The 57671-nt window shown below is 35.7% G+C and carries 57 protein-coding genes and 1 tRNA gene (1 of these 58 running past the window's edge); 44 read left to right on the top strand and 14 right to left on the bottom strand.

The window, feature by feature from the left end:
- From IAE51_RS05645 to glmM, 6 genes are all read left to right on the top strand, one after another.
- Positions 1–5, top strand: partial view of a diacylglycerol kinase family lipid kinase gene (locus tag IAE51_RS05645; protein WP_080735938.1) — the end only. The gene continues 1024 nt to the left of window position 1, outside the view; only the last 5 of its 1029 coding nucleotides appear in the window; the start codon falls outside the window, past its left edge; its stop codon occupies positions 3–5.
- 216 nt (positions 6–221) lie between these two features.
- Entirely contained in the window at positions 222–1358 is a 1137-nt protein-coding gene (locus tag IAE51_RS05640; protein WP_003131545.1) for an ABC transporter ATP-binding protein, read from the top strand.
- A 307-nt stretch (positions 1359–1665) separates the two neighbouring features.
- Positions 1666–5337, top strand: a complete 3672-nt coding sequence (gene nifJ / locus IAE51_RS05635; RefSeq protein ID WP_195228971.1) for a pyruvate:ferredoxin (flavodoxin) oxidoreductase — start codon at positions 1666–1668, stop codon at positions 5335–5337.
- 207 nt (positions 5338–5544) lie between these two features.
- The gene (gene cdaA, locus IAE51_RS05630) at positions 5545–6423 is read left to right on the top strand and encodes a diadenylate cyclase CdaA (protein ID WP_003131542.1); all 879 of its coding nucleotides are present in this window, start codon (positions 5545–5547) and stop codon (positions 6421–6423) included.
- Entirely contained in the window at positions 6413–7372 is a 960-nt protein-coding gene (locus IAE51_RS05625) for a YbbR-like domain-containing protein (RefSeq protein ID WP_200094962.1), read from the top strand. The genes cdaA and IAE51_RS05625 overlap by 11 nt, the downstream gene beginning before the upstream one ends.
- A 45-nt stretch (positions 7373–7417) precedes the next feature.
- Positions 7418–8776: a phosphoglucosamine mutase gene (glmM, locus tag IAE51_RS05620; RefSeq protein ID WP_003131539.1), complete on the top strand. Its 1359-nt coding sequence runs from the start codon at positions 7418–7420 to the stop codon at positions 8774–8776.
- Positions 8777–8851: 75 nt separating this feature from the next.
- Here glmM and treR read toward each other — a convergent pair whose 3' ends face one another.
- Positions 8852–9568 (bottom strand): trehalose operon repressor, encoded by a 717-nt coding sequence (treR, locus tag IAE51_RS05615; protein WP_021466934.1) that lies wholly within the window; start codon positions 9566–9568, stop codon positions 8852–8854.
- Between the two features lie 110 nt (positions 9569–9678).
- Between treR and IAE51_RS05610 the strand changes: the two genes are divergently transcribed.
- The 4 genes from IAE51_RS05610 to pgmB all read left to right on the top strand — a co-directional run bounded on the left by IAE51_RS05610 (position 9679) and on the right by pgmB (position 15054).
- Positions 9679–10164: a glucose PTS transporter subunit IIA gene (locus tag IAE51_RS05610; RefSeq protein WP_012897247.1), complete on the top strand. Its 486-nt coding sequence runs from the start codon at positions 9679–9681 to the stop codon at positions 10162–10164.
- A 136-nt stretch (positions 10165–10300) separates the two neighbouring features.
- Complete coding sequence (locus IAE51_RS05605) at positions 10301–11866, top strand: PTS transporter subunit EIIC (RefSeq protein WP_025016545.1); 1566 nt, start codon at positions 10301–10303, stop codon at positions 11864–11866.
- A 67-nt stretch (positions 11867–11933) separates the two neighbouring features.
- A complete protein-coding gene (locus tag IAE51_RS05600) occupies positions 11934–14243 on the top strand; it encodes a glycoside hydrolase family 65 protein (protein WP_200094960.1) in 2310 nt (769 codons plus the stop codon).
- A gap of 145 nt (positions 14244–14388) precedes the next feature.
- A complete protein-coding gene (pgmB, locus tag IAE51_RS05595) occupies positions 14389–15054 on the top strand; it encodes a beta-phosphoglucomutase (protein ID WP_098396112.1) in 666 nt (221 codons plus the stop codon).
- Between the two features lie 58 nt (positions 15055–15112).
- On the opposite strand, the gene IAE51_RS05590 is transcribed toward pgmB, so the two are convergent.
- Positions 15113–15880 carry an alpha/beta hydrolase gene (locus tag IAE51_RS05590; protein WP_003131528.1) on the bottom strand — a complete coding sequence of 256 codons (768 nt, stop codon included), beginning with the start codon at positions 15878–15880 and terminating at the stop codon, positions 15113–15115.
- A 111-nt stretch (positions 15881–15991) separates the two neighbouring features.
- Here IAE51_RS05590 and IAE51_RS05585 point away from each other — a divergent pair, with 111 nt between their 5' ends.
- The 12 genes from IAE51_RS05585 (at position 15992) to IAE51_RS05530 (ending at position 26326) form a co-directional block, all read left to right on the top strand.
- Positions 15992–16687 (top strand): ATPase, encoded by a 696-nt coding sequence (locus IAE51_RS05585; RefSeq protein ID WP_081213386.1) that lies wholly within the window; start codon positions 15992–15994, stop codon positions 16685–16687.
- Positions 16688–16894: 207 nt separating this feature from the next.
- Positions 16895–17341, top strand: coding sequence for a tRNA (adenosine(37)-N6)-threonylcarbamoyltransferase complex ATPase subunit type 1 TsaE (gene tsaE / locus IAE51_RS05580; RefSeq protein ID WP_017864146.1), 447 nt, complete (start codon positions 16895–16897; stop codon positions 17339–17341).
- On the top strand, positions 17338–17856 hold the full coding sequence (locus IAE51_RS05575; protein WP_003131525.1) for a GNAT family N-acetyltransferase: 519 nt from the start codon (positions 17338–17340) through the stop codon (positions 17854–17856). Before tsaE ends, IAE51_RS05575 begins: the two co-directional genes overlap by 4 nt.
- Positions 17857–17960: 104 nt before the next feature.
- Positions 17961–19346, top strand: coding sequence for an LCP family protein (locus IAE51_RS05570; RefSeq protein WP_029344869.1), 1386 nt, complete (start codon positions 17961–17963; stop codon positions 19344–19346).
- Positions 19347–19424: 78 nt separating this feature from the next.
- Positions 19425–19498: transfer RNA gene (locus tag IAE51_RS05565), tRNA-Arg, on the top strand.
- A 148-nt stretch (positions 19499–19646) separates the two neighbouring features.
- Positions 19647–20408, top strand: coding sequence for a tRNA pseudouridine(38-40) synthase TruA (gene truA / locus IAE51_RS05560; RefSeq protein WP_003131523.1), 762 nt, complete (start codon positions 19647–19649; stop codon positions 20406–20408).
- A gap of 32 nt (positions 20409–20440) precedes the next feature.
- The gene (locus IAE51_RS05555) at positions 20441–21229 is read left to right on the top strand and encodes a bifunctional hydroxymethylpyrimidine kinase/phosphomethylpyrimidine kinase (RefSeq protein ID WP_015425873.1); all 789 of its coding nucleotides are present in this window, start codon (positions 20441–20443) and stop codon (positions 21227–21229) included.
- 39 nt (positions 21230–21268) lie between these two features.
- Positions 21269–21769: an ECF transporter S component gene (locus IAE51_RS05550; RefSeq protein ID WP_003131521.1), complete on the top strand. Its 501-nt coding sequence runs from the start codon at positions 21269–21271 to the stop codon at positions 21767–21769.
- Positions 21750–22292, top strand: a complete 543-nt coding sequence (locus tag IAE51_RS05545; RefSeq protein WP_200094958.1) for a TIGR01440 family protein — start codon at positions 21750–21752, stop codon at positions 22290–22292. The genes IAE51_RS05550 and IAE51_RS05545 overlap by 20 nt, the downstream gene beginning before the upstream one ends.
- The gene (locus tag IAE51_RS05540) at positions 22293–23429 is read left to right on the top strand and encodes an alanine--glyoxylate aminotransferase family protein (protein WP_012897258.1); all 1137 of its coding nucleotides are present in this window, start codon (positions 22293–22295) and stop codon (positions 23427–23429) included.
- A 235-nt stretch (positions 23430–23664) separates the two neighbouring features.
- On the top strand, positions 23665–25272 hold the full coding sequence (locus IAE51_RS05535; protein ID WP_003131516.1) for a CTP synthase: 1608 nt from the start codon (positions 23665–23667) through the stop codon (positions 25270–25272).
- A 139-nt stretch (positions 25273–25411) separates the two neighbouring features.
- Complete coding sequence (locus tag IAE51_RS05530; RefSeq protein WP_085624313.1) at positions 25412–26326, top strand: L-lactate dehydrogenase; 915 nt, start codon at positions 25412–25414, stop codon at positions 26324–26326.
- 31 nt (positions 26327–26357) lie between these two features.
- On the opposite strand, the gene IAE51_RS05525 is transcribed toward IAE51_RS05530, so the two are convergent.
- The 5 genes from IAE51_RS05525 to IAE51_RS05505 form a co-directional block, all read right to left on the bottom strand.
- Entirely contained in the window at positions 26358–27230 is an 873-nt protein-coding gene (locus IAE51_RS05525; protein WP_012897260.1) for a DUF1003 domain-containing protein, read from the bottom strand.
- 347 nt (positions 27231–27577) lie between these two features.
- Positions 27578–27778 (bottom strand): YjzD family protein, encoded by a 201-nt coding sequence (locus IAE51_RS05520; protein WP_012897261.1) that lies wholly within the window; start codon positions 27776–27778, stop codon positions 27578–27580.
- Positions 27779–27875: 97 nt separating this feature from the next.
- Positions 27876–28355 (bottom strand): nucleoside 2-deoxyribosyltransferase, encoded by a 480-nt coding sequence (locus IAE51_RS05515; RefSeq protein ID WP_200094956.1) that lies wholly within the window; start codon positions 28353–28355, stop codon positions 27876–27878.
- Positions 28339–28893, bottom strand: coding sequence for a TIGR00730 family Rossman fold protein (locus IAE51_RS05510; RefSeq protein WP_058206258.1), 555 nt, complete (start codon positions 28891–28893; stop codon positions 28339–28341). Before IAE51_RS05510 ends, IAE51_RS05515 begins: the two co-directional genes overlap by 17 nt.
- Positions 28893–29546: a deoxynucleoside kinase gene (locus IAE51_RS05505; RefSeq protein WP_029344874.1), complete on the bottom strand. Its 654-nt coding sequence runs from the start codon at positions 29544–29546 to the stop codon at positions 28893–28895. Before IAE51_RS05505 ends, IAE51_RS05510 begins: the two co-directional genes overlap by 1 nt.
- A gap of 479 nt (positions 29547–30025) precedes the next feature.
- Here IAE51_RS05505 and IAE51_RS05500 point away from each other — a divergent pair, with 479 nt between their 5' ends.
- Positions 30026–33208: a DNA polymerase III subunit alpha gene (locus IAE51_RS05500; protein WP_200094954.1), complete on the top strand. Its 3183-nt coding sequence runs from the start codon at positions 30026–30028 to the stop codon at positions 33206–33208.
- A 29-nt stretch (positions 33209–33237) separates the two neighbouring features.
- On the opposite strand, the gene IAE51_RS05495 is transcribed toward IAE51_RS05500, so the two are convergent.
- Entirely contained in the window at positions 33238–33891 is a 654-nt protein-coding gene (locus tag IAE51_RS05495) for a hemolysin III family protein (protein ID WP_021464201.1), read from the bottom strand.
- Positions 33892–34092: 201 nt separating this feature from the next.
- Here IAE51_RS05495 and IAE51_RS05490 point away from each other — a divergent pair, with 201 nt between their 5' ends.
- The 5 genes from IAE51_RS05490 (at position 34093) to IAE51_RS05470 (ending at position 38036) form a co-directional block, all read left to right on the top strand.
- The gene (locus IAE51_RS05490) at positions 34093–34929 is read left to right on the top strand and encodes a DegV family protein (protein WP_014570388.1); all 837 of its coding nucleotides are present in this window, start codon (positions 34093–34095) and stop codon (positions 34927–34929) included.
- The gene (locus IAE51_RS05485; protein ID WP_003131499.1) at positions 34922–35782 is read left to right on the top strand and encodes an SGNH/GDSL hydrolase family protein; all 861 of its coding nucleotides are present in this window, start codon (positions 34922–34924) and stop codon (positions 35780–35782) included. Before IAE51_RS05490 ends, IAE51_RS05485 begins: the two co-directional genes overlap by 8 nt.
- Positions 35779–36990, top strand: a complete 1212-nt coding sequence (locus IAE51_RS05480; protein ID WP_200094952.1) for a glycoside hydrolase family 3 N-terminal domain-containing protein — start codon at positions 35779–35781, stop codon at positions 36988–36990. The genes IAE51_RS05485 and IAE51_RS05480 overlap by 4 nt, the downstream gene beginning before the upstream one ends.
- A gap of 9 nt (positions 36991–36999) precedes the next feature.
- Positions 37000–37656: a YpmS family protein gene (locus IAE51_RS05475; RefSeq protein WP_010905401.1), complete on the top strand. Its 657-nt coding sequence runs from the start codon at positions 37000–37002 to the stop codon at positions 37654–37656.
- A gap of 104 nt (positions 37657–37760) precedes the next feature.
- Complete coding sequence (locus IAE51_RS05470) at positions 37761–38036, top strand: HU family DNA-binding protein (RefSeq protein WP_010905402.1); 276 nt, start codon at positions 37761–37763, stop codon at positions 38034–38036.
- A gap of 91 nt (positions 38037–38127) precedes the next feature.
- On the opposite strand, the gene IAE51_RS05465 is transcribed toward IAE51_RS05470, so the two are convergent.
- Complete coding sequence (locus IAE51_RS05465) at positions 38128–38625, bottom strand: GNAT family N-acetyltransferase (RefSeq protein ID WP_003131761.1); 498 nt, start codon at positions 38623–38625, stop codon at positions 38128–38130.
- A 146-nt stretch (positions 38626–38771) separates the two neighbouring features.
- Here IAE51_RS05465 and IAE51_RS05460 point away from each other — a divergent pair, with 146 nt between their 5' ends.
- The 8 genes from IAE51_RS05460 (at position 38772) to IAE51_RS05425 (ending at position 44620) form a co-directional block, all read left to right on the top strand.
- Positions 38772–39281: a methylated-DNA--[protein]-cysteine S-methyltransferase gene (locus tag IAE51_RS05460; RefSeq protein ID WP_058206262.1), complete on the top strand. Its 510-nt coding sequence runs from the start codon at positions 38772–38774 to the stop codon at positions 39279–39281.
- Positions 39282–39294: 13 nt separating this feature from the next.
- Positions 39295–39855, top strand: coding sequence for a bifunctional transcriptional activator/DNA repair enzyme AdaA (locus IAE51_RS05455; RefSeq protein ID WP_023188939.1), 561 nt, complete (start codon positions 39295–39297; stop codon positions 39853–39855).
- A gap of 94 nt (positions 39856–39949) precedes the next feature.
- Positions 39950–40759: an ABC transporter ATP-binding protein gene (locus IAE51_RS05450; RefSeq protein ID WP_200094950.1), complete on the top strand. Its 810-nt coding sequence runs from the start codon at positions 39950–39952 to the stop codon at positions 40757–40759.
- The gene (locus tag IAE51_RS05445; protein ID WP_021723464.1) at positions 40756–41481 is read left to right on the top strand and encodes an ABC transporter permease; all 726 of its coding nucleotides are present in this window, start codon (positions 40756–40758) and stop codon (positions 41479–41481) included. The genes IAE51_RS05450 and IAE51_RS05445 overlap by 4 nt, the downstream gene beginning before the upstream one ends.
- 62 nt (positions 41482–41543) lie before the next feature.
- Complete coding sequence (locus IAE51_RS05440; protein ID WP_029344892.1) at positions 41544–42002, top strand: LytTR family DNA-binding domain-containing protein; 459 nt, start codon at positions 41544–41546, stop codon at positions 42000–42002.
- Entirely contained in the window at positions 41999–42376 is a 378-nt protein-coding gene (locus tag IAE51_RS05435) for a hypothetical protein (protein WP_012897270.1), read from the top strand. Before IAE51_RS05440 ends, IAE51_RS05435 begins: the two co-directional genes overlap by 4 nt.
- A 113-nt stretch (positions 42377–42489) precedes the next feature.
- Positions 42490–43635, top strand: a complete 1146-nt coding sequence (locus tag IAE51_RS05430; protein ID WP_058212034.1) for a cysteine desulfurase family protein — start codon at positions 42490–42492, stop codon at positions 43633–43635.
- Positions 43636–43741: 106 nt separating this feature from the next.
- A complete protein-coding gene (locus IAE51_RS05425) occupies positions 43742–44620 on the top strand; it encodes a C40 family peptidase (protein WP_012897271.1) in 879 nt (292 codons plus the stop codon).
- A 56-nt stretch (positions 44621–44676) separates the two neighbouring features.
- Here IAE51_RS05425 and IAE51_RS05420 read toward each other — a convergent pair whose 3' ends face one another.
- Positions 44677–46326: a peptide ABC transporter substrate-binding protein gene (locus IAE51_RS05420; RefSeq protein WP_017864162.1), complete on the bottom strand. Its 1650-nt coding sequence runs from the start codon at positions 46324–46326 to the stop codon at positions 44677–44679.
- A gap of 210 nt (positions 46327–46536) precedes the next feature.
- The gene (gene cysK, locus IAE51_RS05415) at positions 46537–47469 is read right to left on the bottom strand and encodes a cysteine synthase A (protein WP_003131750.1); all 933 of its coding nucleotides are present in this window, start codon (positions 47467–47469) and stop codon (positions 46537–46539) included.
- Positions 47470–47686: 217 nt separating this feature from the next.
- Here cysK and IAE51_RS05410 point away from each other — a divergent pair, with 217 nt between their 5' ends.
- Positions 47687–48772 carry a LysM peptidoglycan-binding domain-containing protein gene (locus IAE51_RS05410; RefSeq protein WP_058206268.1) on the top strand — a complete coding sequence of 362 codons (1086 nt, stop codon included), beginning with the start codon at positions 47687–47689 and terminating at the stop codon, positions 48770–48772.
- Between the two features lie 38 nt (positions 48773–48810).
- Here the strand turns inward: IAE51_RS05410 and IAE51_RS05405 are convergent, their stop codons facing one another.
- From IAE51_RS05405 to recU, 3 genes are all read right to left on the bottom strand, one after another.
- The gene (locus IAE51_RS05405) at positions 48811–49443 is read right to left on the bottom strand and encodes an MBL fold metallo-hydrolase (protein WP_033900522.1); all 633 of its coding nucleotides are present in this window, start codon (positions 49441–49443) and stop codon (positions 48811–48813) included.
- Positions 49444–51438, bottom strand: coding sequence for a transglycosylase domain-containing protein (locus IAE51_RS05400; protein ID WP_033900537.1), 1995 nt, complete (start codon positions 51436–51438; stop codon positions 49444–49446).
- A gap of 67 nt (positions 51439–51505) precedes the next feature.
- On the bottom strand, positions 51506–52147 hold the full coding sequence (gene recU / locus IAE51_RS05395; protein ID WP_003131746.1) for a Holliday junction resolvase RecU: 642 nt from the start codon (positions 52145–52147) through the stop codon (positions 51506–51508).
- A gap of 80 nt (positions 52148–52227) precedes the next feature.
- Between recU and IAE51_RS05390 the strand changes: the two genes are divergently transcribed.
- The 7 genes from IAE51_RS05390 (at position 52228) to tig (ending at position 57433) form a co-directional block, all read left to right on the top strand.
- Positions 52228–52752 (top strand): DUF1273 domain-containing protein, encoded by a 525-nt coding sequence (locus IAE51_RS05390; RefSeq protein ID WP_010905434.1) that lies wholly within the window; start codon positions 52228–52230, stop codon positions 52750–52752.
- 159 nt (positions 52753–52911) lie between these two features.
- On the top strand, positions 52912–53298 hold the full coding sequence (spx, locus tag IAE51_RS05385) for a transcriptional regulator Spx (protein WP_010905435.1): 387 nt from the start codon (positions 52912–52914) through the stop codon (positions 53296–53298).
- 91 nt (positions 53299–53389) lie between these two features.
- Positions 53390–53671 (top strand): UPF0223 family protein, encoded by a 282-nt coding sequence (locus IAE51_RS05380; protein WP_003131743.1) that lies wholly within the window; start codon positions 53390–53392, stop codon positions 53669–53671.
- Positions 53637–54416 carry an inositol monophosphatase family protein gene (locus IAE51_RS05375; protein ID WP_017864167.1) on the top strand — a complete coding sequence of 260 codons (780 nt, stop codon included), beginning with the start codon at positions 53637–53639 and terminating at the stop codon, positions 54414–54416. The genes IAE51_RS05380 and IAE51_RS05375 overlap by 35 nt, the downstream gene beginning before the upstream one ends.
- Positions 54417–54509: 93 nt before the next feature.
- Positions 54510–55802 carry a UDP-N-acetylglucosamine 1-carboxyvinyltransferase gene (murA, locus tag IAE51_RS05370; RefSeq protein ID WP_200095034.1) on the top strand — a complete coding sequence of 431 codons (1293 nt, stop codon included), beginning with the start codon at positions 54510–54512 and terminating at the stop codon, positions 55800–55802.
- Complete coding sequence (locus IAE51_RS05365; protein WP_003131739.1) at positions 55802–55993, top strand: DNA-directed RNA polymerase subunit beta; 192 nt, start codon at positions 55802–55804, stop codon at positions 55991–55993. Before murA ends, IAE51_RS05365 begins: the two co-directional genes overlap by 1 nt.
- 156 nt (positions 55994–56149) lie before the next feature.
- On the top strand, positions 56150–57433 hold the full coding sequence (tig, locus tag IAE51_RS05360; protein ID WP_033900528.1) for a trigger factor: 1284 nt from the start codon (positions 56150–56152) through the stop codon (positions 57431–57433).
- The last annotated feature ends 238 nt before the right edge of the window (positions 57434–57671 follow it).

The following is a 57671-nucleotide window of genomic DNA, read 5'->3' as shown; positions in this document are numbered from 1 at the left end:
GTTAAAAAGTTACTGACAGATCTGTCAGTAACTTTTTCTGTCAGTAAAATACGACGGCTCGGAGCATTTTAGTTGAGGCTAAGAGAATTGTCAACTACATTAATAATTCTGTCAGTAAAATGTGCAACTTGTACAATTAATTTAGGCAAATCACTGATTGAAAACAGAAAACGTTTACAGTAGAATAATATTAAAGAACAAATGTTATTAGAGGAGAAAAAATGACAACACTCAGTTTAGACAAAATCTACAAAAAATATCCCAATGCGACGCAATACGCTGTTGAAGATTTCAACATTGATATCAAAGATAAAGAATTCATTGTATTCGTTGGTCCTTCAGGTTGTGGTAAATCAACAACATTGCGAATGGTCGCTGGTCTTGAAGATATTACCGAAGGCGAATTTAAAATTGACGGTAAAATCATGAATGATGTCGCACCAAAAGATCGTGATATTGCCATGGTTTTCCAAAACTATGCGCTTTATCCACATATGACCGTTTTTGATAACATGGCCTTTGGTTTGAAACTTCGTAAGTTCAAAAAAGATGAAATTAAACGTCGTGTTGAAGAAGCTGGAACAATTCTTGGTCTTTCTGATTTACTTGACCGTAAACCTGCTGACTTATCAGGTGGGCAACGTCAACGGGTAGCAATGGGACGTGCGATTGTTCGTGACGCCAAGGTTTTCCTCATGGATGAACCTTTGTCAAACTTGGATGCTAAACTTCGTGTTTCAATGCGTACAGAAATTGCAAAAATTCACCGTCGAATTGGAGCGACAACAATCTATGTAACCCATGACCAAACTGAAGCGATGACTCTTGCTGACCGTATTGTTATTATGTCATCATCACCAAACTCTGATAAAACAGGGACAGTTGGTCGTGTTGAACAAATCGGAACACCACAAGAGCTTTATAATGAACCTGCTAATAAATTTGTTGCCGGTTTTATCGGTAGTCCTGCGATGAACTTCTTTAATGTCAAAGTTGCTTCTGGAAAATTAACAAATAATGAAGGTTTGAATATGGACCTTCCAGAAGGAAAAGCAAAATTGCTTAAAGAACAAGGGTATGAAGGAAAAGAAGTGATTCTTGGAATTCGTCCAGAAGACATTCAAGCAAGCAATTTGGCACAACAAGCCTATCCAAATCAAACAATTGAAGCTGAAGTTGTCGTTTCTGAACTTCTTGGAGCAGAAACTATGCTTTATCTTAGAGCTGGTTCAACTGAGTTTGTTTCTCGTGTTGAAGCGCGTGATTTCCGCAATCCAGGAGAAAAAATTACAGTGGCTTTGAACCTAAACAAATCACATTTCTTTGATGCTCAAACTGAACATCGCATCATTGATTAAAATTTACGCCCTCTTATCTCTAAAGATTCTGTCATTAATTGATAGAATCTTTTTTAGTTTGTAAGTGAAAAAATTACTGATAGGTCTTGTAAATAAAGGCTTTTCAACGATAATGTCAAAGATAATTGACACTAAGCAGCTTCAACTTTTCAGGCTTAAAATGCTAAAATTAACTTAGTCAAAATAATATTATTAGGAAAGCTCTCGTCTTTTTCGATTTAGTACTAAATCACATAAAGAACACCGACACCGCTCTTTATGCCGTAAAAATGTCGAATAAATGCTCTCCTGAGAAGGTTTGAAAAAAATGAAAAAAACAATGGACGGAAACATGGCGGCAGCACATATTGCTTACGCCTTTTCAGAAATTGCCGTAATTTATCCAATTACCCCAAGTTCACCAATGGCAGATTATACTGATGCGTGGTCAGTTGCTGGTCGTAAAAATATCTGGGGCTCAACAGTAAAAATTACAGAACTACAATCAGAAGCCGGTGCAGCAGGTGCCATGCACGGTGTTCTTAAAGCAGGAGGGCTTGCGACAACTTATACCGCTTCGCAAGGGCTCCTTTTAATGCTTCCAAATATGTATAAAATGGCTGGTGAACTTTTGCCAGCAGTTATTCATGTCGCAGCTCGTGCCGTAGCGGCTGGGGCGCTTAATATTTTTGGAGACCAGTCTGATGTGATGTCAGCCAGAACAACTGGGTTTGCCATGTTAGCAGAGTCATCTGTTCAAGAAGTGATGGACTTGTCAGCAGTTGCCCACTTAGCAACACTTGAAGGTTCAGTTCCTTTCTTGAATTTCTTTGACGGTTTTAGAACTTCTCATGAAATTCAAAAAATTGATGTTATTGATTATCAAGATTTATTACCAATGGTTAATCAAGAAAAATTAGCTGATTTTCGTGACCGTGCAATGAACCCTGATCATCCTACAGTTTCAGGGACAAATCAAAATGCAGATATCTATTTCCAACAAAGGGAAACGGTCAATTCTTACTATGAAGCTCTTCCTGAAATCGTTCAAAAGTACATGGGAAAAATCAATAAACTTCGTGGGACAGATTATGATTTAGTCAATTATTATGGCGCACCTGATGCGACAGAAGTCATTGTTTCTATGGGTTCTGTTGCTGGGACAATTGAGCAAACAGTTGATTATTTAAATGGACAAGGCCGAAAAGTTGGTTTTATCAATGTTCACTTGTATCGTCCATTTCCATTGGAAAACTTTCTTGAAAAATTACCAAAGACAGTCAAATCAGTAGCAGTCTTAGACCGTACAAAAGAATCGGGTTCAAATGGAGAACCTCTTTTCCTTGACGTTCAATCAGCGCTTTTCAATTCTAATGTTAAACAAGTGATTGGTGGCCGCTATGGAATTGGTGGAAAAGATACTCGTCCAGAACACATCGTCAGTGTTTTTGATGAATTAGTCAAAGCACAACCAAAACGTATGTTTACAATCGGAATTAATGATGATGTTACAAACTTGTCTCTGACAAATTCAAGAGTCCTTGATTTAACACCAGCAGATACATTTCAAGCAAAATTCTGGGGCTTTGGTTCAGATGGAACAGTTGGCGCCAATAAAGCAGCAATCAAAATTATTGGTGACCATACTGATAAATATGTTCAAGCCGCTTTTGAATATGATTCAAAAAAATCAGGTGGATTAACCATTTCACATTTACGTTTTGGTGATTCGCCAATTACTTCTGAATATATGACAGCTACACTTGATTTTGTTGCTTGTCACAACATGACTTATGTACGTAAATATAACTTGACCAAAGGCTTGAAAGCTGGAGGCCTATTTCTATTAAACACAAGTTGGAATCTAGAACAACTTTCAAAAAATCTTCCGAATGAAATGAAGAAATTCATTGCCGAAAATCAAATTCGATTTTATACGATTGATGCCATGAAAATTGCTCATGAAACCGGAATGGAACGCAGAATTAACACGATTATGCAGGTCGCCTTTTTCAAATTGGCTCATGTTATGCCTTTTGATGAAGCCTATGAGATTCTGAAAAAAGATGCTCAAAAATATGCAAAGAAATCACCAACCATTGTTGAACAAAATTTGAATGCAATGGCACTTGCTTTGAACGGCTTGCATGAAGTAAAGATTCCAGAAAGCTGGGCTGAAACTCAAGAAGAAAAAACGAAAGTTCTTACGACAGAAAGTTCTCGTAAAAAATATGTTTTTGAAATTGTAAATAAAACCAATGCCTTTGAAGGTGATGAACTTTCGGTACAAACCTTAGTCGATAACAAAATGACTTTTGGAGATGAACCATTGGGAACAAGTGCTTCTGAAAAAAGGGGAATTGCCTTAGAAATTCCTGAATGGAATGCCCAAGCTTGTATTCAATGTAATGAATGTTCATTTGTTTGTCCACATGCTGCCATCAGACCATTTTTAGTCGTCGAAGACGAATGGAATCAAGCGCCAGAAGGTTTCCATGTTATGGATTATAAAGGAGCTGATGGCTTAAAATATCGGATTCAGGTCTCTGTTGAAGACTGTACAGGTTGTGGATTATGTGTTGAAGCCTGTCCTAAAAAGGGTGAAGCTTTAAAAATGATTCCTTATGAGGGACAAGAAAAAGAATCTGTCAATTGGGCTTTTGCGCAAACCCTTAAAACAAAAGAAAATCCAGCTCGTCCAGGTACAATTGCCGCTAGTCAATTTGAAAAACCACTTTTTGAATTTTCAGGAGCATGCTCAGGCTGTGGTGAAACACCATATATTAAATTATTGACACAAATGTTTGGTGACCGAATGATGATTTCCAATGCAACTGGCTGTTCAGCCATTTATGGCGGAACACAAGCAACACCATATACAACAAATGAGTTTGAACAAGGCCCTGCATGGTCAAACTCACTCTTTGAGGATAATGCGGAATACGGATATGGAATGTGGTTAGCTTCTCAAACCAGACGTCAAAAATTAGCAGCCCAAGTCCTTGAAGCCTTGCCAGAAATGTCAGATGATTTGCAAAAATTGGCGAAAGACTGGGTAGAACACTTAGAAGATTCAGAAGGAACACGAGCAAGAGCCGAAAAAATGAAGGGAATGCTTGCTTCTGAACACTTCAACTCAGCTAAGTTGGATGAAATATATAAACAAAAAGATCAATTTGTAAAACCAACCCAATGGATATTTGGTGGGGATGGTTGGGCCTATGATATTGGTTTTGGCGGTTTAGACCATATCGTGGCTTCAGGTGCTGATGTTAATATCTTAGTTATGGACAACGAAGTCTATGCCAATACTGGGGGACAAGTTTCTAAAGCAACTCCAGCTTCAGCAATTGCACAATTTGCTGCTGGCGGTAAATCTAATACGAAAAAAGATTTAGGAGCGATGCTAATGACCTACGGAGATGTTTATGTGGCTCAGATTGCTTCTGGAGCAAACATGATGCAAACAATCCGTGCCTTTGATGAAGCTGAAAAATTTAAAGGTCCATCAGTCATTATTGCTTATACTCCATGTATTTCACATGGTTTATATGGAGGAATACATTTAGCACTTGATGAAGCAAAAGAAGCCGTGAATTCTGGTTATTGGCAACTTTATCGCTATAATCCTCTTCTTGAAGATTTGGGTAAAAATCCGATGATTCTTGATTTCAAAAAACCTGATTTTAGTAAAGTTAGAGATTTCTTATTGACACAATCTCGTTTTGGTAATCTATTAAAAGTTGATGCTGAACATGCAGAAAGTTTGTATGCTAAAGCTGCCAAAGATTCTCGTAAACGATTTATGCGTTATGCTAGAACATCAGGAGATTTAGATAAGTATTTAGAACGTGAAGCAAAAGCACTGGCGAAAAAAAATCCTGAATCAGAGGGGACTATAGAAGCTACTCTGCCAAAAGAACGTAAGAAACGTCCAGTTGATCCTGAGCGTGAAGCAAGACGAGCTGCTCGTAAAGCAGAACGTGAGGCTAAAAAATAATATATTCTTACTAATGAAAAGTTACTGACAGAATTTTTGTCAGTAATTTTTTTATTCTCGTCAGCTAAAAACTACAGTTTTGCTAATGTAAAAATTACAGATAGATTAAGGGAATAAGAACAAGATGATAAATCTTTATTTGGGAATAAAGCAGTTCACTTAAAATTTTGGTATAATTAGACTAACAATATAAAAGGAGGGGGACTTTTGACCGACTTCAATCAATTTTTTAACCTTGAGTTTTGGCAAAAGATTTTTGAATTGAATGAATCACCTCTGCGAATTGCTATTGCAATATTAGATATTGCAATTATCAGTTTTTTCCTTTATCAAGCGATTAGGTTTGTACAAGGAACAAAATTAATGACGCTTGTTCGTGGTGTGATTATTTTCATTTTTATCAGAATTATTGCCGGACTTATTGGACTTACAACAGTTGAGTGGTTACTCAACCAAGTTATTACCTATGGGGTTATCGCCGGAGTTATCATTTTTCAGCCTGAAATTAGGCGAGCGCTTGAAAGCTTAGGAAGAACAACCACATTATTTACACCAACGAGAAAAAGTAGCCCTGATGGGCATATTTCAGCTTACGAGAAATCTTTTGCTTACATGTCTGAGCGAAAAATTGGCGCTTTGATTGCGATTGAGCAAGGGCAAAATTTAAATGAATTTGTAAGTACAGGGATTCGTTTAGATGCGGATATTACTAGCGAACTACTTATTAATATTTTCATTCCAAATACACCTTTACACGATGGCGCGGTCATTGTTCAGGGAAACAAAATTGCTGTAACCTCTGCCTATCTTCCTTTGACCGAAAAATCGGGGATTTCAAAACAATTTGGGACTAGACACCGTGCTGCAATTGGACTTTCTGAAGTCTCAGATGCTTTAATTTTAGTGGTTTCCGAAGAAACTGGTGGAATTTCAATTGCTCACAATGGAGAATTTTTCGCGGATATTTCCAAAGAAAAATTCCATGATATTCTAGTGGCCATTTTAGTTCCTAAAGTTGAAAAAAATGAAAAAGGAACAGGGAAGAATAGAAAAAATAAAGCAGGAGGAAAGAAAAATGGCAAATAAATTTTTTAATTCCAAAACATTTTATATCCTTGCCTCTGTTTTCTTTGCGATTGTCCTTTTCTTTAATGCTAATGCAACATCCATCCGTAATCAGGGAACTAATCAGTCTGGAGAAGTTTACACAGCCACAATTAATAACGTTCCAGTAGAATTGAAATATAATTCTAATAAATATTTCGTTAGTGGTTATAACAGCACTGCGACGGTTCATCTTTCTGGATATAATCGCTTGTCTATCACTAATGAAGAAAATTCGGACACAAGAAATTTCTTTTTAAGTGTTGATTTGACCAAACTAAAAACAGGAAAATTTGATGTACCAATTCGGATTGAACAACTGACTGGCGGAGTAACGGCAACGATTGAACCTAAAACAATGAATATCACTTTAGAAGACAAAGTGAAGAAAGAGTTTGAAGTAACACCAAAAGCTGATTCAACTCAATTGCCAGAAGGTTTTACAATTGATTCACTTTCAGTGAGTGATGAAAAGGTAAAAGTGACTGCCGGGGAAGAGAGCATCAAAAAAATTCAAGCAATTGAAGCTGCATTACCAAATGATGTTAATTTAAATGAAAATTATTCAGGCACAGTCACTCTTCATGCCGTAGACAGCACAGGTAAAATTCTTCCAGCACAAATTGAACCTTCAACGACTCATTTAAAAGTTGTAGTAAATAAATTAACTAAAGATGTGCCGGTTAAAGTGACACAAAAAGGAACGCTTGATAAGACTTTATCATCTATTAAGACAAAAGTATCTGATAAAACAGTTACTCTTTCAGGAGAAAAAAGTGCTTTAGAAGCAATCAACGAGGTTGAAGCATCAGTGGATATCTCTGGAGTTGTAAAAGAAACGAAAGTAACTGTTCCTATACGTGCAACAGGAGTAAGTGCTGATCCACAAGAAGTTGAAGTAACATTAACACCTGTAAAAATAAGTGGATAAATTTTCAGAGTCAAATAAAAATAATAAAAATGGAGACAAGAAAAAATGGGTAAATATTTCGGAACAGACGGTGTTCGCGGGGAAGCAAATGTTGAATTAACGCCGGAGATGGCTTTTAAACTTGGTCGTTTTGGTGGCTATGTCCTTAGTCAACATGAATTAGGTACACCAAAAGTTTATGTTGGTCGCGATACACGAATTTCTGGACAAATGCTTGCGAGCAGTTTGATTTCAGGACTTTTGTCTGTTGGGATTGAAGTTTATGATTTAGGAGTCATTGCAACACCAGGTGTAGCATATTTAGTTAAAAAAGATGGTGCCTCTGCTGGGGTCATGATTTCAGCCAGCCATAATCCAGCACTTGATAATGGAATTAAATTCTTTGGTGGTGATGGTTATAAATTAGAGGATGAAAAAGAACTTGAAATTGAAGCATTGATTGACGCTGAAGAAGACACATTGCCACGTCCATCTGCTCAAGGCTTAGGAATGCTGCATGACTATATCGAAGGTGTTCGTAAATATCAAGCTTTCTTAAAAACAACAGCAGAAGGTAATTTTGAAGGCTATAAGGTTGTTCTTGATACCGCTAATGGTGCAGCTTATACTTCTGCTCGTGCCGTTTTTGCTGATTTAGAAGCGAATTTGACAGTTATTGGTGAAAATCCTGATGGACTCAATATCAATGTAAAAGTAGGCTCAACTCATCCTGAAGCGATGGCTAAAAAAGTTGTCGAAACAGGAAGTGACCTCGGACTTGCCTTTGACGGTGATGCTGACCGCCTGATTGCCGTTGATGAAAATGGAGAAATTGTTGATGGCGATAAAATTATGTTTATCGTTGGGAAATATCTTCTTGGACAAGGAAAATTGGCTCAAGATACGCTAGTAACAACTGTGATGTCTAATCTTGGATTCCATTTAGCGCTTGAAGAAGCAGGGATTAATTCAGTGATTACAGCCGTTGGTGACCGTTATGTTGTTGAAGAAATGAAGAAAAATAATTACAACTTCGGTGGTGAACAATCGGGTCATATGATTTTCCTTGATTACAATACAACAGGAGATGGTCAACTTTCAGCCATTCAATTGTTGAAAGTAATGCGTGAAACTGGCAAATCTTTATCTGAATTAGCAAGTGAAGTTACGATTTATCCACAAAAATTAGTTAATGTTCGGGTAAAAGATAATGCAGCTAAAAAATCAGCAATGGATGTGCCAGCGATTCAAAAAGTAATTTCAGAAATGGAAACTTCAATGAATGGGAAAGGTCGTATTTTAGTTCGCCCTTCAGGAACTGAACCACTCTTGCGTGTCATGGCTGAAGCGCCAACTCATGAAGAGGTCAATCATGTTGTAGATACCATTGTTGAAGTTGTTGAAGCAGAAATTGGTGTAAAATAAAGAAAAAAAGCAAGAACTGATTTTGTTCTTGCTTTTTATTATCAAGTAAAAACTCTCCTTATTGGGAGAGCTTTTTTATCTTTTTTGTCGTCTAGCGAATTCTGTGAAACGAAAGCGGTCGACTTGATGTCGAGATTCAGTATACTGAAAAAGAGTATTATCAGCAAGATAAACATGAGATTTGACAGACACGACATGATGGTCTTTGGGGTTTAAGTCAAGGTATTTAAAGTCATCTTCGCAAGCAAAATCAATCGTGACTTCCTTTTGAGCATAGGCAATGTCAAGCCCTAAATTATCTTCTAAGTAGTCATAGGTTGAAATTTTAGCATGTTCTGGAGTTAAACCTTCGGAATATTTTTCTAAAAATAAATCCCAATCTAAAATTGAAAATTTGCCATCTACTTTGCGCCTTCTGAGAATACTTATGGCGTGTTCCCCAACGGCAAAACCAGTTGTTTCTGAAAGTTTAGGGTTAATTTCAAGTCTTTCAAAGCGAATGACCTCAGTTTCACTATGGAAACCCATAGAGGTTTGTAGTTCTTTGTATGAAGTTAAGCCAGAGATAGGGAAAAGGAGCCTATCATGAGCGAGGACAATGCTACCATAGCCATGTCGTCTTTGAATAAGCCCTTTCTCTTCTAAAATTTTTAAAGCCTGTCTGACTGTTGAACGACTGCTCTCGTAATTAACAGAGAGCTCATTTTCACTTGGAAGAATATCGTTCGTTTTATAGATATCGTTAAAAATCTTTTTTTCTAAATCTTGCAAAATCACTTCATATTTCTTCATACTTTATATTTTATCATAAAAATAATTGTTACCGCTTGCTGAAAACGTTTTTATATGATACAATGATTTTGTTAACTTGTACGTACAACTTCAAAAGATAGGAGATTCTTATGTTTGGAATAGGAAAAAAGAAAGAATTGAAAGACGATAAAGGGCTATATAATCCAGTTTCTGGAGAAGTTATTGAACTTTCAAAAGTAAACGATCCGGTATTTTCAAAGAAAATAATGGGTGATGGTTTTGCAGTTGAGCCCAAAGAAAATAAAATTTTTGCTCCAGTTTCTGCAAAAGTAACTTTAGTTCAGGGACATGCAATTGGTTTTAAACGTGCTGATGGCTTAGATATTCTTTTACATCTCGGTATTGATACAGTAGCTCTTAAAGGGGCACCATTTAAAATTAAAGTTAAAGTGGATGATATTGTTAATGGTGGTGATGAGCTGGGAACTGTTGATTGGGGGCAAATTGAAGCTGCTGGTTTGGATAAGACAACAATGGTTATTTTTACAAATACTAAAGACCTTTTATCTGGCTTTGAGGTTAAATATGGTTCAGCCAATGCACGTGATGAATTAGGTCAGGCAAGTGTTAAGTAAGTAAAAATATCAACCAATAAATTTATAGCGCAAAGATGACGAGAACTTTGGATATAGATTTTGTGACTATTAAACTCGTCAATTATTATTTTATATTATGAAATGCTTCATAGATAATGAAGCAAAAGGAGAACTTATGGCAAATTATTCACAACTTGCGACTGATATTATCGCAAATGTAGGTGGCGCTGAAAATGTCACAAAAGTTATTCATTGTATCACTCGTCTTCGTTTCACTTTAAAGGACAAGGATAAAGCCGATACAGCGGCAATTGAAGCCTTACCTGGTGTGGCAGGCGCCGTTTATAATTCAAACTTGAATCAATATCAAGTGGTTATTGGACAAGCGGTTGAGGATGTTTATGATGAAGTTGTTGAACAACTTGGTGATGCGGTAGTTGATGATGAGGCAACGGCACAAGCAGTAGCTGCAACAGCACCAGCTAATGGTAAAAAACAAAATCCGATTGTTCATGCTTTCCAAGTGGTCATTGGAACAATTACTGGGTCAATGATTCCTATTATTGGTTTACTTGCAGCTGGTGGGATGATTAATGGTTTACTTAGTATCTTTGTTAAGGGAAATCGCTTAATCGAAGTGATTGATCCTGCAAGTTCAACTTATGTCATTATTTCAACACTGGCAATGACGCCCTTTTACTTCTTACCTGTTTTGGTTGGTTTTTCAGCGGCAAAACAATTGGCACCTAAAGATACTGTTTTACAATTTATTGGTGCTGCAGTCGGCGGATTTATGATTAATCCAGGGATTACTAACTTGGTAAATGCGCATGTTGGAACGAATGCGGCAGGTAAAAATGTTGTTGTTGAAGCAGCTGCTCCTGTTGCAAATTTCCTTGGAGTAACTTTTAATACAAGTTATTTTGGAATTCCAGTTGCTTTGCCAAGCTATGCTTATACAATTTTCCCAATCATTGTAGCCGTGGCAATTGCTAAACCACTGAATGCTTGGTTGAAAAAAGTTTTACCACTTGCCTTGCGTCCAATTTTCCAACCAATGATTACTTTCTTTATTACCGCATCAATTGTTTTACTTTTGGTAGGTCCAGTTATTTCTACAATTTCTTCTGGATTGTCATTTGTGATTGATCATATCTTGTCATTGAATTTAGGAATTGCAAGTATTATCGTTGGTGGTTTGTATCAATGTTTGGTTATCTTTGGGTTGCACTGGTTGGTTGTTCCACTTATTTCACAAGAATTGGCGGCCACTGGAGCAAGTTCACTCAATATGATTGTTTCTTTCACAATGCTCGCTCAAGGGGTTGGTGCCTTGACTGTCTTCTTTAAATCTAAAAAAGCAGACCTCAAAGGACTTTCTGCTCCAGCAGCAATTTCAGCCTTTTGTGGGGTAACTGAACCGGCAATGTATGGGATTAATTTGAAATATGTGCGTGTCTTTATCATGTCTTCAATTGGTGCCGCGATTGGTGCAGGTGTTGCTGGATTTGGCGGATTACAAATGTTTGGGTTCTCAGGTTCTTTGATTGGTTTCCCTAACTTTATTTCTAATCCTTTGACACATCACGCTCCTGCGGGTAACTTGATGCTCTTCTGGATCGCGACTGCGGTATGTGCGGTTGCAACTTTCCTATTAGTTTGGTTCTTTGGTTATAAAGATACAGATGTAATGGGAGAAGGCGTTGAACAAAAAAATGCATTTAAAGATGCAGTTAAATAATTAATAAACTCAGTTGGAGGCAGTGCTGATAAATTCTGCTTCCTTTAGTTTTATATGAGGGGGAAAAATGACTGAAAAAGATTGGATAATCCAATATGATAAAAAAGAAGCAGGGAAACGTTCTTATGGTCAAGAATCTTTAATGTCATTGGGAAATGGTTATTTAGGGCTTCGAGGTGCGCCTTTATGGTCAACTTGTTCTGACAATCATTATCCTGGCTTGTACGTAGCTGGTGTCTTCAACCGGACGAGTACAGAAGTCGCAGGACATGATGTCATTAATGAAGATATGGTAAATTGGCCAAATCCTCAATTAATAAAAGTATATATTGATGGTGAATTGGTTGATTTTGAAGCGTCAGTTGAAAAGCAAGCTACAATTGATTTTAAAAATGCTTTGCAAATTGAACGTTATCAGGTAAAATTGGCCAAAGGAAATTTGACTTTAGTAACAACAAAGTTTGTAGATCCAATTAATTTTCATGATTTTGGTTTTATTGGTGAAATTATTGCTGACTTCTCTTGTAAATTAAGAATTGAAACTTTTACTGATGGCTCAGTTTTAAATCAAAATGTTGAACGTTATCGGGCTTTTGATAGTAAAGAATTTGAAGTAACAAAAATTTCCAAAGGACTTTTGGTTGCTAAAACAAGAACAAGTGAAATTGAACTTGCAATTGCTTCTAAATCATTTTTAAATGGATTGGCTTTCCAAAAAATAGATTCTGAGAATGATGAGATTTTAGCAGAAGCAATCGAAATTGACTTACAAAAAAATCAAGAAGTTCAGTTTGACAAAACGATTGTCATTGCAAGTTCTTATGAAAGTAAAAATCCTGTTGAGTTTGTACTGACAGAGCTGTCAGCAACTTCTGTCAGTAAAATTCAAGAAAATAATGCGAATTATTGGGAAAAAGTTTGGTCAGATGCCGATATTGTTATCGAATCAGACCATGAAGATTTACAAAGAATGGTCAGGATGAACATTTTCCATATTCGTCAAGCGGCACAGCATGGTGCTAACCAGTTTTTAGATGCATCAGTAGGTTCACGTGGCTTGACTGGTGAAGGCTATCGGGGCCATATCTTTTGGGATGAAATTTTTGTTCTTCCTTACTATGCGGCTAATGAGCCAGAAACGGCGCGTGATTTGCTCTTGTACCGAATCAATCGATTGACCGCAGCGCAGGAAAATGCGAAGGTTGATGGAGAAAAAGGAGCTATGTTTCCTTGGCAGTCCGGCTTAATTGGTGATGAACAATCGCAATTTGTTCATTTGAACACAGTAAATAATGAATGGGAACCAGATAATAGCCGGCGTCAAAGGCATGTTAGTTTAGCCATTGTATATAATTTATGGATTTACTCACAACTGACAGAAGATGAAAGCATTTTGACTGACGGTGGTTTAGATTTAATCATTGAAACGACAAAGTTTTGGTTAAACAAAGCCGAATTAGGAGATGACGGCCGTTATCATATTGATGGGGTCATGGGACCTGATGAATATCATGAGGCCTATCCTGGGCAAGAAGGGGGAATCTGTGATAATGCCTATACTAATTTAATGCTCACTTGGCAATTAAATTGGCTGACAGAATTATCAGAAAAAGGATTTGAAATTCCTAAGGAATTACTTGAAAAAGCTCAAAAAGTTCGGAAAAAACTGTATCTAGATATTGATGAAAATGGTGTGATTGCGCAATATGCTAAATATTTTGAGCTTAAGGAAGTGGACTTTGCAGCTTATGAAGCAAAATATGGGGATATTCATCGCATTGACCGTTTGATGAAGGCCGAAGGTATTTCCCCTGACGAATATCAAGTGGCTAAACAGGCTGATACGCTGATGTTAATCTACAATTTGGGTCAGGAGCATGTGACTAAGTTGGTCAAACAATTGGCTTATGAGTTGCCCGAAAATTGGTTGAAAGTCAACCGTGATTATTATCTTGCTAGGACTGTTCACGGTTCAACGACTTCACGTCCGGTTTTTGCTGGGATTGATGTGAAATTAGGGGATTTTGATGAAGCGTTGGATTTCTTGATTACAGCAATTGGCAGTGATTATTATGATATTCAAGGGGGAACAACGGCCGAAGGGGTTCATATTGGGGTCATGGGCGAAACGCTCGAGGTGATTCAAAATGAATTTGCTGGTCTGAGTCTGCGAGATGGCCAATTTGCAATTGCTCCTTATTTACCAAAAAGCTGGACAAAATTGAAATTTAATCAAATTTTTAGAGGAACTAAAGTTGAAATTTTGATTGAAAATGGACAATTATTACTGACAGCGTCGGCGGATTTACTGACCAAAGTTTATGATGATGAGGTTCAATTAAAAGCCGGTGTACAGACTAAATTTGATTTAAAATAAATGGTTTTACTCTTAATAAAGTTTTGATACAAGGATTTACAATTATTTTTTAATAAAAAAGTTACTGACAGAATTTCTGTCAGTAATTTTGGAAAGTCATTGCTTAAAAATATATTTTTAAAATGACGAGAAAGAAGGTAAAAAGATGTTTAAAGCAGTATTGTTTGATTTAGATGGTGTAATTACAGATACCGCAGAGTATCATTTTAGAGCTTGGAAAGCTTTGGCTGAAGAAATTGGCATTAATGGTGTTGACCGCCAATTTAATGAGCAATTAAAAGGGGTCTCACGAGAAGACTCGCTTCAGAAAATTCTAGATTTAGCTGATAAAAAAGTATCAGCTGAGGAATTTAAAGAACTTGCTAAGAGAAAAAATGATAACTATGTGAAAATGATTCAGGATGTGTCGCCAGCCGATGTCTATCCTGGAATTTTACAATTACTCAAAGAATTACGTTCAAATAAAATCAAAATTGCTTTAGCGTCGGCTTCTAAGAATGGTCCATTTTTATTAGAGAGAATGAATTTAACTGGATATTTTGATGCAATTGCTGATCCGGCTGAAGTTGCAGCATCAAAACCAGCACCAGATATTTTTATTGCAGCAGCACATGCAGTGGGTGTTGCCCCCTCTGAATCAATTGGGTTAGAGGATTCTCAAGCTGGAATTCAAGCCATCAAAGATTCAGGGGCTTTACCAATTGGTGTAGGGCGCCCAGAAGATTTGGGAGATGATATCGTCATTGTGCCTGATACTTCACACTATACATTAGAATTTTTGAAAGAAGTTTGGCTTCAAAAGCAAAAATGATTCGTAATTAATAAATTAGATAAAACCAATAAAAAAATACCGCTTTTGAGTGGTATTTTTAATTTTTGATTTGTCTTTCCAACCAATCAGAAGCCCAAGAAACCCAGCGATGCACTGACGGAAGACAATAGGCATCAGAAGGAGCGGTTGTCCGATTAGCCAAAGAGACACCATGAGGTCCAGATTCAAAAAAGTGAGCTTCAAAAGGAACTTGATGTTTTGAGAGTCGATCACAATATTTAAGGCTGTTATAGATAGGAACACCCTCATCATCAGCCGTATGCCAAATAAAGGTTGGAGGAGTTGAGGAAGTGACTTTTTCCGAAATATTATATTCTGAGATATTTTCAATTTCAAAATTAAAATGTGACAAATCACTAGGCCAACCAAAAGTGAAGGAAGTTACTGGATAGCAGAGAATAACTCCTTTTGGTCGATGAATTTGTTCAGAATTACCATACCAAGCGGCTAGATGCCCTCCGGCAGAGCAACCAAGTAAGAAAACTTGCTCAGGATTGATTTGCCATTCTTTATGATTTTGATGAATCAGAGAAAAAACAGCTTGAACTTCTTCAAGATTTTGTGATAAAAAGTTATAGTTTGTTCCTTTGTTCATCACGGTGTAATTAAGGAGAAGCACTTGATAACCTTGGGCGAGAAAAGCTAAGGCAAGAGGGTCAGATTCTCTTTGTGAAATATGTTGATAACCACCACCAGGGCAGATAATAATAGCAGGAAAAGTATAATTTTCGTTTTGACGAGGATTTTGGAGCTGATAAAAATCAACCCATGCAGTATCATTTAAAGAAAACGTTGATTTATTCATAAGTTTATTGTACCAAAAAAGGGTTGAAAGAAATATCAAAATACCTCGTTGTTTATTTATTACATTAATAAATTTTAAGTTCGTTTAAGAAAACTATCATAGAATTTGATTATGAAGAAAATTATTTATAGTATAGGTCTGATATCCTTGCTTAATTTTGGAACGATTGCTTATGGAGAAACGGCAACCGGGACTTCAGCAAGTTCAGGAGATGCAACAGCTCAAAGCTCAACAGGGACTTCAAGTACCTCAAATTCAGCAAGTTCAGCTAGCAGTAGTTCGCAAAATACAAGTTCCTCTGAAGGAACGAATTCGACAAGTCAAAATCAAACACAAACAAGTACAACTGCTCAAAATCAGACAGATAATGTTGGGCAAAATCAAACGCCTCCGGTAGTAGAAAATCGAGACAGTTCAACAGATAAAAATTCTGGCAGTCAAAAAGAAACTAAAAATTCAACCACAATTATTAATGAAACCGTCAACAATAATGCAAAAGGGAACAATATTCTTTTGATGACATTGACCAGTTTGTCAGCATCAGTCACAATCATTGGGGGAATTATTGCCTTTGTGCGTCATTTGCGTGGCCGTGGCAAGAAGAAAAATCCTGTCAGTAAGTCACAAGTTTCTAAAAATGGGAAAACTCCTTCAAATTCAATGACAGCTGAGCCATCAGTAAGTTCTAAAAAAACGCCAAATGAAGAAAAAGTACTGACAGAAACTCAGCAAATTAATATGCAGGCGGATGAATTGCTCAAAAATCATAAAAAACAACAAAAAGAATATCGTCGCAGAAGAAGATAAAAAGCCATTTAAGGTTTTTTATTTTGCCCAAATTTTTGAAAAACTGTCAGTAAAATTTACTGACAGCTTTTATTTTAAAGACTGTGATAATGAAGGAGATAAACTTTTTGAAGTGGCAATACTGAAATTTTCTAAAGTTTGATTGTTTTTAGATTCATCAGTTGCAAACGTTAGATAGTGTCTTAGGGGATGTGTTATAATAAAATCATGAAATTTAACGAAGAAGAAATGTTACAATTTGCACAAAAATTGGGAAGAAAATTAGAAGCTCAAGATGTTATTGTTTTAACTGGCGAGCTTGGGGCTGGAAAAACAACTTTTACCAAAGGCTTGGCTTTAGGCTTAGATATTCATCAAATGGTTAAAAGTCCGACTTATACAATTGTCAGAAGTCTGGAAGGACGTTTGCCACTCCATCATATGGATGTTTATCGCATTGGTGATGATCCGGATAGTTTTGATTTAGATGATTATTTATTCGGTGATGGGGTTTCGGTCATTGAATGGGGTGAAATGTTAGGCGATGATTTGCCAGAAAATTATCTGGAAGTCATTTTTGATAAGTATTCTAAAGATTTGGTCAACGATCAAGAGCGTGAAATTATTTTGAAACCACATGGAAAAAGATATGAGGAGCTCGTTAATAACTTATGACTACAGAACTAATTGTTAGAGAAGCAAATGGCGCCGACAGTTCTAGAGTCATTGAATTTCTCAATAAGGTTGGAACAGAAAGTAATTTTTTGACCATTGATGAAGTAGGAATTTTAATCTCTGAAGCAGAAATGACGGACTTTTTAAATCAACAAGCTGAGAAAGATAATAATGCTTATTTTCTTGCATTCGTTGGTGATGAAATTGCTGGTATTTTGCATTTGACGGCGGATTATCATTATCGAGTACGTCATATTGCGGAACTTTTTATCGCTGTGTCAGAAGATTATCAAGGCTATGGCATTGGGACGATTCTACTAGAAGATGCACTTGAGTGGGTAGAAGAAGTTGGAACAATCAAACGTTTGGAATTAACTGTCCAAGCACGTAATAAAAAAGCACGTCATCTTTATGAAAAGTTTGATTTTGAATTAGAAAATGTCAAAAAATGGGGCGCCCGAGATGAAAATGGTCAATTAATTGATGTTTGCGAATATGTTTTATTTTTTGACTAATAGTTGACCCTTTTGTCAGTAAAATTAAATATAATTAAAGAAAAATTAAAATCTAATTTTTCTTTTTTTGTTGTGAAAAATCAGAATTTTGATATAATGCTAATATGAAGCTTTGGATAAAAACACTTCTCATGCTTGGAAGTATTATTTTAGTAACGGCAATTGCTGCAGGCGGATATACATTAACCGTTCTGAACAGTACAACAAAAGCCTTTAAAATGACTTACACTAATGCTGGGAATAAAAAGACAGAACAAGTCATTCAGGCAACTGAACCTCTAACAATCCTACTTATGGGGGTTGACACAGGAGGCGAAGGGCGTGGAACTTCCGATTCATGGAATGGGAATTCTGACTCACAAATTCTGATGACGCTTAATCCTAAAACGCACACGACAACAATGGTTTCAATTGAACGTGATACGATGACTAACATTTTAGATGCTGACGGAAACATTGTTTCTAAGCAAAAAATGAATGCAGCCTATCCCTTAGGTTATAACTCAGGGTCATCTTCTGACGGTTTAAAAAATGCCGTAAGTTATGCTATGAAAACTATTAGTGCTCAGACTGGTATTAATATTGACAGTTTTGCAACAGTCAATTTTGATGGACTAGTTAATATGGTTGATAATGTTGGTGGGATTGATATTAACAATACCACAGGCCAAACTCTCTATATTTCAGATACAGAGCCGCAATATACTGCGAAAGTTCCACCTGGAAAACAACATATTAATGGTGACCAAGCCTTAGTTTATACCCGTGACCGACATCATTTACCAAATGGTGACTATGGTCGGGCAGCTCACCAACGTGAAGTCATTGCAGCACTCATGAAGAAAATTTTAGCCTTAGATAATATCACACGCTATGAACAATTTTTGAATGAAGCCTCAAAAGATTTTAGAACTAATATCCCAATTAATGCTTCAACAATTACTTCATTACTAGGTTATAAAGATTGCTTTAACAAAGTAGTTTCTATTCAATATGAAGGCGTTGGTGAAATGGTTGATGGTGCTTCTTATCAATTTATGCCAACAGATATTTATCTCGCGATGCAAAATATCATGAAGAAATCGCTTGATGAATCAACAGTGACCACTTTGCCAAGCAGTTTGATTACTTATGAATCAGTTTTTGGCTCAGGAACAGCACCTTTTTATTATCTTCCGTCAGCTACTGTAACTGAAAAAGGAAAATCAACGGTGACTTATGGTGTTGATACGCAAGGAAATCTTGTTTCTTTGAATTCTAAAAATTCAGGGAATTATGTTTCGACAAGTGGTGGCTCAGTTCAATCAGATTCAAGTTCGGGCTCCTCTAGCTCAGCAAGTGATTCCACGGCAACCTCAAGTTCTGATTCTACTTATCAACAAGATAATACTTACAATGATGGCTATAATAATAGTAATGACAGTACAACATCTAGCTATGGAACAGATGATACAAACACAGGGAACTATGGCTACGGTACAAGTCAATAATTGAAAAAAATAAGAGAATATGATAAACTTGTTTCTGTCAGTAATTTTAGCTTAAAAATTTACTGACAGAAATAATTTGGTCCGATAGCTCAGCTGGATAGAGCATTCGCCTTCTAAGCGAACGGTCGAGGGTTCGAATCCCCCTCGGATCATGGTGCCAAACCTCGCCCCACCTTCGTAGTGGGGCATTTTTTTATACTTTTTTACGAAAAGCAATTTAAAAGAAACATATTAAAAAAGGATAAACCATTATAAAAAAAGAAAATAAAGTCCTAATAAAAATTGTGCTATAATAGAAAAATGACAAGATACAAAGCCACAATAGCCTATGATGGCACAGATTTTGCAGGTTTTCAAAGCCAAACAAATCAAAGAACAGTTCAAAAAGAAATTGAAAAAATACTGACGAAGTTAAATTCTTTTGAGCCAGTTATTTTACAAGGCTCAGGCCGAACAGATTCTGGAGTTCATGCTTTTGGTCAAGTCATTCATTTTGATTTAAAGGGTAAAGTTCGTGATTTGGAACGTCTGCGATTTGGTTTAGACACTCAAACCCCAGCAGATATTGCAGTAAAAAAAGTGGAACTTGTCCCAGATGATTGGCATGCAAGATATCAAAAGCATGAAAAAACCTATGAGTATTATCTAGAAAATTCAATTACACGGAGTCCATTTCAAAGACATTCTAAAGCCTATTTTCGCTATCCACTTAATTTTGAGCGGATGCAAGAAGCAATGTCAAAGTTGGTTGGAGAACATGATTTTACAGGTTTTACAGCATCGGGTTCATCAGTTGATGACAAGGTAAGAACGATTTATCAGGCAGAAATTATCCGTCTTGACGAAGAAAATTTCAAATTTATTTTTCGTGGCAATGGCTTTTTGTATAAACAAGTGCGAAACATGGTTGGAACAGTCATTAAAATTGGTAATGACCGAATGCCTGTCAGCCAAATAGATAAAATATTGACCTCTAAAAATAGAGATTTTGCAGGACCAACAGCAGCACCTGAGGGTTTATATTTGAAAGAAGTCAAATATGCGGAAAATACTGACATCTAAAAGCTACTGTCAGTAAAATTAATGGAGAGAAGATGCCAAAGAATTTAAATGAAAGCAAAAAAATTCTAACAATTGCAGGTTCAGATATCCTATCTGGAGGCGGGATGCAAGCTGATTTAGCGACTTTTGCAGCCAATGGGCTTTATGGCTTTTGCGCCTTAACAAGCATTGTAACTGTCAAAGAAGATAAATTTTTTGTTCATCCAGTAGAAAAAGAACTCTTTCAAGAAGAGTTGGAAAGTTTAAGCGATGTGGACTTTTCAGCCATAAAAATAGGACTATTACCCAATAAAGAAATACTTGAACTGACCAAAAACTGGCTGACAGCTCTGTCAGTGAAATCTGATACTCCAATTATATTAGACCCAGTCATTGTTTTTAAAGAAAATGCTGACTATTCGGTCAATGAAATGCGTGACCTTTTCATCAGCCAACTCTTTCCTTTGGCGACTGTAATTACCCCGAATCTCAAAGAAGCAGAGATACTGACAGGGCTGTCAGTAAAAAGTAAATCAGAGATGAAAGAAGCAGCCAAACTTTTGCATGATTTTGGAGCAAAAAATGTCGTCATCAAAGGAGGAAATCGCTTTGACCAAAAACAAGCCATTGACCTTGCTTATGATGGAAAAGCTTTTTATGAATTATCAAGCCCGATTATAGAAAATAATAACAACGGAGCAGGTTGTACCTTTGCTTCATCAATTGCGGCCAATATGGCTTATAATCACCCCTTTAAAGATTCAGTCAAGAATGCAAAAGACTTCGTTTATCAAGCCATTCAAAATGCAAATGAATATGGTGTTTTTCAAAATAAAAAATAAATTTCCAAAAGTAAACCAAACTTCTAGGAAAAGTAGGAGATGAAACTCATGGACAACAGAAATATCAAAAAATTAACTTTACTTGCGATTTGGACAGCAGTCACTTTTGTTCTAGGTCGCCTATTTACCTTCCCTATTCCAGGTTCAGCCGGTAATATATTAACCCTTTTGGATGTCGGAATTTATACAGCAGTCTTTCTGTTTGGTAAACGAGAGGCGGCAATAATTGGGGGCTTTGCAGCCTTTCTACTTGATTTGACTGCAGGCTACAGTAACTACATGTTTTTCAGCTTAATTATTCATGGCGGGCAAGGCTATCTCGCAGGATTGACAAGATACAAATGGCTTAACTTTTTGCTCAGTCTTGTCTTTATGGTTGGAGGATATTTTATTGTTGGTGGATTAATGTATGGCTGGGGTTCAGCCATTGCGGGACTTTGGGTAAATATTATTCAAGTTGTGGTTGGCTTTGCTTTAGCAAAAGTCTTGAGCCCGCTCATTGAAAGGACAGGTATTTTAAATGGATTTAGAAAAGCTTAAAAAAGACACACAAGTCATTATCAATGATGTCATAAAACAAACAGAAATTAAAGCTGGTCAAGTCTTTGTTCTTGGTTTATCTTCATCAGAAGTAAATGGTGGTTTAATTGGCCATGCCAGTTCTAGTGAAATCGGTCAGGTCATTGTTTCTGTCATACACAAGACCTTGTCAGACAAAGGAATTTATCTGGCGGTCCAAGCATGTGAACATCTTAATCGTGCCTTACTCATTGAAGAGGAATTAGCCGAAAAAAAAGACTGGGAAATCGTTTCTGTGATTCCGCAACTCCACGCTGGTGGAAGTGGTCAAGTTGCCGCCTACCAACTCTTTAAAGCTCCAGTTGAGGTAGAACATATTGTTGCCAACGCCGGTTTAGATATTGGTGATACTAGTATTGGAATGCACGTAAAACACGTCCAAATTCCCGTTCGCCCAATTTTAAGAGAACTTGGTGGCGCTCATGTAACAGCTCTTAAATCACGTCCTAAACTCATTGGTGGAGAACGTGCGAGGTACAAATAAATGAAAGAGATGTTAATCATGACCCCAGGTCCAACTGAGGTGGCTGAAAATGTACGATTAGCAAGAGCAAAGGCAACAACGAATCCGGATATTGATTTAGCCTTTTATGACTTTTACAAAAAAACTTGTAGTAAACTTGCTCAATTTTTAAAAACCAAAAACGATGTCAGAGTTTTAGCTGGTGAAGGAATTTTAGGATTGGAAGCGGCTTGTGCTTCGTTAACCGAAAAAGGTGACCGCGTACTTGTGCTTGATAATGGTATTTTTGGTCATGGCTTTAGTGATTTCATTGAGCTTTACGGAGGTGAAGCAATTCTACTGGAGAGTTCAGGAAAAGAAGCATTTTCCTTAGAAATTCTAGAAAAATTTTTAGAAAAAGACCATGACTTTAAATATGCAACAGTCGTTCATTGTGATACACCCTCAGGCGTCTTAAATGACCTCTCAAGCATTTGTCCTCTCTTAAAAAAATATGGAATTCTAACCGTTGTTGATTCGGTTGCGGCGATGGGTGGTGAAGATTTACAAGTTGATAAGTGGCAAATTGACATCGCTCTTGGTGGCTCTCAAAAAGTGATTTCAGCTCCACCAGGCTTAACAATTGCATCTATTTCAACAGAGGCTTATCAAGCGATGACAGAGAGAAAAAGCCCCATCGCAAGTTTTTATTGTAATCTCCTTACTTTTAAAGATTATTATGAAAAAAAATGGTTTCCATATACCATGCCAATTTCTGATATCTATGGATTAGACCAAGCGATAGATAATCTTCTTGCCGACCAAGAAATTTTGAAACGTCATGCGATGATTGGTCATGCGACAAGACAAGCAATTGAAAATTCTCCTTTGGAACTTTATCTGCAGAATGGCTATTCAAACACCGTTTCTGTTATTAAAGTGCCAGAAGGTCTGAATGATCAAGAAATCTTAAGGAAAATGCGTGAGAACTATCGAGTGATGATCACAGGATCATTTGATCATTTAGCAGGTAAAGTTTTAAGAATTGGGCACATGGGAGAGAATGCGAGACCAAATAAAGTGGCTTACAGTCTATATGCGCTTCAAAAAGTATTAGAAGATTTTGGTATTGCATTTAAAAATAATTTACAAGAAGATTTTTTAGAAGCTCTGAATTGAAAAAGAAGTGAAGCTTATAGCTTCTAATACAAATAAAAAGAAAAAATCTGATATTACAATGGTTCATGAAAAATTAAAAAACAGACTTTTGACAAAAAAGGAAAAATCAGATATAATTATTTTCGGGCACTGGTTTTTTATTATAAAAAATCAGTAACGGTAGGCTCCCCTCTGGGGAGCTGTTTTTGTTTTTCCCAGTTATTTCTGTTTTGTAAAAAGATTAGAGGAGATTTAGATGTCAACTAAGTATATTTTCGTCACTGGTGGTGGTACTTCGTCAATGGGTAAAGGGATCGTAGCGGCATCGCTCGGTCGTTTGCTTAAAAATCGTGGACTTAAAGTCACTGTCCAAAAATTTGACCCATACCTTAACATCGACCCAGGGACAATGAGCCCTTATCAACATGGTGAAGTCTTTGTTACTGATGATGGTGCTGAAACTGACCTTGACCTTGGTCACTATGAACGTTTCATTGACATCAATTTAAATAAATATTCAAATGTTACTTCCGGTAAAGTTTACAGTGAGATTCTTCGTAAAGAACGTAAGGGAGAATATCTCGGAGCAACTGTCCAAATGGTACCGCATGTGACTAACATGTTGAAAGAAAAAATTAAACGCGCAGCAACAACAACTGATGCAGATATCATTATCACAGAAGTTGGTGGAACGGTTGGCGATATGGAAAGCTTGCCATTTATTGAAGCTTTACGCCAAATGAAAGCCGAAGTTGGTGCGGACAACGTCATGTACATTCACACTGTTCCAATTCTTCACTTGCGTGCTGCTGGAGAATTGAAAACTAAAATCGCCCAAAATGCGACTAAGACACTTCGTGAATATGGTATCCAAGCTAACATGCTCGTATTACGTAGTGAAGTTCCAATCACGACAGAAATGCGTGATAAAATTGCGATGTTCTGTGACGTAGCACCAGAAGCAGTCATTCAATCGCTTGATGTTGAACACTTATACCAAATTCCATTGAACCTTCAAGCACAAAATATGGACCAAATCGTTTGTGACCATTTAAAACTTGATGCACCAAAAGCAGATATGACAGAATGGTCAGCAATGGTTGACCATGTCATGAACCTCAAGAAAAAAGTAAAAATTGCTTTGGTTGGTAAATACGTAGAATTACCAGATGCTTATATTTCAGTGACTGAAGCGCTTAAACATGCAGGTTATTCATCTGATGCCGAAGTTGATATTAACTGGGTTAATGCTAATGATGTAACTGATGAAAATGTTGCTGAACTTGTTGGTGATGCTGCAGGGATTATTGTTCCTGGAGGATTTGGTCATCGTGGCACAGAAGGTAAGATTGCAGCCATTAAATATGCGCGTGAAAATGACGTTCCAATGCTTGGAATCTGTCTTGGAATGCAATTGACAGCAGTTGAATTCGCTCGTAATGTTCTTGGACTTGAAGGAGCTCATTCATTTGAATTAGACCCTGAAACAAAATATCCAGTCATTGACATTATGCGTGACCAAGTTGATGTTGAAGACATGGGTGGAACACTACGTCTTGGACTTTACCCAGCTAAATTGAAAAATGGCTCACGCGCTAAAGCAGCCTACAATGATGCTGAAGTGGTTCAACGTCGCCACCGTCACCGTTATGAATTCAATAACAAATTCCGTGAAGACTTTGAAAAAGCTGGTTTCGTATTCTCAGGAGTTTCACCAGATAACCGTTTGGTTGAAATCGTTGAACTTTCTGATAAAAAATTCTTCGTGGCATGTCAATATCATCCAGAATTGCAATCACGTCCAAACCGTCCAGAAGAACTCTACACAGAATTTATTCGTGTAGCGGTTGAAAATAGTAAATAATATAGGCTAAAAAACCTCCGAGATTAGGAGGTTTTTTATTTGTTTTAAATAATCAGAATATTTAAAATATAGCTTGTTTTCCCATACTTTTTGTATTATAATAGATTCAATTTAAATCTGAAGAAAAAGGGGTGAAAAGATGCGTAAAGTAGGTCTAATTGGTTGTGGTCATGTTGGAGCAACGGTGGCTCTTGATATTGTTCAAGGAGGTCTTGTAGATGAGTTGGTCATTATTGATAAAAAAAGAGAAAAAGCTGAAGCAGAGGTTCTAGACCTGCTAGATGCCCTTTCTCTTTTGCCGTTCTATATCAAAATTTATGTTGGAGAATATACTGATTTAGTAAATGCCGATATCATTTTATCGACCTTAGGCCATATTGAACTAATCAAACCTGGCGGAGACCGTTTTACAGAATTAAAAGCAAATATTCCAGAAATTAAAGAAGTTTCTGAGCAATTAAATAGAATTAATTTCAAAGGAATTCTGATTGCAACAACTAATCCAAATGATGTGATTGTCAATCTCTATTCTCAATTACTGAACCTCCCTCAAAGTCATATTATTGGAACGGGAACATATTTAGATACTGCAAGAATGAAAGCACAGGTAAGTAAAGCATTAAAGATTGATGGGCGGGCTATTGAAGGATATGTCCTTGGAGAACATGGAAACTCACAATTTACCGCTTGGTCAACGGTCAGAGTTGGGGGACAATCTTTTTTAGAGATTGCTAAAGAAAAAAATCTAGATTTAGAAGACCTAGAAGAAAAAGCGCGTCAAGGAGGCTTTGCTGTCTTTAATACGAAAGGTTATACTAATGTTGCCATAGCTGCAGCAACAGTATCTCTGATGAATCTGGTGCTTTCTGATGCTAAGAGTATTACTATCTGTTCACATTATGATGAAAAGTTTAAATCCTATATTTCTACCCCTGCTTTGATTGGTAAAGAGGGAGTAGAGGCCCTTGTAAAATTTCCCTTAACTTTTGAAGAAGAAGTTAAGCTCAAACAATCAGTCTGTGAAATTCAGGAAAAAATAGATTATTTTAGTTAAAAAAAGAGCCTGTTCATTTGAACAGACTTTTTTAATCAGAATTAGCCATGCCTTCTTCTTCCTCATCGTCAGTATTTTCTTCAATACTGTCAAGAGTTTCTTCAAAACTATCAAAGGTTTCTTCAAAATCATCAAGTTGATCTTCGACATCATCCAAACGCTCACGAATATCTTGGTTTTGTTGATAAACTTCGTTAAGAAGAATTTGGATATCTCCAAGCATTTCGGTTTGAATTTTTTGAATTTGCATATTTGAAGCTTGATCATCCATCATCAAATGGTCAAGTTTTTCATGGAGGGCAGCTACCCCTTTTTCTGATTTAACATTGACTTGGAAGTCATTTTTAGCAGACAAGCGGTCATGGTGTGCAGCACGATTTTGACTCATCATAATCAAAGGGGCTTGCATTGCGGCCGTAATCGATAGAAAAAGGTTGAGGAGAATGAATGGATATTTATCCCACTCGACTCCGAAAATACCAGAAACATTAACAAACATCCAAACGACTAAAATTCCAAGATAAGTTAGAATGAAAGCCCACGAACCGACAAATTCAGTAACTTTATCAGCCACACGTTCACCGATAGTTTCTTGGGTTTGAAGTTGTTCTTCCACGTCATGAATCTCAAAATTTGCCTTAGTTAATTCTTCATTAAGTAAATCATTAACGGTAAAGTTTTTTTGCAGGTCAAGATGAAAAAGGGTATCTAAGACCTCCAAACGGAATTTAACCTGATGTTCATTACAGATGAAATCATGACTGGTTGCTTCTGGGTAATCGCGCATGATAACGGTTTGAAGGCTAGGGTCAAGATTCTCAAGGAAATCTCCTCCTGACCGGCGATGAACACGACCGTTAACAAGACAGACGACTTTATTTTTATTAATTGGAGTTGGAGCCATTTTATAGCATGGTTCAAGCTTGTAAAATCTAATTTCTTATTTTGTGAAATGGGTCAAGTTTTTTGAATTAAAATCAAAAAGTTGGCACAAGAAGAGCGCCAATCTACTCTTGGTCAATTTGACAGAATAAGTAATCATAATAATTGCGGGTTTGGGTCGACCTTTCAAAGCTTGAGCGCTCTCCTTTCATTTAGGTTTTTAAAGGACAGTTTAAATATGTCCATATTAAATTATAAGGTATTTTAAGAAATTTGCAAGCCTCAGGACCAAAATAAAAACTCCTGCAGAGCAAGAGTTTTTATTTTCAAACGCTTTTTAGCGAAAGAACCTGATAAAATATCAGTAATTTAGTTTGCTTTAGCCTCTTTTTCCACAGCTACAGCTTGGAAAAGATATACAAAAAGACCAAAGATAAGCGAGATAATCGTTGTCCAAAGCTCAGGGTCTGGAACGCCAGCAAGAGCAGTTGCAACATAACCTACAACTTGTCCAAGAGCAAGCGACCAAAAAAGTGTGACAATAAGTTTCATATTTACGCTTCTTTCCATTATTTTCTATCCGCCTATAGTATAGTACAAATTATGACAAATTTCAAATTTTATATATAAAGGAGAAGATAAAAATAAGCAGGTACTTATCTCTTTACTATTGGTATTTTCCACTATATGGGATTAGTTTAGACTCTAAAAAATCATATTCTTCAACTTGTTCAATCTGGGTGAAGAAAGCTCTATTTCGCTCAGTGAGCATTATATTTGCTGGAATAGTATCTTCAAAACGAATAAGATAGGTTGGTTTTTCTAAAGCAATGGCGTAGCCAAGCTCCCAAGCTGTTCCAGAATCAGTATCTTGATGATCGAAATCAACAATTGCAACAATGATATCTGCTTTATTTACCTCATTTACATCATTTTCCATTGTCGCTTTGGCCCATTCAGGGGTAAAAGCTTCAACTTCTTGTGGTAAAGATTCAGGATGTTGACATCTCATTGGGATAAAAAAGTTTGCTACTGTTTTATTTTTTGAAAGTGCATTTTCTAAAAGTTCAACTTTTTTTATTTGACTTTCACTAAAAAATGGTGCGGCAAGGTAAACGTTAACTGCTTGATTAAACAACTTGTTCAAGGTTCAAATCTCCTAATAATTCTATGGTTTCTTCGGCGGTATCAACAAGAGAAATGGCATCTATGACTTCTTTAGAAATCATTCCTTCCTTAAGTTGCAAGCGCAGTAGGTCAAAAAGAGGTTGATAAAATTTTCGACCAACAAAAATGACTGGGCGGACAGCGGTTTGGTTGATAGACATCTCAGTTAAAAGTTGAAAACTTTCTTCCATTGTCCCAAATCCACCAGCTAAAATGACAAAAGCTTCTCCTAAATCAATGAGTTTACGTTTGCGCTCATCCATTCCACTTGTTAAATAAAGTTGACTGGCATTTTGACGAGGTGGTTCTAAAGGGAGAATTCCATCAGGATAAACGGCAATAACTTTACCTTGATGACGAATGACTGCATCTGAGACCATTCCCATACACCCTTCTTCGGAACCACCATAGACGAGGGTATGGCCTGATTTAGCAAGTAATATTCCTAATTTTTCGCTTGTATCTTTATAGATTGGATTTTTTCCATCTCTTGAAGAAAGAAAGACGGTGACATTCATTAATTATTTTCTCCTTCAATTTCTTTTAATTTTTCTTTGATTTGTTGCAAAACATGAATTTTTGATTGTTCGTCCTCCACAAAATCATATTTATCGCCATCAATTTGGATTTTGGGACAAATATCGAAGGCTTCAAACCAAGTATCATATCTGCTATTTAATTCTTTATAGTAGTCATATAAACTTGGATCGTATTCCAATTGTTCAAATTGACGTCCTCTTTTTTTGATTCTTTCTAGCATTTTATCAAAAGAAACTTTGACATGAATGAGTAAATCAGGCCTTTTTTTGAAAGATAAACTATCAATTTCTTCCAACATATTGTTAAGTAAGTCATCATAAACCTCGACTTCCGTTTCATCTGCTCGTCCTAAATCGGCGTTCAAATGAAAAAGCAGACTATCTTCATAAATCGAGCGGTCTAATACATTATTATTATCAGACAAGGCTCTTTTGATTGAATCAAATCGCTTATTTAAAAAGTATATTTGTAATAAGAAGGCATATTTTTGAGGGTTTTCATAGAATAATGGCAAAACTTTATTATCGTCAACACTCTCATAAAAAGCTTGTGTTTTCAATTCCTCCGCCAACATCTCAGTTAAAGAGCTTTTTCCTGCTCCGATTGTTCCAGCTAATACTAGCACTGTCATTACACCTTTCCCATTCTATTTTTAGTTTTAGTGATTGTTTAATTAAAAATTAGTAATAAATAAACAAGGCTTGCTCATTATAGTGCAAAAAAAAGTTCTCGTCAAATTGCTAATATATAAGCTATAAATGCTGTTGTTAAAGGATTCTTTTAGTTTTTATAATTTTTTTATTACGATTAATAAAAAGGTGAAACATCTTAGTTTTTTGTAATAAAAACGAATTAAAAATAAGAATGAAAGCAGTTTTTAAAATCAAAAAATGTCAAAAATGTTGGACGTTTTCAGCCGTTAAGTTGTTTTTTGATATCAATTTAGTTAAATTTAATTACTTTTGTTTTCGTTTAATAACTAAAATTTGACACTTTTTTTGTTCTTAGTTTGTCTAAACTTATCCCAAGTTCAAGCTAAAATATAGTATAATAAAATTAATATCTTTTAATTAAGAAATACCAGTCGTTTTAGCAAGAAAGGAGGAAAATATGTTTGCACCCTTGAATACAAAAACTGAATATAGTTTTTTAGATAGTGTCGTTAAAGTTGATGACTATTTGGAAACGGCGCACCGTTTAGGTTATCAAACGGTTGGAATTTGCGATGTTGGGAATCTTCATGCTGCTTTTCGTTTTGTCAGAAAAGCTCAAAAATTTAATTTGCAACCCATTATTAGTATTGAGCTAAATTTTGAATGGCGGGGTTTACCAATTGCTTTTTCTTTTATTGCTAAAGATACTGAAGGTTATAAAAACTTACTTCGGATTTCGACGCTTCATAACTATGGACGCCGTCAATTTTCTGATATTCAAAATCATTTATCAGGAATCGCTTTGATTATTCCTGAAACTTACGGAAGTTTGAGCGAGCTGACAGAACTTTCGTCAGTAGCTGATGAAGCTTTTATTGGGATTGATCAACTGACAGATAAAGGTGCTAAATTTAATTTACCAACACTTCCTTTTCCTGCTATTCGCTATTTGAATTTTGCTGATAATGAAATTTTAGCAATTTTGCATGCAGTGCGTGATGGAGTTTCTTTCGATGAAAGTTTAACAATCAGTTCTAATGAACTTCTTCAAAGACCAGAAGCTTATGAGACTTACTTCCAGAAATATTTTCCACAGGCTTTGAAAAATCTATCAGCATTAACAGCAAAGATTGCTTATCAGTTCGATGAAAAATTGGAGCTTCCTAGATTCGATAAGAAGAGACAGGCAGTTGAACATTTACGAGAAGAAGCGACTTTAGGTTTGTCAGCTCGACTTGAAGAAAAAAATTTACTGACAGAAGTCTCGTCAGTAAATTTGCAAGATTTGTCAGTTTATCAAGAACGTTTAGAAAAAGAGTTGTCAGTCATTCATCAAATGGGATTTGATGACTATTTCTTGATTGTCGCGGATTTGTTGCGTTATGCCCGTGAACAAGAAATTTATTGTGGAATGGGGCGTGGTTCAGCGGCCGGTTCTTTAGTTGCCTATGTTTTAGGAATTACACAAGTTGACCCTGTTCAACATAATCTTTTCTTCGAACGTTTTTTGAATCCAGAACGTGTCGCCATGCCCGATATTGATATTGACATGCCAGATGACCGTCGTGCTGAATTATTGGCCTATATGAAAAACAGATATGGTTCAGACCATGTCGCACAAATTGTTACTTTTTCAACCTTGGGTAAAAGACAGGCGCTTAGAGATGTTGGTAAAGCTTTTGGAATGACTGAAGCTGAATTATCCAATTTGACTCGGATGCTTGTGCGTCGTTTTGGAACTTTGGCTGATGAGTATGAAAATAATCAACGTTTTAAAGCTGAAGTGTTAAAAAATGGAAAATTGAAAAGAATTTATGAAGTTGCAAGACGAATTGAGGGAATGCCCCGTCAGACTTCAACACACGCTTCAGGTGTCGTTCTTTCTGAAGAATCTTTGGTGAATTATGTATCATTAAAACCGTCAGAAGATTTGGCTTTGACGCAATATGAGGCGCCAGATGTTGAAGCAATTGGACTTTTGAAAATTGACTTTTTGGGATTACGTAATTTAACAATAATTTCTAGATTACGTGATTTGGTGAAAAGACGTCAAAAAATTGATATTGATCCACTAAAAATAAATTTGGAAGATGAAGACACATTGGCCCTTTTTCGGGCTGGAAATACCATGGGAATTTTTCAGTTTGAAAATCCACAAATGCGACGTTTTTTAAGAAATCTTGCCCCAAGTAAATTTGATGATATTGTTGATGCAACTTCAATTTTCCGTCCTGGTCCATCACAGTTTATTCCACAATTTGTTGCTCGACGACATGGGAAAGAAATTGTGCCTACTGTGGATGATTCTATTAGTGAAATCTTAAAGCCAACATACGGAATTATGATTTATCAGGAGCAAATTATGCAGGTGGCTCAAGCTTTTGCTGGCTTTTCTCTTGGGAAAGCTGACCTTCTTAGACGAGCAATTTCTAAGAAAAAAGGGTCTGAGCTAGAAAGATTGCGTGAAGATTTCTTAGATTCAGCAAGCCATAATGGCCATTCTAAAGAAAAAGCAGAAGAAATCTATGACTTAATTGAACGTTTTGCTAATTATGGTTTTAACCGTTCACACGGTTTTGCTTATGGGGCACTTGCTTTTCAAATTGCTTATTTTAAGGCACATTTTCCTGATGAATTTTATGAAATTCAATTACGTGATCGCAAACGTGAAGTAATGATTTTAGATGCGTTAGAAAATGGGTTTGAAATAGAAAAACCAAGCATCAATCTGATGAAAATTGGCGATTTTGTAAAAAATAAAAAGATTCGTTTAGGATTGGCTCACGTTCAAGGAATTTCTCGTGATTTAGCAAAATGGATTGTTGAAAATCAACCCTACAAAGATTTAGCAGACTTTGTCGAAAAATTACCTAATAATTTTCATAAAAAAGAAAACATTCTCCCTTTGATTCAGATTGGAGCCTTTGATTATGCAGATTCAAATCGAGGGAAATTAGCTTATAATTTGGCTGACCATGCTAATTTATTAAATTATTATAGTGATGATATTTTTATGGCAAGTTCTGGTGGGGGCTTTGCCTATCATGAGGCAGAAGATTATTCAGAAACTGAAAAATACGATTTTGAAAAAAATTTATTAGGAATTGGGGTAACACCACATCCTTTGCAAAATCTAGCTCGCAGATTTGAAGGTAATTTTACACCACTTGCTCAACTTGTGAAAAATAGACGAATGACTATCTTGGTTGAAATCAATTACATTAGAACGCATCGGACAAAGACGGGGCAAACAATGGCCTTCTTAACAGTCTCTGATAGTCGTGAAAATTTTGATGTGACACTTTTTCCAGAGATTTATCGTCAATTTTCAAGTGAGCTTGAACAAGGGAAATTTTATCTCATCAGTGGAAAAGTAACAGAACGTAATGATGAATTACAGCTGGTTGCTGACCGAATAAGTCCAGCTTTGGAAACGGATAGAAAACTTTGGCTAAATTTAAAAGATGAGAAGTATAATCAAAAAATTTCACAAATTTTGCTTGAATTTCCGGGTTCTCATCAAGTGATTCTTCACTATTCAAATTTGAAAAAAACAATCCAAACCAAAATTTATGTGGAAGAATCGGAGATTTTACAAAAAAGGCTGGAAGGGTATGTTATAGCTGGTATTTATAAATAAAAAACCGTTCATCCGAACGGTTTTTTATCTTATCCCACATAAAGGTAAACAGAGAAGAACATGAGCATTGCAGCCAGTAAAACAAAGAGGTGCCATACCACATGGGCAAAAGGAAATTTAAAGTGATAGATGAGTGCTCCAACAGAATAAACAACGCCACCAGCGACTAAAAGCCAAAAACCTACGGGATGCAGGGCGTTCCATAAAGGATAAATGACAATTAAAATCATCCAACCAAGAACGACGTATAAAACGGTTGATAATTTTGGTGTTTTACCCCATTTTGGTAAGTAGATTGATGTTAAAACAATCCCTAAAATAGAACATATCCAAATAACTGCTAGGACAATCCAACCTAACCAATTGTTTAAAGCAACTAAACAGTAAGGGGTATAAGTTCCAGCAATCAAAAAGAAAATTCCGTTGTGGTCAAAAACTCGAAAGACTTTGACTGCTTTAGTAAAATGTAAACTGTGCGCTAAAGTTGAACATAGAAAAAGAATGACTAACGAAGCTCCATAGATTGTAAAAGCAACCACTTCAAGTGCAGAACCAGATGCGGCACCTTTAATGACAAGGAGAACTAATGCTGCAATTGCTAGACCAGTTCCTGCTCCATGAGTAACTGCATTGAAAATCTCATTGAGAATCTGATAGGTTTTTGAACCTTGTGTTTCTTCCATTTGGTCTCTCCGATTTATTGATTTATTCAGCTTTTGAGCAATTTTTAATTTGTTTTTGGAATCAAAAAAATAATATTATCAACCTTTTTTGCTCTTTCCAACTGAAAATTTGTTATAATATATGATAGCACAAATTGTATAGAAAAGGAATTGGACTGCCGACTTTCTCTTATGAGAAAAATGGGAGTTCAGATAGTAAATATGCCAATAAAAATTGTGACAGATTCATCCATTACGATTGAGCCAGGAATTGCTCGTGAACTTGACATTACTATTGTTCCGTTGTCAGTAACGATCGATGGAACAATGTATTCAGACGACGACTTGAAGTTTGAAGATTTCATGGTCAAGATGGCTGCATCAAAAAACTTGCCTAAAACAAGTCAGCCACCAGTTGGTGTTTTTGCCGAGGTTTATGAAAAAATTGCTGCTGAGGATGATGAGATTATCTCCATTCATTTAACAGAAGCATTGTCAGGAACAGTAGAAGCAGCACGCCAAGGGGGAATGCTTTCAGGTCGTAACGTAACGGTCATTGATAGTGACTTTACTGACCAAGCACAAAAATTCCAAGTGGTTGAAGCAGCGCGCCTAGCAAAAGCAGGAGCATCTAAAGAAGAAATTTTAGAAAAAATTAAATATATTCGAGAAAATACAGAGCTTTTTATCGGATTTTCAACATTAGAAAATTTGGTTAAAGGTGGTCGTGTTAGTCGAATGACAGGACTATTTGGAAGTCTTTTACAAGTTCGCGTTATTGGAACTTTGAAAGACCGTGAATTGAATACTCTTTTACGTGGACGTGGAAGTAAAACTTTTTATAAATGGCTTGAAGAACTTTCAGATTCTATTAGTAGTTCTGGACGTAAAATCCGAGAAATTGGAATTTCTCATGCTCAAGGTTTAGAATTTTCACAAAAAGCGAAAGAAGTTTTGCAAAAATTTGTTGAAAAACCTATTTCAATTTTAGATACCAACACAACAATTGCCACTCATACAGGTCCTGGAGCTTGGGCAATTATGATTGATTATGAATGATAAATCTAAAAATATGATGAAAAATTTTATACGCACATTTGCCGGCTTGTTGCTGGCAATTTTGCTAATTTTGGGCTTCTTTTTGCTCGTTTTTCCAAAGGCAGGGGACCGATTTTTAGCTGACAAAAAAGTTTCAACTCTGTCAGCAAAAAATCTGACTTATGCAGCTTTAGGAGATTCACTGACAGAAGGAGTTGGAGATGCCACAGGACAAGGTGGTTTTGTCCCTTTATTTGCCAAAGATATTGAGAATAAGACAGATAGCTCTGTCAGTAGTCAAAATTTTGGGAAAGCTGGAGATACAAGTACTCAAATCTATAATCGTATGATGAAAAGTAAAAAAATTACTGACGGCTTAAAAAAGGCTGATATCATTACGATTACCATTGGAGGAAATGACGTCTTAAAAGTCATTCGTGATAATGTCAGCAAACTCTCATCAATGACAGAAAAAGATTTTACTAAGCCAGAGGAACTTTATCAAGCACGAGTGAAAAAATTATTAGATAAAATTCGTGAAGACAATCCCAAAGCGCAGATTTATGTCCTCGGAATTTACAATCCTTTTTATCTTAATTTTCCTGAGCTTACAGTCATGCAGAATGTGATTGATAGCTGGAATACAGCGACTGCTGGCGTTGTAAGTCAAGAAAAGAACACTTATTTTATTCCAATCAATGACTTACTTTATAAGGGTTCAGGAGATAAACAAGCGGTTGAATCTGGCAGTACATCCGATGCAGTTTCCAATAACTTACTTTATACAGAAGACCATTTCCACCCAAATAACGTAGGTTATCAACTTATGGCTGATGCAGTATTTGCAAGTTATAAGGAGGTCAACCAAAAATGACTAAGCGCTTAAAGAAAAAAGCAAAACCAGTTGTTTTTCTAGCTCTTGTTCTTGGTTGTGCACTAATTTTATCAGGAGTTCTTGGTTTGGCGGGGCATTTAAACGAACAAGAATCGTCTAAAACAAAAAAGAAAAGTCAATTGTCAGAAACTAAAAGGAGTTCAACTTCCCCAAAAAATATGGATAAAAATATTGAGCAGATGACTTTGGAACAAAAAGTTGGTCAGTTATTTATGGCAGGAATGCCAGCAAATAACTATAATCAGGCAACTTTTGATGCGATTGAAAAGTATCAAGTAGGTAGTATTATTTTGACTGGTCGCTCTAATCTCAGTGTCCCAGAAATGAAAGATATTACTGACAAACTACAAGGCTTAGCACCGGCTAATCGCAAACTCTTGATATCCTGTGACCAAGAGGGAGGAAATGTTCAAGTTCTCCAAGGTCAGGGTTTTTCACAGATTCCTGATGGATTAACTCAAGGAAGTTGGACAGCTGATAAATTACAAAAGGAATCACAAACTTGGGGAAGTGAACTTTACGCAGCTGGAGTGAATTTTGACTTAGCACCAGTTGCTGACCAAGTTTTATCTGCCGACTTTGCTCCACAAAATGCTCCAATTGGCTATTGGAGTCGCCAATATGCTTATGATAAAGCAAGTATCATAAGCCATGCTCAAGCATTTACGGAAGGCATGAAAGCAGCCAAGGTTTTGACAACTGCTAAACATTTTCCAGGGCTTGGAGCGGTGACAGGCAATACAGATATCAGTGCAGGTGTTAGAGATGACCAAACGAATTCCAATAGCGAATCTGTTCAAATTTTCAAAGATTTAATCTCTTCTGGGACACCTTCGATTATGACCGCAACCGCTATTTATGATAAAATTGACCCTAATCTTCCCGGTGCTTTTTCATCCAAAATGGTTGATGGTTTACTACGGAAACAATTAGGCTTTGATGGTTTGGTTATTACAGATGATTTATCAAATGCTGTCCAAGTACAATCATGGACGCCTGGTCAAAGGGCAGTTTTAGCATTGTCAGCAGGAAATGACCTTGTTTTAGCAAATGAGCCTACACAAATTCCAGAAATGATCTCAGAAGTTTTGCAAAAGGTAAAAGCAGACCCAGACTTTGCTAAAAAAATCAGTCAATCAGCCACAAGAGTGATTAAAGTAAAAGAAGAAATGAAACTTGTAGAATAGAGAAGCAAAATGGAAAATAACGAAAATCAAACAAGAAAATCAAAAACAAAAAATTCCACTAAGCCAAAAACTGAAAAAGAAGAAGGCCTTAAAAAACGTCCTATTTGGAAATGGCTCTTTATTATTCTTTTGGCTCTGAATATAGCTGGAGTTGTGTTTATTGCCATTCGCGTGACTAGCCCAAGAGACCAAACGGTTCTCAATCAAAAATCAACTAATAGTTCAGACCAAAAGGTTGCTCAGATTACGAGCACAACTTCGCAGCTCAATGAATTGATAAATAGTTATTTAGAAACTTATCAAACTAAAGAAATGACTTATAAGTTTTATATTTCTAATCAACAAGCAGTTCTTGAAGCATCTTATAAACTTTTTGGAACCAAAATTCCACTTTATATTTATTTTGAACCTCTGGCACTCTCAGATGGTTCAATTAGTCTATCTGTCCAAAATATTTCTGCTGGAAGTTTGAGTTTACCAACTTCAGAAGTTCTGCAAATTGTTAAGGCATACGACTTGCCAGACTTTGTTCAAGTTGAAAGTAAGAAAAATCAAGTGGTCATTAATTTGTCCAAAATAAACGTCTCAGGTAATCTTTATATTAAAGCGAATCAAATTGATTTAGCCAAAGGGAATTTTGTCTTTGATTTCATGAAAAAAGCCTGAAAAACGCATTAAAATGGCATTTTGACTTGCAAACTGGGCTAAGATTTGCTAAAATGAAAATTGCCTATGTTTAAGGTAAAAAACAAATGGAGGACATTTCTAAAATGGCTAACAAACAAGATCTTATCGCTGAAGTTGCAGCAAAAACAGGATTGACTAAAAAAGATTCAGAAAAAGCAGTTAATGCTTTTGGTGAAGTTGTAACTGAATTCCTTGCAAAAGGTGAAAAAGTTCAATTGATCGGTTTTGGTACTTTCGAAACTCGCGAACGCGCAGCTCGTGAAGGACGTAACCCACAAACTGGTGAAGCAATCAAAATCGCTGCTACAGTTGTTCCTGCATTCAAAGCTGGTAAAGCATTGAAAGACGCAGTTAAATAATTATAGCTATTAAGCATTAAACACCGTAATTTTACGGTGTTTTTTTCTTGTCTGTCATTAAAATAAAAAACATATACCGGGATATGCTTTTTTAGATTTCCTTTGTAAAAAAAGATTCAGTGATAATTTCCCCTAAATTTTCTTCCTTAACAATTCCTGTGTCAGAAAAACCAAGTTTCTTGTAAAAGTGAATGGCATTTTCATTGCTACTTAGTACCCACAGACCAACTTTTGGATAATTCTTTGTTGAAAGTTTTTCTAAGGCGAATTCAAGCATTTTTCGACCTATTTTATGTTTTTTATAGGAGTCGAGTAAGTATATGCCATGAATTTCACCAAAGTTTTCTTCAAAAGAATTATTCCGAAGAGGGCCCCAGCCGCAAAAACCAATAATTTTGCCTTCAACAATGGCAACCACTGTATTTGAACAAAGATTATTTTTAAAAATATTAATGCTTGATTCAAGCGTTCTGTTTTTTAAGAAACTTTCTGGGAGAAGTCCAGTGTATGTTTCTAACCAGGCTTTATAGTGAACAAAAGCAATTTGCTCATAATCATCTGGGAGTGCTTTTCTTAGTATTACTTTCATTGTCAGACCCTTAATCTTTTTTTATATTATATCATTTATCAAGAATGATATTCAAAAAAATGAAAAAGCCAAATAGTGATGTTTTCTGCCTTATTTTTTTGTTATACTATTGAATATAAAAAAGTCGGAACGAAGAGGAGGGAAAAATGTTAACTAAAAAAAACTATCAGTCACCTTTAGGAGAAATAACGCTTTTAAGTGATGAAACTTATTTATTAGGAGTGTGGTTTAAAGAGCAAAAATACTTTGCGGCCAATTATGATTTAAATCAGGCAAAAGAGGATAAGAGTCTTCCAATTATTAATGCTATAGAATGGTTGGACGCTTATTTTAAAGGAGAAAACCCTGATTTTAAAAAAATAAAATTGAAACCAGAAGTAACGGAATTTAGAAAAAAAGTACTCAAAATATTAAGTGATGTCCCCTATGGTAGTCTAATTACTTATAAAGAAATATCAAATCTCCTTCAGGTTAATGAAGAGAAAAAAAGAAATATGTCACAGGCGGTTGGTGGAGCAGTTGGACATAATCCACTTTCAATCATTATCCCTTGTCACCGAGTTGTGGGGACTGGTGGTTCCTTGACAGGATACGCTGGTGGACTAGAGAAGAAAAAAGCTCTTTTGACACTTGAGCAAGCACATTTAAAAAAATAATTGGAGTTTTCATTTGGAAATTACTGACGAAACTTGGGAAATCATTAAAAATAATGATAAAAACTTTGATAATAAATTATGGTATGGCGTAGCAACAACTAAAATATTTTGTCGACCTTCCTGCGTCTCTAGACTACCAAAAAGAGAGAATGTAAGTATTTTTCAAGCAGCCGAGCAAGCTTTAGAAGAAGGTTATCGTCCTTGCAAAAGATGTCGACCAATGGATAAAATTGTACCAAATGAGGTTTGGGTAGAAGAGATTGATTTACTTTTAAAAAATCATTATGATGAGGATTTGAGTCTTGAGGAGCTTGGACAAAGACTTCATGGTTCTTCGTCTTATCTTCGCCATATTTATAAAAAAATAAAAGGGCTAACTCCACAGCAAGAACTAACAAGAATAAGACTTGAGCAAGCAAGAATACGATTGCTTAAAGGAAATGAAGCAATCTCTGAAATTGCGCGTGACGTTGGAATGATGAATACTCCTTATTTTATAAAATCTTTTAAAAAGCGCTATGGACTTGCTCCCAATCAATACCGTAAAGCTTATAATATAAATTCCAAAAAATAGGAGAAAAAAACTCTTATTTTTTTATCCCTAAAATTGCTTAATTTATCCCAGACTTTTGGTCAGTACTTTTGATAGATTGAGTTAAAATAGCAATATGAAAATAAAAAATATAAAAAAATCCTATGGTAACAATCAAGTGCTAAATGATATCAGTTTTGAATTAAAAGCTGGTGATAAGGTTGCTTTATTAGGTAATAATGGTGCGGGAAAATCAACATTAATGAATATTATTAATAGAAATGTCAAGGCTTCTTCAGGAAAAATTGAATATGGCAAAATGAAACCGACTTCCAATAATACTGGTTATATCATGCAAAATATGACCTTACCTCCTGATGCTTTAGTCAGTGAAGTTTTAGCTTTGTTTTCAAATGATGAACAATCTAAAGAATATGGCTTAAAACTGGTCAAAGAATTTAAAATGGAATCCTATTTAAAGCAAAGATTTTCAAATTTATCTGGTGGTCAAAAACAAAAACTCTTTTTGGTATCTGCACTACAAAATAGTCCTGAATATTTCTTTTTGGATGAAATTACAACGGGTCTTGACAGTGAGAGCAGAGGAGAGCTTTTTAAATTTTTATCTTCAAATTTGAAAGTAAAAAATTCAACTTTACTTTTGGTAACCCATTATTTAGAAGAAGCATTGCAATTATGCGACCGATTTATCATTCTTAAAGATGGAAAAATTATTGCAGATTTACAAAAATCAGATTTAATTCAAGAAGAATTTTCTTTTGTTGAATTTTTAGTAGAAGTTCCAGAATTTGAAGCCTATAAACTAAAAGAAAAACAGTACAAATTACCAAAGGAATTGGCTGAACAAGCCATCATTAAATTCAATAAAGAACTTGTTTTATATCAAATGACTTACCGTATCAACTTGGAGGAACTATTATCATGAAATTTCTAAAATATTTTACATTTGAACTACGTTTACGCTATCGGAATCCTTCACAAATTTTCTTTGTATTTATCTTTCCCTTATTTTTAATGTTTGCTTTTTCATCAAGTTTTGGAAAAAGCATACCACATTATATTGAAAATAATATTGCATCAATATTATTATACAGTGTTCTATCAGCTAGTTTGACTTCACTGTCAGTACAAATTGCTGACTATCAGTCTAGAAAAATTTATCAATTATTTGTCCAAAGAGGAATAAAAAAATTATTTTATATTATTGCACAAATTGTTAGTTTTATGATTATTATCTTTTGCTCAACGCTTGTTATTCTAGTAGTTGCTCATTATGCTTATGATTATGAGTTTCCTAAGTTGAGTTTATTAATTCTTTTTTATCTAAAACTTTATTTATATTCAATTCCATTTTGTTTATTAGCAATGATTATTGGACTTCTTGCTAAAAACACGGCAACAGCAAGTGCGATTGCTATGCCTCTGATGTTTCTTTCCTTCTTCTTTTCAGGAATGATGATTCCGTTAGCACAACTTTCAGGAGGAATTCGTAAGATTGCTGACAATTTTTTCCTCACTCAGTTACTTTCTGATTTAAACCATACATTAACTTCCAACTATACAGTCGTTCCAAATTGGTCAAGAATATCTTTAAGTGTCGGATTGATTTGTCTCTTAGCCCTATTAGTTTATCGAAGAAAGGCCTAAATACTTTAGCTTTTGTCAGTTAAATAATTGTTTAAGTGAGTATTTATTTATATAATGAAAAAGTGAAATTAAAAAAACAAATTGACCCTAATATAGAAGAAGCGGAAATTGTCATTGTTGCTCGAAGGCAAGAAGAATTTTCGGCTATTGTAAAAGAATATCATTTAGAAGATTTGTCTTCTATAGATAACGAAAAACTCTATTTGGCAACAAATAAAGGTTTTGAGATTGTTAATATCAGAGAAATTTTATATTTAAAATCAGAAAAAAATTATCTCGATTTCCATATGACGGATGGAGTGATAAGAGTAAGATCTCCTCTCTATTTTTATGAGAAAAAATTGGCTTTGAATTTTATTAAAATATCAAGAAATACTCTGGTTAATTTTGAACAAATAAGGCGCTTGGAAACAGACTTTGTTTACGGAGTATTGCTTTATATCGGAGATGAAAAGTTGCCTGTCAGTCGTAGATACTTGGCAAATATCAACAAGAAGTTAGAAGAAGGAGCTAAAAAATGAAATATGTAATTTCGGGACTCAAAGGTGCCTTCATTGCTATAGTATGTGGAGTCTTGCTTACTTTGTATTTTGGTGGAGAAATTGATTTTGAATCAATGACTCTAATTCTTGTTTATGGTTTTGTTCAGGGGGCCATGTCTAAATTGATAGATGAATATGTCACAATTGCCTTGCTTGAATTTGTTAGTCAAGCTTTAGCAAGTTATTTGCTGGCTTGGGGTTACTTATTAGTTAATACTTGGCTTTTTGATAGCTCGTGGCAACATCATATTTGGAGTTTTACTATTACTTGGTTGCTCATTTTTATTTTGGTATATCTTTATTCAATCGTCAGAAATCGGAAAATTGTCAAAAGATTTAATAGACAGAAATAGCGAATGTCAAAAGTTTTTTATGGTAATTTAATCATCATTCTTATATTTTAGTCAAACTTTTCGGTATTTTTTGTGTTAAAATAAGATTGATTTTTAAATATTAAGGATAAAAAATGATATATTTTGATAATTCTGCTACGACAGCAGTTAATCCAATGGTTTTACGAACTTATACAGATGTTGCAACAAAAATTATGGGAAATCCGTCAAGTCTACATGGTTTGGGAACAACAGCGACGAGATTATTAGAGGCTTCTAGACGACAAATTGCTGAACTGTTGGGAGTCGATTCACAAGAAATATTTTTTACAAGTGGAGGGACTGAAGGGAACAATTGGATTTTAAAGGGTGTCGCTTTTGAAAAGCGTCCTTATGGTAATCACATCATTGTTTCTAATGTAGAGCATCCAGCTGTAAAAAATACAGCAGAATGGTTAAAAACGCAAGGTTTTGAAGTTGATTTTGCACCTGTTGATGGGGATGGTTTTGTTATTGTTTCTGAGCTTGAAAAATTGATTAGAGATGAAACGATTTTGATTTCAATCATGGCAGTCAATAATGAGGTTGGAACCATTCAACCGATTGGCGAAATTTCTGACCTACTTGCTGATAAGCCAACAATTTCTTTTCATGTAGATGCAGTACAGGCCATTGGTAAAATTCCATTAGAGGCTTGGTTGACAGAGCGAGTAGATTTCGCGGTTTTATCTGCTCATAAATTTCATGGGCCACGTGGTGTGGGAATTGTTGTTGCAAAAAAAGGGAAAAGACTGACTCCGCTTTTACATGGGGGAGGTCAAGAGCATAATTGGCGTTCGACTACAGAAAATTTAGCTGGAATTGCTGCGACTTCTAAAGCCCTTCGTTTAGCTTTAGATGATGATGACTTTAAACGTCAAAAAGTACGAGCAATGAAGCAGGTGATTTTAGAAGAGTTAGAAAAGCATCGAAAAGTTCATGTTTTTAGTAAAGTGGAGAATTTTGCTCCTAACATTTTGACCTTTGGGATTCGTGGGGTTAGAGGTGAGGTCGTTGTTCACGCTTTTGAACAACATGAAATCTATATTTCGACAACCTCAGCTTGTTCTTCAAAGAAAAATGCGGCGGCTGGAACTTTAGTTGCGATGAATGTCCCTTCAAAATTAGCAACAAGTGCGGTCAGGATTTCTCTTGATTCAACAAATAATATGGCTGAAGTTGAACAATTTTTGACTGTTTTTCGACAAATTTATCAAGAATTAGAAAAAGTAAGTGGTTAAATATTTTATAAAAGTGATTTGAAGATAATTTCAAATCGCTTTTCTTATCCAAATCTTAACTTGTTCTTATTAAGTTATCATTAAACTTGGAGTGGTATAACTAGATATGGAAAAAAGAACAAGAGATTATAAAAAAAATGGCTCTAAAAAAATGAGTAAACAAGGGAAAGTACTTATTCTAGCTTTATTAGCATTTCTAATTTTCTTTGTTGGCTTTAAAATATATCATAGTAAAGATGTTCAGGCTTCAACGATTAAATTGGTTAATAAATCAAATGAGACTTATGCTTACTCTGGGTCAAAAAAATTAACGGGTCTTCAAAAAATTAATGGGAATAATTATTATTTTGATTCAACAACAGGTGTGATGAAGACAGGTTTGATGACTTTGGATGGTGGAACGGTTTATTTCAGTCCACAAACGGGGAAAATGGTTTATGGATTACAAAAAATTAATGGTTATTATTACTATTTCACAAAAAAGACGGGTAAAGATGATGTGGTTAAAGCTTATGAAGCGGTGGCCAGCCAATTGAAATCTGATAATTCAGTGATTGAAAAAACAATTTCATCAGGAATGAAACTGGTTGGAAAAAGTCCATATGTTTATGGTGGAGGGCGCACCGATGATTCAGTAGCTGCCAATGAATTTGATTGTTCGAGTTTTATTGCTCAAATGTTCCGGTTGGGTGGTCAATCTTTGGTTTATCAATTTGCAGCTTCAACCTCTTTGCTAGCTCAAACTGGCGAGGCTGAAGATTGGTCAGATAAGGCGCGTGGTGATTTATTAATTACAGCTGACGATGCAAGTGAGGATGAGCAACATGCGGCTATCTATCTTGGCGGAGGATTTATTCTACATGACTCAACAAGTACTGATGGAGTGAGCATTAGTCGTTTAAATCAGGTCATCAATAAGAAAGTTTTAGGGACAATGACTTGGGGACAACTTTTTGAGCCAGGACATGTTCGTCGTGAAGTTTAAAATTTACTGACAGAATAAAAAAATTACTGACAAAAATCTGTCAGTAAATTTTTTTATTATTTAGCGATTTCAGCATGGCGTAAATCAAAAATCATGGCTGAGTTATAAGTTGAAATTCCTTTAAGTTTTGGATTTAATAATAAAGAAACAGATTCAGTGGCTAAGGGATTGACATTAGCGGCCTCATATAGTGCATTCTCAGCATCTTTATAATGAGCATAACGTTTATCAGCTGACAGAACGTCAGGAGCTGTAGTCGCTGCTTGATAGGCTTTATCAAAGTTAGGGTTTTTGACTAATCCATGATTCATTGTACTTCCTGATACAAAATTCATCAAGAAATCAGAGGGTTCATTGTAATCTGCACCCCAACTTGTCAGCAGAATTTGGAAATTATTATTTTGAGCATCTTTTTGACGTTGAGCTGAAGAAACGAGTTTCTCATTAATGGTTAAACCTGGTAAATCTTTTTCGAGATTGCCTTTAAGATAGTCAACCGCTGCCTTGGCAAAGGAATTGTCATTTGCTCCTTCAAGTTCAAGAGTAATTGATGTTTTTCCTAATTCTTTTAGACCTTCTTTAAAAAGTTCAGCGGCTTTTGTGGCATCATATTTATAAGGTTGGGCAGCGTAAGTTGCGAAATCTTCTCCATTTGGTGCTTGATCTAATTTTTTAGGAGTCACTGTATTCGTAATTGAAAAACTTGGCGCCGCAATTTCTAACAAGTTTTTTCTATTTGTCGCTAAGTTTAAAGCTTGACGAATTTTTAAGTTTGAAAGTTCGGGAACTTTACCAGATTGATTGTATTCTAAAACATCAATTCTTGGTGAAGTTAGTGCTTTGTAATCTTTATTTTTCTTATTTGCAGAAACTAATTCCGGAGTGGCCAAATTAGCGACATCAAGTTTTCCAGATTTGAAAAGATTAACAGCGGTGTTAGGATTATTTACAATTTGATAAGTTGCTCCAGAAAGTTTTACATTTTTGGCGTCATAGAATTGATCATTTTTTACAATTGAAAAAGTTTCATTTGAACCAGTCCAATTATTTTTTCCTTTGACAAATTTGAAAGCACCATTATAAAGACTGGTGTCTGAACTTGTTCCATATTTATTTCCCATTTTTTTAACGAAAGCTTCATTGACAGGATAATAAGCTGGAAGTGTCAGCAATTTATTGAAGTAAGGAGTAGGTGTTGCTAAAGTGATGACTAATTTCGTATCAGATTCAGCTTTAATTCCAAGAGTATCAACTGGTTTTTTGCCAGTCATTATTTCGCTGGCATTAGCAACAGGTGTTAAGGCATATGCGTATTGTGAACCAGTTTTTGGGTCAACGGTTCTTTGCCAACCATAAACAAAATCAGCAGCTCTTAATTTAGCACCGTTTGACCACTTTAAACCGTCACGCAAAGTTACATTATAAGTTTTGCCATCTTTTGAAATGTCAATTGATTTTGCCAAATCGTTGACAACTTGCGCTTTGGGATTCCAACGGACAAGTCCAGCATCAACATTGAGAAGAACATCAATGGAATTTACGTCAGCAGCCATGCTAGTGTCAAGGGTTAAAATATTGCTTGCAAAGCTGTATTTGGCTTCCTGAGCGGAATCTTCAGATTTACTGACAGAATTTCCACAGGCTGTCAGTAAAAGGGCAGCAGAAAGTGAAATTGCAGAGAAAGCAAAAATTTTTGATTTATTCATGAAATTGTTTTTTCCTTATTAAAATTTTCCAAGAGCAAAGCGCTCCCAAAATAACTTTACCCTAAAATAGTGAAATATAAAAATATGTTGTTTGGATTTTAGATAAAAAATACTGACAGGAAAATCAGAAAATTTTGTCAACCTTTTTAGCTGATTTATCTTCTCAAATTTCTGTCAGTAACTTTTTTACTTTCTGTCAGTGAAAATTATTTATTTTTCAGACTCAAAATCATAAAGAGCCGTTGATAAGTAGCGTTCTCCATTATCAGGAGCAATCGCTAACACTTTTTTACCCTTACCTAATTTTTTAGCTACTTCAAGGGCAGCATAAATGGCTGCGCCCGAAGAAATTCCAACTAAAAATCCTTCTTTTCCTCCAAGATGACGAGCCGTTAAAATGGCATCATCTCCTTTGACCCGAATGATTTCATCATAAGATTTAGTGTCAAGATTCCCAGGAATAAAACCAGCAGAAATACCTTGGATTTTATGTGGGCCAGCAGCCTCACCCGAGAGAATAGCAGATTCATCAGCTTCGACAACATAAGTTTTGATAGTTGGATTTGCTTTTTTGAGGGCATGCGAAACTCCTGTTATCGTTCCACCAGTCCCTGCACCTGCCACAAAGGCATCAAGTCCAGTTGGCCCAAAAGCATCAATAATCTCAGCTCCTGTTGTTTTTTCATGAATTTCAGGATTTGCGGGATTTTCAAATTGCATGGCAAGAAAATAACCTTCTGTTTCTGAGAGTTCTTTTGCCTTAGCAATTGCTGCTTTCATTCCACCACTAGCGGGTGTTAAAACTAATTGAGCCCCGTAAGCTTGAATCAATTTGCGACGTTCAAGTGAGAATGACTCTGGCATGACAATGACAACTTTGTAACCCAAAGCAGAGCCAACGAAGGCGAGTCCAATTCCTGTATTTCCAGAAGTCGGTTCAACAATTGTTCCACCAGGTTTTAAACGTCCGTCGGCCTCAGCCGCCCGAATCATTGCAAGGGCAATCCGATCTTTCACAGAACCACCAGGATTGAAAGCTTCAAGTTTGACATAAACATCAGCACTCTCTGCTGGAACATGTTGAAGTTTAACAATTGGAGTTTGTCCGATTAATTCAGTAATGTTATCATAAATTTTAGTCATTTTTTCGCTCCTTTTACTTTATTATAGCTCAAATAAAAAGATTTGCCTCCTAATATTATAATCATGGCTCTAAAAAAAATTTATGATGTGAAATTTAAAAAATAATAAAGAAAAGACTTTACAAATCGCCAGAAAATTTTTATACTAGTAAGTAACAATAAAAATACAATTGGCATATTTTAGTCAAAAAATTATCTAATATTAAAGAGGAGACTCGATGAAACAGAAACATAAATTAGCGCTTGGTGCGTCAATTGTTGCTTTGGCAAGTCTTGGTGGGATTAAAGCACAAGCTGCATCTGTTCAAGAAATTATTAACGCTGCGGTACCAGTGGCAAATGACTACGGACTTTATCCATCAGTAATGATTGCCCAAGGGATTTTAGAATCAAGTGGTGGACAAAGTGCCTTAGCAAGCAATTATAATAATATTTTTGGAGTTAAATACACTTCTGGTACACCTGTTTATCTACCAACACAAGAGTATTTGAATGGAACAATGACAAATGTTGTTGAACCCTTCCAAGCTTATAGCTCAGTTTATGACGCATGTGTTGCCCAAGCTAAAATGTTACGTGCTTCATCATATTATTCTGGGGCTTGGCGTGAAAATACAAGTTCTTACCTAGATGCGACAGCTTGGCTTGAAGGACGTTATGCCACAGATCCAACTTATGCTTCTAAATTGAATAGCGTGATTTCTGAACTTGGTTTAAGTGTTTATGACCAAGGAGGAGAAATATCAGGAGGAACTGCTGTTACAACTAGTTCATCAGCCTCAACAAATTCAGCTGGCACATACAAAGTACAAGAGGGAGATTCATTATCAGCAATCGCTGCTCAATATGGTACAACTGTTGATGCACTTGTGTCAGCAAATAGTTTAGAAAATGCAAACGATATTCATGTAGGAGAAGTTTTGCAAGTTGCTGGTACTAGCACAACTACAACAAGTACCAATACAACTTCCAATGTATCGTCAAGTTCTACTTATACCGTCAAATCAGGAGATAGTTTATATTCGATTGCGGAACAATATGGAATGACTGTTTCATCACTGATGTCAGCCAATGGAATTTATGATGTTAATTCAATGCTTCAAGTAGGACAAGTATTGCAAGTAACTGTAAGTACTAGTGCAACAACTTCAAACACAACGACTTCAAACAGTTATACAATTCAAAATGGTGACAGCATTTATTCAATTGCCACAGCAAATGGTATGACAGCTGACCAATTAGCGGCCCTCAATGGATTTGGAATTAATGACATGATTCATCCAGGACAAACAATTAGAATCTAAATAAAAAAGTTACTGACAATAGAATCAGTAACTTTTTTTTATTGGAAAAAAGGATTATTTTGTTTTTCAGTACCAATACTTGTTTTGGGACCATGACCAGGAAAGACTTGAGTATTTTCATCAAGTGTGAAGAGCTGCTCACGAATTGATTTTAAAAGTTGCCCTTGATTTCCAGTAGGTAAATCCCAGCGTCCTATAGCATTCTTAAAAAGTGCATCTCCACTAAATACAAAAGACTCATTTTCCAATGTAAAAAGCAGACTTACTCCACCAATAGAATGTCCCGGCGTTTCGAGCACTTGAAACTTGAAAGCATCAATATCGTAAAACTGATTAATTTCATAAAAATAATCAGCTTCAGGGCCAGTCACAGCAGTTCCTAGGAAAAAGAGTGATGCATTTAATTTAGGATTTTTCATCCATTCTTTTTCATCTGAATGAAGGTAGATAGGAACATCAGGAAAATGTTTCCTTAGTTCATTCAGCCCTATAATGTGGTCGAAATGAGCGTGTGTCAGTAAAATAGCGGAGATTGTTTTGTCAGTAATTTTAAGACGTTCAAGAAGTGCTGACGAATCACTTCCAGGATCAATAATGAGATGTGAAGTAGAATTGCTCAGGAGATATGTATTCTCCTGAGCAATTTTATTAACAATTTTTTCAATTTTCATTTAACTACCATTAGCGGAGGATTGACTTATTGTTTGACCAGAACTATCTGTTTTAACAAGAGCAGTTCCTTCTTGACTAACACCCTCAGGCATTGTCCATGTCGCAACAGATGAAGGATCAGGAGTAAGTTGAGTCATCATAGCTGAGAAAACTTTGGTTGCAATCTGAGTACTTGTACCATAAATTGGCGTCATTCGATTTGAATAACCGGTCCAAACAGCCATTGAATACTGAGGAGTATAACCAACAAAGTTTTCGTCTGGAGAAACCATACCTGGAAGGGAACCGTATTTCTCAGTGATTTGATCCATTTCACTATCTGTATAGTTAGATGTACCAGTTTTACCAGCGGCTGCTAAGCCGGGAACAGCAGCGTAAGAACCAACAGATTCAGAAAGTGGCAATGTTAAAACACTTTGAAGAATATTGGTCATGATATAAGCGGTTGAGGCTTGCATTGCTCGTGAGCGGACCGGTTTGTATTCAACTGTACGACCATCGGGGAAGACAACTTTGGAAACATAATAAGGTTTAGTGTAAATCCCACCATTTGAGAAGGCAGCATAAGCAGCAGCCATTTTTTCAGAACTTGCTCCACCATTTTTAGAGTTACTAGAGATGGCATTAGAGTATTCCAGAGGATCTAAAGTAATTCCTAGACCATTAACAAATTTGCTAGAATTATCTAGTCCAACATTGATTAAAGTTTTAACAGCTGGGATGTTACGTGAAAGTGCTAAGGCACTTTTGACAGTCATTGAACCAAAATAAGTATTATCCCAGTTTTTTAAAGGCGTTCCATTTGGATAAGTAGTTGGGGAATCGGAAACATAATTATTAGTTGAAGTATAAATATTATTTTCAAAAGCTGGACCGTAGTCGACAATTGGCTTCATGGTCGAACCCCAATCTCGGTCTGTTTGCACGGCTTGGTTAAAGCCAAAAGTAACATTGCTTGGTTGATTACGACCACCAATTTGTGCAATTACAGCACCTGTTTTGACATCAGTAACAGTTGAAGCAACTTGCATTGTATCATCTGGATAAGTGATATAGTTGCCAGTGTTAACAATATTATATAGATTTTGTTGGGCTGTTGTATCAAGAGTAGTATAAATTTTAGCTCCCTCAGTCAAAATATCATCTCCAGCCAAAGTTTTAGCTTGAGCAATTGCCTGTTTGAGGAAATTATCAGCATAACTTGGAATAGTTACACTTTGTTTTAAAGGTTGAAGTCCATCATCAATTGGGGTAGCCAGTGCTTTCTTTTCTTCTTCCGCTGTAATTTTATCATAGCGACGCATTGCACGGATAACCATATCACGGCGCCATTTAGCAGAAGTAGGATTAGTATATGGATTGTAAGTATTAGGAGCTTGAGGCATTCCTGCAAGTAGGGCAAGTTGAGCGATTGAAAGCTGAGTTAAATCTTTACCATAATAGGCTTGGGAAGCGGTTCCCATTCCATAATAACCATTTGCCATATTAACCTTATTAACATAAGCTGTAAAAATTTGCTCCTTAGTCCATTTTTGGTCTAATTTTAAGGCCATCCAAGCTTCTTGAATTTTAACACTCAAAGTTTGGTCTGATTCATCGGTTGAGAAGAATGAAAGCTTAATGAGCTGCATGTCAAGCGTAGAACCACCGTTTAAAGAACCACCTTTTAAATTATTAACAAAAGCCCCAGCAATCCGAATGGGGTCAATTCCACGAGTATTGAAGAAACGATGGTCTTCAATAGAAGTAACCGCATTAACCAACATTACTGGAATATTATCAGTTTTAACCAGATTTCTTTGTTCAGCTCCTAAAGTTGCCACCACTTTTTCGCTAGAGTCATAAACTTTAGTAGAAGGTTTAGATTCAAGTTTGTCCAAAGTGAGTGCAGGTGCATCCTTAGCATAATAAACGAAAACGGCGCCCCCAGCGGCTAAGGCTAGGATAATTAAAGAAAAGAAAGCAATTAAAAATAATTTTACTGCCGTCCACATTTTAGATTTGGCGGAACCGCGTTTCGTACGTTTTTTTTGTTTATTTTTCTTAGATTTAGTAGAAATTTTACTGTACCTCACAAAGTTTATTCACAATTTCTAGATAAGGAATTCTAGGAATGTGGTTCGTTTCAATTTTATAGCCATTTTCGCGAATATGAGAAAGCGGAATTGACTTTAAACCGCCTTTTTCGTAATAAAAAGTAATCAAACACGAAGATGGAAGAAGATATGTTTCATTTAACCTTGCAAAGTGCAAGAGGACAAAAGCAATTCCCCCTTGAGCGAGAACATTACTCATGTGAACAATTTGATGCTCATGGAAATTTTTTAGAGGGAAAACAGTTTTTTGCTGTGTTTCCTTTGCTTCAAAGTCGATGTAGTGACCTTTATAGACTCCAGAGTAGTCAGTAGTAGATGCTTGCCTGAAGTAAGCTTCTGTAATTTTTGCACGACTCCTTTGTGGATAATCTACTTTAACGATTTGAATTGGTGTTGGCTTTTTGTGAATAACTGCAAGTCCACGAGAAAGATAATACTCATTTGTTGCATTAATTTCAGCTTCAAAATTCATTCCCCGCTTCCCGAAGGCAACCATCCCTTTGGTTTTTGAGGTGCTTTTTTTAGTTACTGACAGCTCTGTCAGTGATTTTTTTTTCTTAGGAACAGTGCTGTAAGCTCGCGACCTTCCATTAGGATAATTAACCATTCTGTTTTCTACCTTTATAAAATTCTCAGTTAGTTATATAATGTCTATTATAACATAAATTTTACAAGGGGAAAATATTTATGAATTCACTACTAATCATGGGTTATACAAGTTTTGACCTAGGTATTTTCAATGAAAAAGACATAAAAGTATCAATAATAAAAAAAACAATTAGAAGAAAATTAATTAATTTTTTGGAGGAAGGCCTTCGTTGGATTATTTTTACAGGTAATTTGGGTTTTGAATACTGGGCGTTGGAAGTAGCAAAGGAACTTCAGACAGATTATGACTTTCAAATTGGGACAATTTTTTCTTTTGAAACACATGGCCAAAATTGGAACGAAAGTAATCAAGTTAAGTTGGCAGCTTTCAAGCAAGTAGATTTTGTGAAATATGCTTTTGAAACTTATGAAAGTCCAAGCCAATTCCGCCAGTACAATGATTTTATACTGGAAAATACCGAGGGAGCTTTTGTTTTTTACGATGAAGAAAATGAGACAAAATTAAAATATATGGTTGAAAAAATGAAACAAAACACTAATTATGAAGTTTATTTGCTTGATTTTGAAGATTTACAAGAAACTTTTGAAGAAATGAATGAGTGATTTCGTAATTTTTAGAAGAAAATAATTACTAAAAATCATAACGTCACTTTTTTTGCGATATTAATTTTGATATAATACTTAGCAGATGTAAATTAGTTTTTATCCAATGAGGAGAAAAATAAACTTACTGATAATTTTAAAAGGATGGGAAATAGGACTGTGATTGATTTATATTTGTCGCCATCATGTACCAGTTGCCGTAAAGCGCGCGCTTGGTTGCAAAGCCATAAGGTTCCCTTTGTAGAGCACAACATTTTGACACAACCGATGACAACAAACGATTTGCGTCATATCTTGACGAAAACGGAAAATGGAACAGAAGATATTATTTCGACACGGTCAAAAGTTTTTCAAAAATTGGCTGTGGATGTTGATAATTTGACTATTAATGAATTATTAGACTTGGTAACAGAATTTCCAAATCTATTAAGACGTCCAATTATTACTGACTCAAAGCACCTACAAATTGGCTTTAACGAGGATGAAATTCGTGCATTTTTGCCACGTGAATATCGTCGAGCAGAAATGTTAAGTACAATAGATTAAGATTTAGGCAGCAAAATTTACTGACAACAATTCTGTCAGTAAATTTTTGCTGAATTTTATAGATTTTTTAGCCTGAACGGGCAGGAGAAGCATGAAAGAAAATTATAATTATCCTCTTGATTTAAGTTGGAGTACTACTGAAATGACAGAAGTGCTCTCTTTTTTCAATCAAGTTGAAAAATTTTATGAAAGCAAAGTTGAAAAAGAAGTTTTTTTAGAATCCTATAATGCTTTCAAAAAGATTGTTCCCTCAAAAATGCAAGAAAAACAGCTTGGGCGTGATTTTGAACTAAGCAGTGGTTACTCACTTTATCATGCAGTCAAGGAGGTAAAAGCTAGTGGAAAACGATTTGTCAGTGCTGACAAGGCTTGAATTAGCTAAAGATTGGGTAAGAGATGCTGGAAATTTCTTAAAAGAAAATATAGCTGCTCCGTTGGAAATTACTGAAAAGACTCGCTATGATGACTTAGTGACAAATTTTGACAAAGAAGTCCAAGAACAAATAGTAGCCAATATTCTCCATCATTTTCCGGAAGATAAAATTTTAGCCGAAGAAGACGAAGAAAAAATAAAGTTCGATTCAGAAATTCCGCATCTCTGGGTCTTAGACCCAATTGATGGAACAACAAATTTTATTGTTCAAAAAGATAATTTTGCTGTGATGCTTGCTTATTATGAGTATGGTGTTGGTAAATTTGGTCTGATACTAGATGTAATGAAGGATAAACTTTATTGGTGTGATAGCCACAAAGCCTTTTGTAATCAAAAAGAATTGGAACTCAAAGAAAGACCTTTGGCTCAAAGTTTGCTTGGAGTGAATAGTTACATGTATAGATCTAATAGTGGAGGCTTGTTAGATTTAAGCCATCAAACTTTAGGGGTTCGTATCATTGGCAGTGCAGGTATCAGCTATGGTCAGCTTCTGGAAGGAAAAATAATTGGGTATTTCAGTAGTCTTCAACCTTGGGATTATGCAGCCGGAAGTATTATTGCTGAAAGAATTGGCTATGTTACATTGACCATATCGGGTGAAAGTCCCCATTTTAACTGTAGAGAGCGAGTATTCACTGCCCCCTCATACTTAATTTCTGAAATACAAAAATACATCAAAAAATAAATAGAGTGAAATATTTCAGAAAAATGGAAGGTACTTTTGTGTTATAATCTAAAAATATAAAATAAAATTTAGAGGAAAAATAGGATTTAAATGATGGATAAAATAATTGTAAAAGGTGGGCAAACAAAACTTCAAGGTGAAGTTGAAATTGAAGGAGCAAAGAACGCCGTTCTTCCTCTTCTTGCAGCAACATTACTCGCTAGTGAGGGTGAAGTTGTACTTACTAATGTCCCTATTTTAAGCGACGTTTTTATGATGAATAATTTGGTAAATCATCTTGGAACTGCGATTAGCTTTGACCAAGAAGCAAAGAAAATTATTGCTAAATCAAATTCAGAAATAAAAACAACTGCACCATATGAGTATGTCAGCAAAATGCGTGCCTCAATCGTTGTTATGGGACCAATCTTAGCCCGCAACGGACAAGCACGTGTATCAATGCCAGGTGGATGTTCCATTGGATCTCGACCAATTGATTTACATTTACGCGGTTTTGAACAAATGGGAGCAACAATCACTCAAAATGCTGGTTATATTGAAGCTAAGGCTGATAAATTAAAAGGAGCTCATATTTATCTTGACTTTCCATCAGTAGGAGCTACTCAAAATCTTATTCTTGCTGCGACACTAGCTGACGGGACAACGACACTTGAAAATGCAGCACGTGAACCAGAAATTGTTGACTTAGCAAACCTCCTAAATAAAATGGGAGCAAATGTTAAGGGGGCCGGAACAGATACAATTATTATTAAAGGTGTTGAAAAAATGCATGGGGCAAACCATTCAGTTGTTCAAGACCGAATTGAAGCAGGAACTTTCATGGTTGCGGCCGCAATGACACAAGGTGATGTTTTAATCAAAGATGCGATTGCTGAACATAACCGTCCATTGATTTCAAAACTTAGCGAAATGGGTGTTAATTTTACCCAAGAAGAATCTGGACTTCGAGTTGTTGGGCCTGAAAAACTAAAAGCAACAAGCGTTAAGACTTTACCACACCCAGGATTTCCTACAGATATGCAATCACAAATGACAGCTGCTCAGGCCATTGCCGTGGGAGAATCAGTGATGGTAGAGACAGTATTTGAAAATCGTTTCCAACATTTGGAAGAAATGCGTCGTATGGGATTGGAAGTTGACATTACTAGAAATACAGCGCTTATTCAAGGAAACTCAAATTTACAAGGTGCTGCGGTAAAATCAACAGATTTACGTGCAAGTGCCGCATTGATTCTTTTGGGATTGGTTGCCAAAGGGCAAACAACTGTTAGAAGATTAAGTCATTTAGACCGAGGCTACTATAAATTCCATGAAAAATTAAAAGCTCTGGGAGCTGATATTATTCGTGTAGAAGACGAAGACGGAGAAGGAGAAGGAGAAGGCTAATGTTTAAGAAAACCATAAAATTTTTAGGACTAAGACTCTCTATTATTATTTTTGTTATAGTTCTACTAGTTCTTGCCGCCGTTTTAGGACTTATGGTTGGTTATGGTTTTCTAGGTGGAGGAAATCCTTCCAACGTTTTCAACCATAATTTATGGAAAGAAGTTATGGATAAACTTAGCCCTGCAAAATAATAAAAGACTTGATTCGGAAAAATCAGGCCTTTTATTTTGCTAAGAAATTACATTTTATAAGTCAAAAAAGCTAGTCTTTCTTGAAATATAGCGGATTTTATGCTATTCTTGAAAGGTATGAATTTCTGAGCTCAGGCTCAAAATAAGGAGAAAAAAATGACTGTAAGTTTTGAAAAAACTAGTGATACTAAAGGTACACTCTCATTTTCAATTGACCAAGAAACAATTAAAACTGGGCTTGACAAAGCCTTTAATAAAGTAAAAGCTAACATTAGCGTTCCTGGTTTCCGTAAAGGTAAAATCAGCCGTCAAATGTTTAATAAAATGTACGGTGAAGAAGCACTTTTTGAAGAAGCTTTAAACGCTGTTCTTCCAACTGCTTATGATGCAGCTGTAAAAGAAGCTGGTATCGAACCAGTTGCACAACCAAAAATTGATGTTGCAAAAATGGAAAAAGGTTCTGACTGGGAATTGACTGCAGAAGTTGTTGTAAAACCAACAGTTTCACTTGGTGACTATAAAGACCTTACAGTTGAAGTAGAAGCAACAAAAGAAGTTTCTGACGAAGAAGTTGAAACACGCTTGACTAACTCTCAAAACAATTTAGCTGAACTTGTAGTAAAAGAAACTGCTGCTGAAAATGGTGATACTGTTGTTATTGACTTCGTTGGTTCAGTTGATGGTGTTGAATTTGAAGGTGGAAAAGGTTCTAATCACAGTCTTGAACTTGGTTCAGGTCAATTCATTCCAGGATTTGAAGAACAACTTGTTGGAACTAAAGCTGGTGAAACTGTAGAAGTTAAAGTTACATTCCCAGAAAACTATCAAGCTGAAGAACTTGCTGGTAAAGAAGCACTCTTTGTTACAACTGTTAATGAAGTAAAAGCAAAAGAATTACCAGAACTTGATGATGAACTTGCTAAAGATATTGACGAAGAAGTTGAAACTTTGGATGAGCTTAAAGCTAAATTCCGTAAAGAACTTGAAGAATCAAAAGCAGAAGCTTATGATGATGCTGTAGAAACTGCTGCAATCGAAGCTGCTGTTGCCAATGCTGAAATCAAAGAAATTCCAGAAGAAATGATTCACGAAGAAGTTCATCGCGCTATGAACGAATTTCTTGGTGGAATGCAACAACAAGGAATCTCTCCAGAAATGTACTTCCAAATTACTGGAACTTCTGAAGATGATCTTCATAAACAATATGAAGCAGACGCTGACAAACGCGTGCGTACAAACTTGGTAATCGAAGCAATTGCTGCTGCTGAAAACTTTACAACTTCAGATGAAGAAGTTAAAGCAGAAATTGAAGATCTTGCTGGTCAATACAACATGCCTGTTGAACAAGTTGAAAAACTTCTTCCGGTTGATATGCTTAAACATGATATTGCAATGAAAAAAGCAGTAGAAGTTATTGCAACAACAGCAAAAGTAAAATAATTTCATATAATAATAATAAAAAAATAAGTGTCAGTAATTACTGGTACTTATTTTTTTATTATTAATTCAAATTTTGAGTGAGATTTAGTTCATGGATTTATCATAATAAGTGAAAAATCGATCCAATTATGAATATAAGTTATAAAAAGTATACATGATAAAACATGACAACCGTGGGATTTTCCGGACGTAAGATAAAAAAAGGTATAAAAGTCACAGTTAATTCTTGACAAGTTTA

The sequence above is a fragment of the Lactococcus sp. S64 genome, assembly GCF_016516525.1.
Taxonomy (GTDB): domain Bacteria; phylum Bacillota; class Bacilli; order Lactobacillales; family Streptococcaceae; genus Lactococcus; species Lactococcus lactis.
This window is presented reverse-complemented; position numbering and strand designations above follow the sequence as displayed.

Bases quoted from the DNA above. Each gene is read 5' to 3' on its own strand.
- IAE51_RS05640 (WP_003131545.1), top strand. From the start codon at position 222: ATGACAACACTCAGTTTAGACAAAATCTACAAAAAATATCCCAATGCG.
- nifJ (WP_195228971.1), top strand. From the start codon at position 1,666: ATGAAAAAAACAATGGACGGAAACATGGCGGCAGCACATATTGCTTAC.
- IAE51_RS05625 (WP_200094962.1), top strand. From the start codon at position 6,413: ATGGCAAATAAATTTTTTAATTCCAAAACATTTTATATCCTTGCCTCT.
- glmM (WP_003131539.1), top strand. From the start codon at position 7,418: ATGGGTAAATATTTCGGAACAGACGGTGTTCGCGGGGAAGCAAATGTT.
- treR (WP_021466934.1), bottom strand. From the start codon at position 9,568: ATGAAGAAATATGAAGTGATTTTGCAAGATTTAGAAAAAAAGATTTTT.
- IAE51_RS05610 (WP_012897247.1), top strand. From the start codon at position 9,679: ATGTTTGGAATAGGAAAAAAGAAAGAATTGAAAGACGATAAAGGGCTA.
- IAE51_RS05605 (WP_025016545.1), top strand. From the start codon at position 10,301: ATGGCAAATTATTCACAACTTGCGACTGATATTATCGCAAATGTAGGT.
- IAE51_RS05600 (WP_200094960.1), top strand. From the start codon at position 11,934: ATGACTGAAAAAGATTGGATAATCCAATATGATAAAAAAGAAGCAGGG.
- pgmB (WP_098396112.1), top strand. From the start codon at position 14,389: ATGTTTAAAGCAGTATTGTTTGATTTAGATGGTGTAATTACAGATACC.
- IAE51_RS05590 (WP_003131528.1), bottom strand. From the start codon at position 15,880: ATGAATAAATCAACGTTTTCTTTAAATGATACTGCATGGGTTGATTTT.
- IAE51_RS05585 (WP_081213386.1), top strand. From the start codon at position 15,992: ATGAAGAAAATTATTTATAGTATAGGTCTGATATCCTTGCTTAATTTT.
- tsaE (WP_017864146.1), top strand. From the start codon at position 16,895: ATGAAATTTAACGAAGAAGAAATGTTACAATTTGCACAAAAATTGGGA.
- IAE51_RS05575 (WP_003131525.1), top strand. From the start codon at position 17,338: ATGACTACAGAACTAATTGTTAGAGAAGCAAATGGCGCCGACAGTTCT.
- IAE51_RS05570 (WP_029344869.1), top strand. From the start codon at position 17,961: ATGAAGCTTTGGATAAAAACACTTCTCATGCTTGGAAGTATTATTTTA.
- truA (WP_003131523.1), top strand. From the start codon at position 19,647: ATGACAAGATACAAAGCCACAATAGCCTATGATGGCACAGATTTTGCA.
- IAE51_RS05555 (WP_015425873.1), top strand. From the start codon at position 20,441: ATGCCAAAGAATTTAAATGAAAGCAAAAAAATTCTAACAATTGCAGGT.
- IAE51_RS05550 (WP_003131521.1), top strand. From the start codon at position 21,269: ATGAAACTCATGGACAACAGAAATATCAAAAAATTAACTTTACTTGCG.
- IAE51_RS05545 (WP_200094958.1), top strand. From the start codon at position 21,750: ATGGATTTAGAAAAGCTTAAAAAAGACACACAAGTCATTATCAATGAT.
- IAE51_RS05540 (WP_012897258.1), top strand. From the start codon at position 22,293: ATGAAAGAGATGTTAATCATGACCCCAGGTCCAACTGAGGTGGCTGAA.
- IAE51_RS05535 (WP_003131516.1), top strand. From the start codon at position 23,665: ATGTCAACTAAGTATATTTTCGTCACTGGTGGTGGTACTTCGTCAATG.
- IAE51_RS05530 (WP_085624313.1), top strand. From the start codon at position 25,412: ATGCGTAAAGTAGGTCTAATTGGTTGTGGTCATGTTGGAGCAACGGTG.
- IAE51_RS05525 (WP_012897260.1), bottom strand. From the start codon at position 27,230: ATGGCTCCAACTCCAATTAATAAAAATAAAGTCGTCTGTCTTGTTAAC.
- IAE51_RS05520 (WP_012897261.1), bottom strand. From the start codon at position 27,778: ATGGAAAGAAGCGTAAATATGAAACTTATTGTCACACTTTTTTGGTCG.
- IAE51_RS05510 (WP_058206258.1), bottom strand. From the start codon at position 28,893: ATGAATGTCACCGTCTTTCTTTCTTCAAGAGATGGAAAAAATCCAATC.
- IAE51_RS05505 (WP_029344874.1), bottom strand. From the start codon at position 29,546: ATGACAGTGCTAGTATTAGCTGGAACAATCGGAGCAGGAAAAAGCTCT.
- IAE51_RS05500 (WP_200094954.1), top strand. From the start codon at position 30,026: ATGTTTGCACCCTTGAATACAAAAACTGAATATAGTTTTTTAGATAGT.
- IAE51_RS05495 (WP_021464201.1), bottom strand. From the start codon at position 33,891: ATGGAAGAAACACAAGGTTCAAAAACCTATCAGATTCTCAATGAGATT.
- IAE51_RS05490 (WP_014570388.1), top strand. From the start codon at position 34,093: ATGCCAATAAAAATTGTGACAGATTCATCCATTACGATTGAGCCAGGA.
- IAE51_RS05485 (WP_003131499.1), top strand. From the start codon at position 34,922: ATGAATGATAAATCTAAAAATATGATGAAAAATTTTATACGCACATTT.
- IAE51_RS05480 (WP_200094952.1), top strand. From the start codon at position 35,779: ATGACTAAGCGCTTAAAGAAAAAAGCAAAACCAGTTGTTTTTCTAGCT.
- IAE51_RS05475 (WP_010905401.1), top strand. From the start codon at position 37,000: ATGGAAAATAACGAAAATCAAACAAGAAAATCAAAAACAAAAAATTCC.
- IAE51_RS05470 (WP_010905402.1), top strand. From the start codon at position 37,761: ATGGCTAACAAACAAGATCTTATCGCTGAAGTTGCAGCAAAAACAGGA.
- IAE51_RS05465 (WP_003131761.1), bottom strand. From the start codon at position 38,625: ATGAAAGTAATACTAAGAAAAGCACTCCCAGATGATTATGAGCAAATT.
- IAE51_RS05460 (WP_058206262.1), top strand. From the start codon at position 38,772: ATGTTAACTAAAAAAAACTATCAGTCACCTTTAGGAGAAATAACGCTT.
- IAE51_RS05450 (WP_200094950.1), top strand. From the start codon at position 39,950: ATGAAAATAAAAAATATAAAAAAATCCTATGGTAACAATCAAGTGCTA.
- IAE51_RS05445 (WP_021723464.1), top strand. From the start codon at position 40,756: ATGAAATTTCTAAAATATTTTACATTTGAACTACGTTTACGCTATCGG.
- IAE51_RS05435 (WP_012897270.1), top strand. From the start codon at position 41,999: ATGAAATATGTAATTTCGGGACTCAAAGGTGCCTTCATTGCTATAGTA.
- IAE51_RS05430 (WP_058212034.1), top strand. From the start codon at position 42,490: ATGATATATTTTGATAATTCTGCTACGACAGCAGTTAATCCAATGGTT.
- IAE51_RS05425 (WP_012897271.1), top strand. From the start codon at position 43,742: ATGGAAAAAAGAACAAGAGATTATAAAAAAAATGGCTCTAAAAAAATG.
- IAE51_RS05420 (WP_017864162.1), bottom strand. From the start codon at position 46,326: ATGAATAAATCAAAAATTTTTGCTTTCTCTGCAATTTCACTTTCTGCT.
- cysK (WP_003131750.1), bottom strand. From the start codon at position 47,469: ATGACTAAAATTTATGATAACATTACTGAATTAATCGGACAAACTCCA.
- IAE51_RS05410 (WP_058206268.1), top strand. From the start codon at position 47,687: ATGAAACAGAAACATAAATTAGCGCTTGGTGCGTCAATTGTTGCTTTG.
- IAE51_RS05405 (WP_033900522.1), bottom strand. From the start codon at position 49,443: ATGAAAATTGAAAAAATTGTTAATAAAATTGCTCAGGAGAATACATAT.
- IAE51_RS05400 (WP_033900537.1), bottom strand. From the start codon at position 51,438: ATGTGGACGGCAGTAAAATTATTTTTAATTGCTTTCTTTTCTTTAATT.
- recU (WP_003131746.1), bottom strand. From the start codon at position 52,147: ATGGTTAATTATCCTAATGGAAGGTCGCGAGCTTACAGCACTGTTCCT.
- IAE51_RS05390 (WP_010905434.1), top strand. From the start codon at position 52,228: ATGAATTCACTACTAATCATGGGTTATACAAGTTTTGACCTAGGTATT.
- IAE51_RS05380 (WP_003131743.1), top strand. From the start codon at position 53,390: ATGAAAGAAAATTATAATTATCCTCTTGATTTAAGTTGGAGTACTACT.
- murA (WP_200095034.1), top strand. From the start codon at position 54,510: ATGGATAAAATAATTGTAAAAGGTGGGCAAACAAAACTTCAAGGTGAA.
- IAE51_RS05365 (WP_003131739.1), top strand. From the start codon at position 55,802: ATGTTTAAGAAAACCATAAAATTTTTAGGACTAAGACTCTCTATTATT.
- tig (WP_033900528.1), top strand. From the start codon at position 56,150: ATGACTGTAAGTTTTGAAAAAACTAGTGATACTAAAGGTACACTCTCA.